Annotated in this window: 52 protein-coding genes and 1 riboswitch (1 of these 53 running past the window's edge); of the genes, 22 read left to right on the forward strand and 30 right to left on the reverse strand. The window is 73.4% G+C overall.

From position 1 onward, the window contains the following. Nucleotides 1–104: 104 nt before the first annotated feature. The 3 genes from ACZ4WV_RS04980 to ACZ4WV_RS04990 form a co-directional block, all read right to left on the reverse strand. The gene (locus ACZ4WV_RS04980; protein ID WP_465742851.1) at nt 105–1,166 is read right to left on the reverse strand and encodes a prenyltransferase/squalene oxidase repeat-containing protein; all 1,062 of its coding nucleotides are present in this window, start codon (nt 1,164–1,166) and stop codon (nt 105–107) included. Further along, the gene (locus tag ACZ4WV_RS04985; RefSeq protein WP_465742853.1) at nt 1,163–1,897 is read right to left on the reverse strand and encodes a class I SAM-dependent methyltransferase; all 735 of its coding nucleotides are present in this window, start codon (nt 1,895–1,897) and stop codon (nt 1,163–1,165) included. The genes ACZ4WV_RS04980 and ACZ4WV_RS04985 overlap by 4 nt, the downstream gene beginning before the upstream one ends. A gap of 207 nt (nt 1,898–2,104) precedes the next feature. Beyond that, nucleotides 2,105–3,415, reverse strand: a complete 1,311-nt coding sequence (locus ACZ4WV_RS04990) for a glycosyltransferase family 4 protein (protein ID WP_465742855.1) — start codon at nt 3,413–3,415, stop codon at nt 2,105–2,107. A gap of 290 nt (nt 3,416–3,705) precedes the next feature. On the opposite strand from ACZ4WV_RS04990, the gene ACZ4WV_RS04995 reads away from it, so the two are divergent. The 9 genes from ACZ4WV_RS04995 to ACZ4WV_RS05035 all read left to right on the forward strand — a co-directional run bounded on the left by ACZ4WV_RS04995 (nt 3,706) and on the right by ACZ4WV_RS05035 (nt 14,980). Next, nucleotides 3,706–4,305: a TetR family transcriptional regulator gene (locus ACZ4WV_RS04995; RefSeq protein WP_465742857.1), complete on the forward strand. Its 600-nt coding sequence runs from the start codon at nt 3,706–3,708 to the stop codon at nt 4,303–4,305. Between the two features lie 102 nt (nt 4,306–4,407). Next, a riboswitch (cobalamin riboswitch) is annotated at nt 4,408–4,459 on the forward strand. A 143-nt stretch (nt 4,460–4,602) separates the two neighbouring features. Beyond that, nucleotides 4,603–5,934, forward strand: a complete 1,332-nt coding sequence (locus ACZ4WV_RS05000) for a prenyltransferase/squalene oxidase repeat-containing protein (protein WP_465742859.1) — start codon at nt 4,603–4,605, stop codon at nt 5,932–5,934. Then, on the forward strand, nt 5,934–6,674 hold the full coding sequence (locus tag ACZ4WV_RS05005; RefSeq protein ID WP_465742861.1) for an SCO2322 family protein: 741 nt from the start codon (nt 5,934–5,936) through the stop codon (nt 6,672–6,674). The genes ACZ4WV_RS05000 and ACZ4WV_RS05005 overlap by 1 nt, the downstream gene beginning before the upstream one ends. Before the next feature lie 53 nt (nt 6,675–6,727). Then, on the forward strand, nt 6,728–7,834 hold the full coding sequence (locus tag ACZ4WV_RS05010) for an energy-coupling factor transporter transmembrane protein EcfT (RefSeq protein WP_465742863.1): 1,107 nt from the start codon (nt 6,728–6,730) through the stop codon (nt 7,832–7,834). Next, the gene (locus ACZ4WV_RS05015; RefSeq protein ID WP_465742865.1) at nt 7,831–9,432 is read left to right on the forward strand and encodes an ABC transporter ATP-binding protein; all 1,602 of its coding nucleotides are present in this window, start codon (nt 7,831–7,833) and stop codon (nt 9,430–9,432) included. The genes ACZ4WV_RS05010 and ACZ4WV_RS05015 overlap by 4 nt, the downstream gene beginning before the upstream one ends. Further along, complete coding sequence (locus ACZ4WV_RS05020; RefSeq protein WP_465742867.1) at nt 9,429–10,268, forward strand: ECF transporter S component; 840 nt, start codon at nt 9,429–9,431, stop codon at nt 10,266–10,268. Before ACZ4WV_RS05015 ends, ACZ4WV_RS05020 begins: the two co-directional genes overlap by 4 nt. Nucleotides 10,269–10,331: 63 nt before the next feature. Beyond that, entirely contained in the window at nt 10,332–10,871 is a 540-nt protein-coding gene (locus ACZ4WV_RS05025) for a ricin-type beta-trefoil lectin domain protein (protein ID WP_465742869.1), read from the forward strand. Nucleotides 10,872–11,092: 221 nt separating this feature from the next. Further along, entirely contained in the window at nt 11,093–13,936 is a 2,844-nt protein-coding gene (locus tag ACZ4WV_RS05030; RefSeq protein WP_465742871.1) for a glycoside hydrolase family 3 C-terminal domain-containing protein, read from the forward strand. Nucleotides 13,937–14,101: 165 nt separating this feature from the next. Then, nucleotides 14,102–14,980, forward strand: coding sequence for a LysR family transcriptional regulator (locus ACZ4WV_RS05035; RefSeq protein WP_465742873.1), 879 nt, complete (start codon nt 14,102–14,104; stop codon nt 14,978–14,980). An 82-nt stretch (nt 14,981–15,062) separates the two neighbouring features. Here ACZ4WV_RS05035 and ACZ4WV_RS05040 read toward each other — a convergent pair whose 3' ends face one another. Then, nucleotides 15,063–15,386, reverse strand: a complete 324-nt coding sequence (locus ACZ4WV_RS05040; RefSeq protein ID WP_465742875.1) for an antibiotic biosynthesis monooxygenase family protein — start codon at nt 15,384–15,386, stop codon at nt 15,063–15,065. Nucleotides 15,387–15,481: 95 nt separating this feature from the next. Beyond that, nucleotides 15,482–15,892, reverse strand: a complete 411-nt coding sequence (locus tag ACZ4WV_RS05045; protein WP_465742877.1) for a cupin domain-containing protein — start codon at nt 15,890–15,892, stop codon at nt 15,482–15,484. 62 nt (nt 15,893–15,954) lie between these two features. Here ACZ4WV_RS05045 and ACZ4WV_RS05050 point away from each other — a divergent pair, with 62 nt between their 5' ends. Next, complete coding sequence (locus ACZ4WV_RS05050) at nt 15,955–16,431, forward strand: MarR family winged helix-turn-helix transcriptional regulator (protein WP_465742879.1); 477 nt, start codon at nt 15,955–15,957, stop codon at nt 16,429–16,431. A gap of 45 nt (nt 16,432–16,476) precedes the next feature. Here ACZ4WV_RS05050 and ACZ4WV_RS05055 read toward each other — a convergent pair whose 3' ends face one another. After that, a complete protein-coding gene (locus ACZ4WV_RS05055) occupies nt 16,477–18,579 on the reverse strand; it encodes an MDR family MFS transporter (protein ID WP_465742881.1) in 2,103 nt (700 codons plus the stop codon). A 509-nt stretch (nt 18,580–19,088) separates the two neighbouring features. Between ACZ4WV_RS05055 and ACZ4WV_RS05060 the strand changes: the two genes are divergently transcribed. Further along, the gene (locus tag ACZ4WV_RS05060) at nt 19,089–20,003 is read left to right on the forward strand and encodes a peptidoglycan-binding domain-containing protein (RefSeq protein WP_465742883.1); all 915 of its coding nucleotides are present in this window, start codon (nt 19,089–19,091) and stop codon (nt 20,001–20,003) included. Between the two features lie 16 nt (nt 20,004–20,019). Here ACZ4WV_RS05060 and ACZ4WV_RS05065 read toward each other — a convergent pair whose 3' ends face one another. The 4 genes from ACZ4WV_RS05065 to ACZ4WV_RS05080 all read right to left on the reverse strand — a co-directional run bounded on the left by ACZ4WV_RS05065 (nt 20,020) and on the right by ACZ4WV_RS05080 (nt 24,897). Beyond that, a complete protein-coding gene (locus tag ACZ4WV_RS05065; protein WP_465742885.1) occupies nt 20,020–20,604 on the reverse strand; it encodes a TMEM165/GDT1 family protein in 585 nt (194 codons plus the stop codon). A 333-nt stretch (nt 20,605–20,937) separates the two neighbouring features. After that, nucleotides 20,938–21,723: an ABC transporter permease gene (locus ACZ4WV_RS05070; protein WP_465742887.1), complete on the reverse strand. Its 786-nt coding sequence runs from the start codon at nt 21,721–21,723 to the stop codon at nt 20,938–20,940. After that, nucleotides 21,723–23,384 (reverse strand): dolichyl-phosphate-mannose--protein mannosyltransferase, encoded by a 1,662-nt coding sequence (locus ACZ4WV_RS05075; protein ID WP_465742889.1) that lies wholly within the window; start codon nt 23,382–23,384, stop codon nt 21,723–21,725. Before ACZ4WV_RS05075 ends, ACZ4WV_RS05070 begins: the two co-directional genes overlap by 1 nt. Before the next feature lie 217 nt (nt 23,385–23,601). Continuing rightward, nucleotides 23,602–24,897, reverse strand: a complete 1,296-nt coding sequence (locus ACZ4WV_RS05080) for an MFS transporter (RefSeq protein ID WP_465742891.1) — start codon at nt 24,895–24,897, stop codon at nt 23,602–23,604. Nucleotides 24,898–25,065: 168 nt separating this feature from the next. On the opposite strand from ACZ4WV_RS05080, the gene ACZ4WV_RS05085 reads away from it, so the two are divergent. Next, on the forward strand, nt 25,066–25,647 hold the full coding sequence (locus ACZ4WV_RS05085) for a MarR family winged helix-turn-helix transcriptional regulator (protein ID WP_465742893.1): 582 nt from the start codon (nt 25,066–25,068) through the stop codon (nt 25,645–25,647). A 214-nt stretch (nt 25,648–25,861) separates the two neighbouring features. On the opposite strand, the gene ACZ4WV_RS05090 is transcribed toward ACZ4WV_RS05085, so the two are convergent. The 3 genes from ACZ4WV_RS05090 to ACZ4WV_RS05100 form a co-directional block, all read right to left on the reverse strand. Further along, nucleotides 25,862–27,667, reverse strand: a complete 1,806-nt coding sequence (locus ACZ4WV_RS05090; protein WP_465742895.1) for a glycosyl hydrolase family 18 protein — start codon at nt 27,665–27,667, stop codon at nt 25,862–25,864. 288 nt (nt 27,668–27,955) lie between these two features. Continuing rightward, complete coding sequence (locus ACZ4WV_RS05095) at nt 27,956–28,603, reverse strand: FxLYD domain-containing protein (protein WP_465742897.1); 648 nt, start codon at nt 28,601–28,603, stop codon at nt 27,956–27,958. 252 nt (nt 28,604–28,855) lie between these two features. Further along, the gene (locus ACZ4WV_RS05100) at nt 28,856–29,416 is read right to left on the reverse strand and encodes a DoxX family protein (RefSeq protein WP_392902470.1); all 561 of its coding nucleotides are present in this window, start codon (nt 29,414–29,416) and stop codon (nt 28,856–28,858) included. A 202-nt stretch (nt 29,417–29,618) separates the two neighbouring features. On the opposite strand from ACZ4WV_RS05100, the gene ACZ4WV_RS05105 reads away from it, so the two are divergent. Beyond that, nucleotides 29,619–30,251, forward strand: coding sequence for a MarC family protein (locus ACZ4WV_RS05105; RefSeq protein ID WP_465742900.1), 633 nt, complete (start codon nt 29,619–29,621; stop codon nt 30,249–30,251). Between the two features lie 44 nt (nt 30,252–30,295). Here the strand turns inward: ACZ4WV_RS05105 and ACZ4WV_RS05110 are convergent, their stop codons facing one another. Together ACZ4WV_RS05110 and ACZ4WV_RS05115 are read right to left on the reverse strand one after the other, a co-directional pair. Beyond that, nucleotides 30,296–30,835 carry an NADPH-dependent FMN reductase gene (locus ACZ4WV_RS05110; RefSeq protein WP_465742902.1) on the reverse strand — a complete coding sequence of 180 codons (540 nt, stop codon included), beginning with the start codon at nt 30,833–30,835 and terminating at the stop codon, nt 30,296–30,298. Nucleotides 30,836–30,898: 63 nt separating this feature from the next. Continuing rightward, complete coding sequence (locus tag ACZ4WV_RS05115; RefSeq protein WP_465742904.1) at nt 30,899–31,333, reverse strand: Lrp/AsnC family transcriptional regulator; 435 nt, start codon at nt 31,331–31,333, stop codon at nt 30,899–30,901. A gap of 220 nt (nt 31,334–31,553) precedes the next feature. Here ACZ4WV_RS05115 and ACZ4WV_RS05120 point away from each other — a divergent pair, with 220 nt between their 5' ends. Both ACZ4WV_RS05120 and kynU read left to right on the forward strand, forming a co-directional pair. Next, nucleotides 31,554–32,384, forward strand: coding sequence for a tryptophan 2,3-dioxygenase (locus ACZ4WV_RS05120; RefSeq protein ID WP_465742906.1), 831 nt, complete (start codon nt 31,554–31,556; stop codon nt 32,382–32,384). A gap of 82 nt (nt 32,385–32,466) precedes the next feature. Next, nucleotides 32,467–33,693 carry a kynureninase gene (gene kynU / locus ACZ4WV_RS05125; protein ID WP_465742908.1) on the forward strand — a complete coding sequence of 409 codons (1,227 nt, stop codon included), beginning with the start codon at nt 32,467–32,469 and terminating at the stop codon, nt 33,691–33,693. A gap of 28 nt (nt 33,694–33,721) precedes the next feature. Here kynU and ACZ4WV_RS05130 read toward each other — a convergent pair whose 3' ends face one another. Together ACZ4WV_RS05130 and ACZ4WV_RS05135 are read right to left on the reverse strand one after the other, a co-directional pair. Next, complete coding sequence (locus ACZ4WV_RS05130; protein WP_465742910.1) at nt 33,722–34,111, reverse strand: hypothetical protein; 390 nt, start codon at nt 34,109–34,111, stop codon at nt 33,722–33,724. A 101-nt stretch (nt 34,112–34,212) separates the two neighbouring features. After that, nucleotides 34,213–35,664, reverse strand: a complete 1,452-nt coding sequence (locus ACZ4WV_RS05135; RefSeq protein WP_465742912.1) for a choice-of-anchor A family protein — start codon at nt 35,662–35,664, stop codon at nt 34,213–34,215. A gap of 331 nt (nt 35,665–35,995) precedes the next feature. Between ACZ4WV_RS05135 and ACZ4WV_RS05140 the strand changes: the two genes are divergently transcribed. The 3 genes from ACZ4WV_RS05140 (at nt 35,996) to ACZ4WV_RS05150 (ending at nt 37,879) form a co-directional block, all read left to right on the forward strand. Further along, on the forward strand, nt 35,996–36,703 hold the full coding sequence (locus ACZ4WV_RS05140; RefSeq protein ID WP_465742914.1) for a 4'-phosphopantetheinyl transferase family protein: 708 nt from the start codon (nt 35,996–35,998) through the stop codon (nt 36,701–36,703). A 117-nt stretch (nt 36,704–36,820) separates the two neighbouring features. After that, nucleotides 36,821–37,303, forward strand: coding sequence for a DUF2269 family protein (locus tag ACZ4WV_RS05145; protein WP_465742916.1), 483 nt, complete (start codon nt 36,821–36,823; stop codon nt 37,301–37,303). A gap of 189 nt (nt 37,304–37,492) precedes the next feature. After that, nucleotides 37,493–37,879 (forward strand): MmyB family transcriptional regulator, encoded by a 387-nt coding sequence (locus ACZ4WV_RS05150; protein WP_465742918.1) that lies wholly within the window; start codon nt 37,493–37,495, stop codon nt 37,877–37,879. Here ACZ4WV_RS05150 and ACZ4WV_RS05155 read toward each other — a convergent pair. Beyond that, nucleotides 37,876–38,901, reverse strand: a complete 1,026-nt coding sequence (locus ACZ4WV_RS05155) for an Lrp/AsnC family transcriptional regulator (protein ID WP_465742920.1) — start codon at nt 38,899–38,901, stop codon at nt 37,876–37,878. The genes ACZ4WV_RS05150 and ACZ4WV_RS05155 overlap by 4 nt on opposite strands. 115 nt (nt 38,902–39,016) lie before the next feature. Here ACZ4WV_RS05155 and ACZ4WV_RS05160 point away from each other — a divergent pair, with 115 nt between their 5' ends. After that, nucleotides 39,017–39,823 carry an inositol monophosphatase family protein gene (locus ACZ4WV_RS05160; RefSeq protein WP_465742922.1) on the forward strand — a complete coding sequence of 269 codons (807 nt, stop codon included), beginning with the start codon at nt 39,017–39,019 and terminating at the stop codon, nt 39,821–39,823. 114 nt (nt 39,824–39,937) lie between these two features. Here ACZ4WV_RS05160 and ACZ4WV_RS05165 read toward each other — a convergent pair whose 3' ends face one another. The 6 genes from ACZ4WV_RS05165 to ACZ4WV_RS05190 form a co-directional block, all read right to left on the reverse strand. Further along, entirely contained in the window at nt 39,938–40,873 is a 936-nt protein-coding gene (locus tag ACZ4WV_RS05165; RefSeq protein ID WP_465742924.1) for an amidohydrolase family protein, read from the reverse strand. Further along, nucleotides 40,870–42,504 (reverse strand): acyl-CoA dehydrogenase family protein, encoded by a 1,635-nt coding sequence (locus tag ACZ4WV_RS05170; protein WP_465742926.1) that lies wholly within the window; start codon nt 42,502–42,504, stop codon nt 40,870–40,872. Before ACZ4WV_RS05170 ends, ACZ4WV_RS05165 begins: the two co-directional genes overlap by 4 nt. Continuing rightward, the gene (locus ACZ4WV_RS05175) at nt 42,488–43,246 is read right to left on the reverse strand and encodes a TetR/AcrR family transcriptional regulator (RefSeq protein WP_465742928.1); all 759 of its coding nucleotides are present in this window, start codon (nt 43,244–43,246) and stop codon (nt 42,488–42,490) included. The genes ACZ4WV_RS05170 and ACZ4WV_RS05175 overlap by 17 nt, the downstream gene beginning before the upstream one ends. A gap of 156 nt (nt 43,247–43,402) precedes the next feature. After that, nucleotides 43,403–44,917, reverse strand: coding sequence for a S28 family serine protease (locus ACZ4WV_RS05180; protein WP_465742930.1), 1,515 nt, complete (start codon nt 44,915–44,917; stop codon nt 43,403–43,405). Nucleotides 44,918–45,166: 249 nt separating this feature from the next. Continuing rightward, on the reverse strand, nt 45,167–46,126 hold the full coding sequence (locus ACZ4WV_RS05185) for a S1 family peptidase (protein WP_465742932.1): 960 nt from the start codon (nt 46,124–46,126) through the stop codon (nt 45,167–45,169). Between the two features lie 142 nt (nt 46,127–46,268). Then, nucleotides 46,269–46,898 (reverse strand): TetR family transcriptional regulator, encoded by a 630-nt coding sequence (locus tag ACZ4WV_RS05190; RefSeq protein WP_465742934.1) that lies wholly within the window; start codon nt 46,896–46,898, stop codon nt 46,269–46,271. A 120-nt stretch (nt 46,899–47,018) separates the two neighbouring features. On the opposite strand from ACZ4WV_RS05190, the gene ACZ4WV_RS05195 reads away from it, so the two are divergent. From ACZ4WV_RS05195 to ACZ4WV_RS05205, 3 genes are all read left to right on the forward strand, one after another. Beyond that, nucleotides 47,019–47,174 (forward strand): hypothetical protein, encoded by a 156-nt coding sequence (locus ACZ4WV_RS05195; RefSeq protein WP_350742363.1) that lies wholly within the window; start codon nt 47,019–47,021, stop codon nt 47,172–47,174. Between the two features lie 122 nt (nt 47,175–47,296). Continuing rightward, entirely contained in the window at nt 47,297–47,677 is a 381-nt protein-coding gene (locus ACZ4WV_RS05200; protein WP_465742937.1) for a hypothetical protein, read from the forward strand. A gap of 187 nt (nt 47,678–47,864) precedes the next feature. Next, nucleotides 47,865–48,764, forward strand: coding sequence for a metallophosphoesterase family protein (locus ACZ4WV_RS05205; protein WP_465742939.1), 900 nt, complete (start codon nt 47,865–47,867; stop codon nt 48,762–48,764). 107 nt (nt 48,765–48,871) lie between these two features. Here the strand turns inward: ACZ4WV_RS05205 and ACZ4WV_RS05210 are convergent, their stop codons facing one another. The 6 genes from ACZ4WV_RS05210 to ACZ4WV_RS05235 all read right to left on the reverse strand — a co-directional run. Next, nucleotides 48,872–49,177 (reverse strand): SHOCT domain-containing protein, encoded by a 306-nt coding sequence (locus tag ACZ4WV_RS05210; RefSeq protein WP_465742941.1) that lies wholly within the window; start codon nt 49,175–49,177, stop codon nt 48,872–48,874. A 178-nt stretch (nt 49,178–49,355) separates the two neighbouring features. Beyond that, nucleotides 49,356–50,033 (reverse strand): response regulator, encoded by a 678-nt coding sequence (locus ACZ4WV_RS05215; protein ID WP_465742943.1) that lies wholly within the window; start codon nt 50,031–50,033, stop codon nt 49,356–49,358. After that, on the reverse strand, nt 50,030–51,295 hold the full coding sequence (locus tag ACZ4WV_RS05220) for a sensor histidine kinase (RefSeq protein ID WP_465742945.1): 1,266 nt from the start codon (nt 51,293–51,295) through the stop codon (nt 50,030–50,032). The genes ACZ4WV_RS05215 and ACZ4WV_RS05220 overlap by 4 nt, the downstream gene beginning before the upstream one ends. Before the next feature lie 123 nt (nt 51,296–51,418). Continuing rightward, nucleotides 51,419–53,959, reverse strand: coding sequence for an ATP-dependent Clp protease ATP-binding subunit (locus tag ACZ4WV_RS05225; protein WP_465743256.1), 2,541 nt, complete (start codon nt 53,957–53,959; stop codon nt 51,419–51,421). A 12-nt stretch (nt 53,960–53,971) separates the two neighbouring features. After that, entirely contained in the window at nt 53,972–54,208 is a 237-nt protein-coding gene (locus tag ACZ4WV_RS05230; RefSeq protein WP_465742947.1) for a hypothetical protein, read from the reverse strand. A gap of 741 nt (nt 54,209–54,949) precedes the next feature. After that, nucleotides 54,950–55,620: the 3' portion of a hypothetical protein gene (locus ACZ4WV_RS05235; protein WP_465742949.1), read on the reverse strand. It continues 604 nt past the right edge of the window; 671 of the gene's 1,275 nt are visible here — the last part of the coding sequence; the start codon falls outside the window, past its right edge; its stop codon occupies nt 54,950–54,952.

A 55,620-nucleotide genomic window follows, 5' to 3' on the forward strand; every position in this document is an offset into this window, starting at 1 on the left:
CCCGGAAACAGAAGAAACAAAAAGGGGAGAGAGACCCCGCCCAAGGGGGGGGGGGGCGGGGGCGTTTTGCGCCCCCCGCCCCCCCCCCTTCCGTGTGCCCGCCGTCAGCAGCAGTCCTGGACCACCAGCCCGGCGGGCAGCTGGTCGCCGCCGAAGACCGCGACCGTCGCCGGGTCGCCCCCGAGCGCGGCCACCGCGAGCAGCAGCGCCCCGGCCGTCCAGGTGGTGCGCTCCTCCGGCCAGATCGCGTCGTCCTCGAAGACGTACCCGGTCCAGTAGGAGCCGTCCTCGTGCCGCAGGTGCTTCTGGATCCAGCGCAGGATCTCCACCGCGCGGTCGGACTGCCCGATCGCCCAGAGCGCGAGGGCGAGTTCGGCGCTCTCCCCGCCGGTCACCCAGGGGCGGTCGCTGACGCAGCGCACGCCGAGGCCGGGGACGACGAAGCGGTCCCAGTCCCGCTCGATCCGGGCCACCGCCGCGTCGCCGCGCAGGCCGGTGCCGAGCACCGGGTAGTACCAGTCCATCGAGTAGCGGTCCTTGTCGAGGAACCGCTCGGGGTGGTGGGCGACGGCGTGCCGCAGCCGCCCGGTCGCGAGCTCCCAGTCGGGCTGGGGCTCCTCCAGGTAGTCGGCGATGGCCAGGCCGCAGCGCAGCGCGTGCAGGATGCTGGACGAGCCGGTGAGCAGCGCCTCGTCGGTGGCGGTGCCGTCCTCGGCGACCCGCCAGGCGATCGGGCCGCCGGGCAGCCGCAGGCCGACGATGAAGTCCAGCGCCCGCCGGACGACCGGCCAGATCCACTCGAGGAAGGCGTCGTCGCCGGTGCTGAGGTGGTGGTGCCACACCCCGACCGCGATGTACGCGCAGAAGTTGCTCTCCTTGGCGCGGTCGGTGACCACGCCGTCGGTGTACGCGGCGTACCAGGAGCCGTCCGGGTTCTGCCGGGAGGCGAGCCAGCGGTAGGCGGCCTCGGCGGCGGCGTGTTCGCCGGCGGTGTCGAGGGCCATCGCGGCCTCGGTGTGGTCCCAGGGGTCGAGGTGGTGGCCGGCGAACCAGGGGATGGCACCGTCGGCGCGCTGCTCGGCCAGGATGCTGCGGACGGTGCCGGCCGCCTGTTCGGCGTCCAGCACCCCGTCGAGCAGCAGCACCTCGGGGACGGCGGCGGTCATGCCTTGGCCCGCTGCGGCTTGGACGCGTAGGCGACGAAGCTCTTGCCGATGACCGGGTTGAGCGCCTTCTCGGCGGCCTTGGTGAGCGTGCTGATCACCGGGGTGCCGACGATGTCCCAGACGAGCAGCTGGTGGTACGCCTTGACCGGCAGTGCCTTGTCGTTGTTCACGCCGACCGCGCACTTGATCCACCAGTACGGCGAGTGCAGCGCGTGGGCGTGGTGGGTGCCGTAGGGCTCCAGACCCGCGTCCTTGAGCTTGCCGAGCAGTTCGTCGCCCCGGTAGATCCGGATGTGGCCGCCCTCGACCTCGTGGTACTCGTCGGACAGCGCCCAGCAGATCTTCTCCGGCAGCCAGCGCGGCACGGTGACGGCGAGCAGACCGCCCGGCTTGAGGACGCGGAACATCTCGTTGAGCACGCCCTTGTCATCGGGTATGTGCTCCATCACCTCGGAGATGATGATCCTGTCGAAGTACTCGTCCTCGAACGGCAGCGCCAGCGCGTTGCCCTCCATCGCGACCGCCGACGCGCCCTCGGGGGCCTCACCGGCCTGCTCCATCGCGGCGAACCACTTCGTGACCTCGGCGATCTCCTCGGCGTTCTGGTCGAGGGCGATCACGTTGGCGCCGCGGCGGTAGCACTCGAACGCGTGCCGGCCCCCGCCGCAGCCCAGGTCGAGCACCCGGTCGCCGGCGGCGAGCGGGAAGCGCGAGAAATCGACGGTCAGCACTGCAGGGCTCCCATTCCTATTGCTACCAAGCGTTCTTGACGCTTCGTCAGGACCAATTCCCGGCTCCCGGGTCGCGTCGCCCGAGAGCGGGTCGCTCGGACGCGCCGCCCGGGGCACGCCGCTCGGGGCGCCTCCCTCACGGCACGTCCCTCCGGGCCGCCGTTCAGGGCGCATCGCCCCTCGGCATGTCACCCCGGGCGCGCCCGCTCAGGGCACGTACCGCCAGCCCGGCCCGGAGCGGGCCCGGGCGCCGACGCCGGTGGCGATCGCCGCGCGGTACGCCTCGGCGGTCAGCTCGGCGGCCCGTTCCCAGGTGAAGCGGGCCAGCACCCGCTCCCGCCCGGCCGCGCCGAGTTCGGCGCGCAGCCGCGGGTCATCCAGCAGCCGGCCGAGCGCGGCGGCCAGCGCGTCCGCCTCCCCCGGCGGCACGGCCAGACACGTCTCGCCGTCGGGCCCGGCCACCTCGGGGATCGCCCCGCCGGTGGTGGCGACCAGCGGGGTGCCGGTGGCCATCGCCTCGGCGGCGGGCAGCGAGAAGCCCTCGTAAAGCGACGGCACGCAGGCCACCTCGGCCGAGCGGTACAGGTCGACCAGCTCCCGGTCGCTCAGGCCGGTGCGGAACTCGATGTGCTCCGCCAGCCCGAAGCGGCGCACCGCCTCGGCCACCGGCCCCTCGTCCTTCTGCGGCTTGCCGACCACCACCAGGTGCGCGTCCCGCTCGGTGCGGACCTTGGCCAGCGCCTCGACCAGGAAGACCAGGCCCTTGAGCGGCACGTCCGCGCTGGAGGTGGTGACGATCCGGCCGGGGACCCGCTCGACCTCGGCCGAGGGCGACCAGAGCCGGGTGTCCGCGCCGATCGGGACCACCGAGATCGCGCCGGGGGTGGCGCCCAGGTGCTCGGCGATCTCCCGCTGCGAGGTGCCGGAGACGGTGATCACGTGGTCCAGCCGGGCGGCGACCCGGCGCTGCATCCGGGTGAAGGCGTACCAGCGGCGCAGCGACAGCCGCTTCAGCCGGGTGGTGGCCGCGTCCAGCTCCAACCGCCGGTCCACGGTGACCGGGTGGTGGATCGTGGTGACCAGCGGGAAGCCGTGCCGGGCCAGGCCGAGCAGGCCGTAGCCGAGGGTCTGGTTGTCGTGCACCACGTCGTAGCGGCCCTTGTGCCGGGCCAGGTACTGCCGGGCGCGCAGCGAGAAGGTGAGCGGCTCGGGGAAGCCGCCGGTGCGCATGGTGGCGAACTCCAGGACGTCCACCGGCCCGCGGAACTCGCCGCGCCCGGGCGTGCGGAAGGGGTCGTCGGCGCGGTAGAGGTCCAGGCTGGGCAGTTCGACCAGCCGCACCGAACCGGGGCCCTCGACCTCGTCCAGCACGGGGTAGGGCTGGGCGCCGATCACGTCCACGTGGTGGCCGAGTCGGGCCAGCTCCCGGGAGAGGTGCCGTACGTACACGCCCTGGCCGCCGCAGAACGGGTCCCCGCGGTATGACAGCAGGGCAATCCGCAGCGGGTGCGCGGTCATCCTGGGCCCTCATCTCTGGCTGCTATCGGTGCTACTGGTGCTGCCGGTCGCTAAAGTAGATCAGGTTTCAGTGGCTGTGGAACTCGACAGCGACCGTGTGAACAATGAGAGACCTCGAAGATACCGGCCCGTAGCTTTCGCTCAGGAGCCAGGGCTGGTGATTCCCGCCACGCCGGCCCGACCGACCTCGGTCGACCCCGTCGACCTCGGGTCGACGTCGCGTCGGCCTTCTGGAGCACGCCGCCACCCACGCGCCCCCGGGAGCACACTTGCCGTCGCCGTCCACGTCCGTGAGCCCCACCCCCACGCCCTCCGGCGAACCGCCGCTGACCGCACGCCAGGCCGAACGGCGCCGCCGGATCCTGCGGGCCGCCACCGCGCTGGCCGCCCGCGGCGGGTACGAGGCGGTCCAGATGCGGGAGGTCGCGGAGAGCGCGCAGGTCGCCCTCGGGACGCTGTACCGGTACTTCCCGTCCAAGGTCCACCTGCTCGTCGCCGTCATGCTGGAACAGTTGCAGGGCCTCCAGGAGCACATCCGGCGGCACCCGCCCACCGACCGGGAGCCGGCCCTGCGGGTCGCCGACGCGCTCACCCGGGCCTTCCACGCGCTGCAGCGCGAACCACTGCTGGCCGAGGCGATGGTCCGCTCGATGTGCTTCGCCGACCGCTCGGTCGGCACCGAGGTGGACCGGATCAGCGCCGCCACCGGACAGCTCATCCTGGACGCGATCGGCCAGTCCGCGCCGCCCAGCGACAGCCAGCGGGCGGCCGTCCGGGTGATCGAGCACACCTGGCACTCGGCCCTGGTCGCCTGGCTGTCCGGGCGCGCCTCGATCGCCGAGGTGCGGGCGGACCTGCACACCGCCGCCCGGCTGCTGACACTGGCGTGAGGAGGGCCCGACTGGAACCTGTTCCTGCCGCGGCCGGCCGCCCGGCCGGCACCGGCGGCTAAAGTCGACGGGCAGCACAACTCCATCCCGCTCCTCCCCCGGGGGAAGCCGGTGCGAATCCGGCGCTGACCCCGCAACCGTGAGCCCGGACGCCGCACCGCGCGGCCCCGGACGAGTCGGAGCACCCGGACGGAGGGGCGAGCGGCCAGCCCGGACGCCCGCGCCCGGCACCCGTCGAGGACTACGGAACGGCCCCCCGCCGGGCCACCACCGCTCACCGAAAGGCACACCCGCACCATGCTGAACGCCGCCCGACTGGGCGCCGCCGCCCTGTCCGCCGCGCTGCTCACCGGCCTCGCCGCCGCACCGGCCCTCGCCGACAGCCCCGCGCCCGCGGCCCCGGGCAGCCCGGCCGCCACGGACGGTCCGTCCGCTCCCGCCGCCGCCCCGGGCAGCCCGGCCGCCCCGGCCGCTCCCGCGGTCCCGGACGGCCTCTACGGCAAGAGCGACCCGACGTACGACGGCGTGTGGCGGCAGTCCCTGGCGCTGAGCGCCCTCTCGGCGGCCAAGGTCACTCCGGCCGACTCCGCCGTGGCGTGGCTCACCGGGCAGCAGTGCGAGGACGGCGGCTGGCCCTCCTACCGGGCGGCCGGCGCGGCCTGCGACGCCAAGACCGAGGACAGCAACGCCACCGCCGTCGCCATCCAGGCGCTGGTGGCCCTCGGCGGCCACCAGGACGCCGTCGACAAGGGCGTGCAGTGGCTCAAGGCCAACCAGAACGCCGACGGCAGCTGGCCTGACAACCCCGGCAGCCCGGGCGACGCCAACTCCACCGGGCTCGCCGTCAACGCGCTGTTCGCGGCCAGGACCGACCCGGCGAGTGTCGCCAAGGCGGGCAAGGGCGGCGCGGCCGGCAAGAACGCGTTCGACGGCCTCGCCCTGTTCCAACTCGGCTGCACCGCCCCCGCCGACCAGCGCGGCGCCTTCGCCTTCCAGCCGGACCCGGCCGGCGGCGCCCTGGCCCCCAACACCCTGGCCAGCGCCCAGGCCGCGCTCGCGGCCGCCGGCGGACACCTGCCGGTCACCACCTCCGTGCGCGCCGACGCGACGCCCAAGGCGCTGGCCTGCGCCGACGGCTCCGCGCCCGCCACCATCCCGCACGCCGAGGCGGGCGAGGCGGTCAGCGCCTACCTCACCAGCCAGCTCGCGGCGGGCGGCGACCACCTCAGCCTCACCACCCCCGGCGCCGAGCCGAAGCCCGACTACGCCGCCACCGCCTGGGCGGCGCTCGCCCTCGTCCAGAGCGGCCACCCGGAGCAGGCCTCCGACACCGTCGACTGGCTGGAGGGGCAGGGCGCCACCTGGACCAAGAACGGCACCGACGCCGCGGCCACCGCCACCCTCCTCCTGGTCTCCGAGGCCGCGCACCGCGGCACCGCCGACCTCACCGGGCAGCTCACCGCCCTCGGCCCGGCACCCAAGGCCGGCGCCGCCACCACGGCGGCCACCCCGGCGGAGAAGAAGAAGGACGGCTTCGGCCAGCTCTGGCTGATCATCGTCGGCCTCCTCGTCGGCATCGGCGGCGGCCTGCTGCTCAGCCTCCAGCGCAAGCGCAACCCCCACCTCTGATGCGCCCCGCAGCTCACGGCGTCCCGGCGGGCGGGCCCTCCCCCGCGCGTACCGGGAGCAGGGGGACGGCGCCCGGGCGCCGGGCCCTCGCCACCGTCCTGCTCCCGCTGATCGGCGCGCTACTGCTGCTCGTCCACGCCGCCGCGCCCGCCCGGGCCGCCGCCGGCTACCGGTACTGGTCCTTCTGGCGCGGAGCCGACGGCGGCGCGTGGACGTACCAGCAGCAGGGGCCCTCGATCGCCGTCCCGCCGGACGGGGCGGTCGACGGCTGGCGGTTCGCCGTGAGCCCCGACGGCGGACAGAGCGCCGCGAAGCCCCGCGCCCAGGCGAGCTTCGACGACATCTGCGCCGGCACGCCCGTCCAGGACGGCCGCAAGCGGGTGGCCGTCGTGCTGGACTTCGGCACCGCCGAGGACGTCGGAGCGCCCACCGCGCAGCCGCCGGAGCAGCGGACGGCCTGCGCCGGCGTGGCGCCGCGCGCCAGCTCCGCCGAGGTGCTGGCCGCCGTCGCCCCGCCGCTCCGCTACGACACCAACGGGCTGCTGTGCGCCATCGCCGGCTACCCGAAGGCGGGGTGCGCCGAGCAGGTGGGCGCGGCCGCCGCGCAGCCGGACGACGGCCCGGCGTCGGCCCCGCAGCACGGCGGCGGCCCGGACGTCGGCCTGGTCGCCGGGGGCGCGCTGGTCGCCGTCCTCGCCGGGGGCGCCGTCTGGCAGGCGCGTCGCCGCCGCACCCCCTGACCCCGACCGCGCCCTCGCCCCACCCCTCAGCCTCCGTCTCCCAGGACCGATCCGTGAGCAGCACCGCCCGCAGCACCCGACCGCCCACCGGCCCCCGCCAACTGCACCCGGGGGCCTGGTGGCTGTGGGCGCTCGGGCTCGGCGCGGCGGCGACCCGCACCACCAACCCGGCGATCCTGCTGCTGCTCGCCGCGACCGCCGGGTACGTGGTCGCCGCGCGGCGCGGCGATGCGCCGTGGTCCCGCTCGTACGGGGCGTTCCTGCGGCTCGGCCTGCTGGTGCTCGGCCTCCGCCTGGTCTTCGCCGTGCTGCTCGGCTCGCCGATCCCCGGCACCCACGTGCTGTTCACCCTGCCCGAAGTGCCGCTGCCCACCTGGGCGCAGGGGGTGCGGATCGGCGGGCGGGTCACCGTCGAGGGCCTGCTCGCGGCGCTGTACGACGGGCTGCGCCTGGCCACCCTGCTGATCTGCGTCGGCGCCGCCAACTCCCTCGCCAGCCCGGCCCGCCTGCTGCGCGCCCTGCCCGGCGCGCTCTACGAGGCGGGCGTGGCCGTGGTGGTGGCGATGACCTTCGCGCCGAACCTGGTCGCCGACGTCCGCCGACTGCGCGCCGCCCGACGGCTGCGCGGCCGTGCGGACAAGGGCATCGCGGCCGTGCTGAGCGTCGGACTGCCCGTCCTGGAGGGCGCGTTGGAGCGGTCCATCGCGCTGGCGGCGGCGATGGACACCCGGGGTTTCGGCCGCACCGCCGACGTCCCGCGCCCGCTCGCCCGGGCGACCGCCGCGCTCACCCTGGCCGGGCTGCTCGGGGTCTGCCTGGCCGCGTACGGGCTGCTGACCGCCGGCGGCGCCGGCTGGGCACTGCCGGTGCTGCTGCTCGGTCTGGCCGCCGCCTTCGCCGGGCTGCTGCTCGGCAACCGACGGGCCGTCAGGTCGCACTACCGGCCGGACCCCTGGGCCCTGCCGGAGTGGCTGACGGCGGGCTCCGGCGCCGCCGTCGCGGCCCTCACCGCCTACCTGGCCGCCCAGGACCCGGCCGCCTTCGCCCCCACCGTCGTCCCGCCGACCGTCCCCGCGCTGCCGCTGGCCGCCATGCTGACCGTACTCCTCGGCCTGGTACCGGCGTTCGCCGCCCCGACCCCGCCCCGGAGGGCATCGTGATCACCTTCGAGCAGGTCTCCGTACGGTACGCGGACTCCGCCGCACCCGCGCTGAGCGACGTCGACCTCACCGTCCCCGAGGGCGAACTCTGCCTGCTGGTCGGCCCGTCGGGCTCCGGCAAGTCCACCCTGCTGGGCACCGTCAGCGGCCTGGTGCCGCACTTCACCGGCGGCGTGCTGCACGGCCGGGTCACCGTCGGCGGCCGGGACACCCGCGAGCACCGTCCGCGCGAACTCGCCGACCTGGTCGGCACGGTGGGCCAGGACCCGGCGGCGCGGTTCGTCACCGACACCGTGGAGGACGAACTCGCCTACGGCATGGAGTCCCTGGGCCTGCCGGGCGACGTCATGCGGCGCCGGGTCGAGGAGACCCTCGACCTGCTCGGCCTCGCCGACCTGCGCGACCGCGCGCTGGGCTCGCTCTCCGGCGGCCAGCAGCAGCGCGTCGCGATCGGCTCGGTGCTCACCGTGCACCCGCGCGTGCTGGTCCTGGACGAACCCACCTCGGCGCTCGACCCTGGCGCCGCCGAGGAGGTGCTCGCCGTCCTCCAGCGACTGGTGCACGACCTCGGCACCACCGTGCTGATGGCCGAGCACCGGCTGGAGCGGGTCGTCCAGTACGCCGACCAGGTGCTGCTGCTGACCCCGGAGGCGGCCCCGGTGCTGGACCGACCCGCCGAGGTGATGGCGCACTCGCCGGTGCACCCGCCGGTGGTCGGCCTCGGCCAGCTCGCCGGCTGGCGGCCGCTGCCGCTGTCCGTCCGCGATGCGCGCCGCAGGGCCGCCCCGCTGCGCGCCGAGCTGGACGGCCGGGTGCCCGCCGCGGCCGCGGCCCCGACCGGCGCCCCCATCGCCGTCGCCGAGCGCCTCGCCGTCCGGCGCGGCCCGGTCCAGGCGCTGCGCGGCGTGGACCTGTCCCTGCGCCCCGGCGAGATCACCGCCCTGATGGGCCGCAACGGCGCCGGCAAGTCCACCCTGCTCGGCAGCCTGGTCGGCCTGCACGCCCCCGCCTCCGGGAGCGTCACCATCGGCGGCCGCACCCCGCACCGCACCCGCCCCGCCGACCTGATCCGCCAGGTCGGCCTCGTCCCCCAGGACCCGCGGGACCTGCTGTACGGCGAGAGCGTCGCCGCCGAATGCGCCGCCGCGGACGCCGACGCGGGCGCGGTCGCGGGGTCGTGCCGCGCCCTGGTCGAACGCCTGCTGCCCGGCATCGCCGACACCGCCCACCCGCGCGACCTCTCCGAGGGCCAGCGCCTCACCCTCGCCCTCGCCGTCGTCCTCACCGCCCGGCCCCCGCTGCTGCTCCTGGACGAGCCGACCCGCGGCCTCGACTACGCCGCCAAGGCCCGGCTGGTGGAGATCCTGCGCGACCTCGCGGGCGCGGGCCACGCCGTGCTGCTGGCGACCCACGACGTCGAACTGGCCGCCGAACTCGCCCACCGGACGGTGATCCTGGCCGAGGGCGAGATCGTCGCGGACGGTCCGACGGCGGAGGTGGTGGTCTCCTCCCCGGCGTTCGCGCCGCAGGTCTCCAAGGTGCTGGCGCCGGGACCCTGGCTCACCGTCCGGCAGGTCGCGGAGGCGCTGAGCGCATGAACAGCCGGCCCGTCCCGCTCGGCCGCCGGTCCGCCGCGGCCCTGCTGCTGGTGTCCGCCGTCGGTGTGGCGGCCTTCGGCTGGCCGCTGCTCGCCTCCACGGGATCGGCGCTGGTCGGGCACTCCGCCGACGCCCCCTGGCTGTTCGCCCTGCTGCTCCCGCTGCTGCTCGCCGTGGTCATCGCCCAGATCTCCGAGGGGCGCTCGGCGGGCGGCGGCGCCCCGGGGCTGGACGCCAAGTCCGTCGCCCTGCTGGGGGTGCTGGCGGCCACGGGCGCCGCGCTGCGACCGCTGGGCGCGGGGACGGCGGGGCTGGAACCGATGTTCTTCCTGATGGTCCTCTCCGGCCGCGCCCTCGGCCCCGGCTTCGGGTTCGTGCTGGGCTCGCTGTCGATGTTCGCCTCCGCCCTGCTGACCGGCGGGGTCGGTCCGTGGCTGCCGTTCCAGATGCTCGCCATGGGCTGGGTCTGCCTCGGCGCGGGCCTGCTGCCGGGCGCCGCCACCCTGCGCGGCCGCCACGAACTGCTGCTCCTCGCCGTCTACGGCGCCTTCTCCGCCGTCCTGTACGGCACGATCATGAACCTCCAGGGCTGGCCGTACATCGCGGGCCTCTCCGGCTCCATCTCCTTCGTCCCCGGCGACCCGCTGCCCGCCAACCTGGTGCGCTTCGCCGCCTACTGCCTGACCACGTCGCTGGGTTGGGACCTCCCCCGCGCCGCCCTGACGGTCGTGCTCTGCCTCACCCTCGGCACCCCCGTCCTGCGCGCCCTGCGCCGCGCCACCCGGCGCGCGGCCTTCGACGCCCCCGTCGACTTCCGCCCGCCGCCGGCCGGGTGAACCGCCGCCCCCTGGCCGCGCCGAACGCCGCTACCCCTCCCGTCCGTCCACGATCATCACCCCGTGATCCGAACCTCCGCCCGCACCTCCGGCGTCGCCGTCACCGTCGCCGCGACGGCCCTCCTCCTCGCCGCCGCCCCGGCCGCCCCCGCCGCGGCCCTCACCCCCGCACCACCGCGAAAGGCCCTCTGCCTCGCCGTCGGCACCACCCGCCACGACGCGGACCACCTCACGGTACGGCGCTGCCTCGCCACCGCCGCCCAGCGCTTCACCCTGGACGGCGGCCGGGTGAAGGTCACCGACACCCTCGGCACCGCCCGGGAGATGTGCCTCGACGGCGACTACACGGGCGAGAACGGCGACGACGTCCGCATCTGGTCCTGCGAAAGCACCCCGGCCGGCCGCGCCAACCAGACCTGGCTGCTGCGCGAGGGCTCGTTCGTCCTCCAGCGCACCGCCGGCACCGCGGACGAGATGTGCATCGACGCCGGCTCGACCAGGGACGACGGCGACACCGTCTTCCTGTCCACCTGCGAACCGGCCGACCCCGACCAGACCTTCGTCCTCGACCACGGCTCCATCCAGCTCCGCGACACCCTCTGAGCGCCCCCCTCACTCCGCCCCCACACGGGGCTGCCCGGCCGCGTCCCGCGCGACCACTGAACGCGCCGGCGCGATCCCGGCGCGCCCCGAATGCCCACGACACGCCCTGGCACGCCACCTGCCGTTCAGTGCCAGGCCGCCGTAGATTTGACGGACCGTCACCCCCATTCCCAGGCCCGCCCGGCTCGGTTCCGTTCCGACTCCGTCGATCGGTGGTTGCCATGATCCGACGCATCCCCCTGTGGGCGCGAATCCTCCGACTCGGGCTCGGCGGCTGCCTGCTGGCCGCAGCGGCCGGCGCCGGCAGCGCCGAGGCCGCGCCGCGCCGCGCGGCCGGCTCATCCCAGGAGCAACGCATCGAGTCGCTCCTCGCCCAGCTCACCACCGACGAGAAAGTCACCCTCCTACGCGGCCTCGACGCCCCGAACGGCGTGCACTCCGTCGGCTACGTCCGAGGGGTCCCCCGCCTCGGCATCCCGCCGCTGCTGCTGTCCGACGGCCCGGCCGGCATCCGGGACGGCCAGCCCGCGACGGCCCTGCCGGCTCCCGTGGCGCTGGCCGCCGCCTTCGACCCCACACTGGCGGCCGGCTACGGCGACGTCCTGGGCCGGGAGGCGAGGGCGCGCGGCTACCAGGTGCTGTACGGGCCGATGGTGAACATCGTACGAATCCCGCAGGGCGGACGGAACTTCGAGACGCTCGGCGAGGACCCGTTCCTCGCCGGACAGCTCGCCGCCGCCGAGGTGCGCGGCATCCAGGCGCAGCACGTCGCGGCGCAGGTGAAGCATTACGCCGCCAACAACCAGGAGGACAACCGCCAGACGTACAGCTCGGACGTCGACGAGCGCACGCTCACCGAGATCGAGCTGCCGGCCTTCCGGGCGGCCGTCAGGAACGGCCGGGCCTGGTCGGCGATGTGCGGCTACAACCCGGTCAACGGAATCTGGGCCTGCGAGAACTTCCCGCTCCTGCGCGACGTGCTGAAGGGCCGCTGGGGCTTCGACGGCGTGGTCGGCTCCGACTACCCGGCCACCCACTCCTCGGTCAACGCCGCAGCGGGCGGCCTCGACCAGGAGTTCGGCGGTTCCACCTACTTCGCCGACCTGCCCGCCGCGGTCGCCGACGGCCGGCTGGCCCTGACCGTACTGGACGACCAGGTCCGGCGGGTGCTGCGGCTGATGTCACGCACGGGGGCACTCGACGGCACCCAGCCACCCGCCTCCGACCCGGCCGCCGGCGCGCGCGACGCCAGGACGGCGGCCGCCGCCGGCACGGTGCTGCTGCGCAACCAGGGGGCGGTGCTGCCCCTGGACACCGCCCGGCTCAAGTCCGTCGCCGTGATCGGCCCGTGGGCGGACCGCGCGTACACCGGTGGCGGCGGCTCCTCGCACGTCAACCCCTATGCCGAACACACGGTGACGCCCCGCCAGGGCATCACCGCCAGGGCGGGCGCGAACGTCTCCGTGCGCTACCACCCGGGCGACGACCCGGACGCGGCCGCCTCGGTGGCCGCCGGGGCGGACGCGGCGGTCGTCGTGGTCGGCGACGAGGAGATCGAGGGCGCGGACCGCAGCTCGCTCGACCTCGCCCCGGCGGACGACGCGCTGATCCGGGCCGTCGCCAAGGCCAATCCGCACACCGTGGTGGTGCTCAACACCGGCGGCCCGGTCACCATGCCGTGGCTGGACGCGGTCCCGGCCGTCGTCGAGGCCTGGTACCCGGGCGAGCAGAGCGGCGCCGCGCTCGCCGACGTGCTGTTCGGCGACACCGATCCCGCCGGGCGGCTGCCCGTCACCTTTCCGACCTCGGCGAGCGCCACACCGATCCAGGACGCCGCCCAGTACCCCGGCACGGACGACGCCTACCACTACACCGAGGGCCTCAAGGTCGGCTACCGCTGGTACGACGCGAGCGGCACCGCCCCGCTGTTCCCCTTCGGCCACGGCCTCTCCTACACCACCTTCGACTACAGCGGCCTCACCGTGACCGGCCCCGACCCGGCCGGGCGGGTGCGGGTCGCCTTCGACCTCACCAACCGGGGAACCCGGACCGGCACCGAAGTGCCGCAGCTCTACGTCGCCTTCCCCTCCTCAGCCGGCGAGCCGCCGCAGCAGCTCAAAGCCTTCGGCAAGGTCACCCTGGCGCCCGGCGGCTCGACCAGGGTGGAGCTGCGGCTGGACCGCACCTCCTTCTCCGTCTGGGACCAGAACACCCACGGCTGGCGGATTCCCGGCGGCCAGTACGGCCTGACGGTCGGCTCCTCCTCCCGCACGCCGAAACTGCAGGGCGTCGCGGACGTGCCGGCCTCGCCCGCCGTCTCCGCCTGGTCCGGACGGATCACCGGCGCCGACGGATCCTGCCTGGACGCCGAGGCCGCCGCCGCGGACCCCGACCAGGCCGTACGGACGGCCGACTGCGCGGGCACCGCCGCCCAGGACGCCACCGTCGGCTCCGACGGCAGCATCGGCGTCCTCGACGGCTGCCTCACCCCGAGCGGCCAGGCCGACGGCGCTGCCGTCCGGCTGCGGGACTGCACCCAGGGCCCCGACCAGGTGTGGCGCCTGCGCTCGGACGCGTCGTTCCTCCACCCCGCCTCCGGCCGCTGTCTCGCCGCCGCCGACGGCCGGCTGGTGCTGCGGGACTGCTCCGGCGCCACCGAGCAGCGCTGGTCCACCCCACGCCCGAGCGGTCCGCTCACCGGCATCGCCGGCCAGTGCGTGGACGTCAACCGCGCATCGACGGCGAACGGCACCGCCGTCCAGCTCTACCACTGCAACGGCACCGGCGCCCAGGACTGGTCCGTCCGACAGGACGGCTCCTTGAGGGCGTTCGGCAAGTGCCTGGACGTCACCAACGGCTGGACCGTCGCGGGAACACCCGTCCAGCTGTACGACTGCAACGGCACCGGCGCCCAACGCTGGCAGGCACGCGACGACGGCACCCTCCTCAACCCCGTCTCCAACCGGTGTCTGGACGCCCGCGACGGCAGCAGCGCCGACTGGACCAGGCTGCAGATCTGGGACTGCACCACCGGTGCCAACCAGCGCTGGACCCTGCCCTCCTGAACCGCCCCCCTGCTGAGCGTCAGGCGGGCCGCCCGGCCCCGCCCCACCGCCGATCCCCCATACACCGTTCGGAATGCCCGAACGCCCCCGTACGCTGTCCGGCAACACAGCACCGACGTGAACCGCGCCGCACGCCACGGCCGTTCGGGGGAACCGAGGAAACCAGTGGAGCTCCGTCAGTTGCGCGTCTTCGAGGCCGTCGTCGTCCACCGCACCGTCACCGCGGCGGCGGTGGCACTCGGCCTCGCGCCGTCCTCCGTCTCCGAACAGATCCGCACCCTCGAACGCAGCCTGGGCGTCGAGCTGTTCGACCGGGCCCCGCGCGGGATGGCGCTCACCCCGGCCGGTTCGCGGCTGCTGCCGTGGTCCCGCAAGCTCCTCGACCAGGCCGACCAGGCCCGGCGCGAGGTGGTCAGCGGCCGGGCCCGGCTCCGACTCGGCGCCCTGGAGACCATCGCGGCCAGCCACGTCCCCGCCGTCCTGGCCCGTCTCGCCGAGCACCGGCCCGACCTGGACGTCTCCCTGCACACCGACACCGCCCGGGACGCCCTGCTCGGCGGGGTCGCCGCCGGAGCCCTGGAAGCCGCTCTGATCCTGGACAGCGCCGGGCCGCTCGGGGAACTCGGCTTCTACCTGCCGCCCGCCCCGCTCGACCACCTCGACCTCAAGCCCGTCCCGCTCGCCCTGGTCGCCGCGCCCGCCCACCCGCTGGCCCGGGCCACCACCGTCACCCGCGAGGACCTCAGCGGCCAGCGACTCCTGGTCAACGCCCCCACCTGCTCCTTCCGGCTGGCCGGCGAACGCCTGCTCGGCCATGGCGTCGAACGCGTCCGCGCCGGCGGCGTCGCCGTCACCCGCGCCTGCGCCGAACAGGGCCTCGGCATCGCCCTCCTGCCCGACTTCGCCGTCCACGAGCCCCTCGCCTCCGGCACCCTCGTCCGCCTCCCCCTCGACCCCCCGCCCCTCCACCTCCGCCTCGTCTGGCGCGCCGACCGCGAAACCGTCCCGGGCCTGCGCGAAGTCCTCCACGCCACCGCCGCGTGAGCCCGACGCCGCCCCGACGCGCCCGCGAACGCCGAACGGCGCGCCCCGGGGTTCCGGGACGCGCCGTTCGCCATGACCGCCGTCAGGCCTTCGGACCCGCCGACTGGACGACCTCGAAGGACCACAGCGTGGACCCGGAGGCGGCCGGACGCTTGGGCGCCTCGCCGTCACCGCCACCCTGGTGGGCCGCCTTCATCGGGCCCTCCATCCAGGCCTGGAAGTCCTCCTCGCTGCGCCAGCGGGTGTAGACGAGGTACTGGTCGGTGCCCTCGACCGGGCGGAGCAGTTCGAACCACTCGAAACCGTCCGAGTTCTCCACCGCGCCGGCCCGCGAGGCGAAGCGCTGTTCCAGCACCTCGCGCTGCTCGGCGGGAACCGTCAGTACGTTGATCTTGACGACGGACATGCCGCTCCTCCTGCTCCGCCGGAGCCCCGGGTACGGGGGCTCCGGTCAGGTCACTGCGTACGGCAGCAGTCTGCTACACCTCACGCCGGGGTGGCTCAGGCGATCCACGGCGGGACGATGCGCTGGTCGTCGCGCGGGGCGAGGGCGCAGGCGTCGGCAGGGGTGACGGCGTCCGGGTTGTAGACGTGGGAGGGGGAGGTGGAAGCCACCAGGGCGGTGAAGCCCTCGGCGGTGGAGATGCGGCGTGGGGTGTCGATGGGGAGGACCAGGGTGTCGCCGGCGGTGAGGGTGAGGGGCTCGCCGTTCAGGTTCACGGCGGCGGTGCCGGTCAGGACGGTCCAGACCTGCTCGGCGTCCATGGCGTGCAGCGGGCCCTGCTGGCCGGCGCGCATCTCGACCCGCCAGACGGCGAGGGAGGTCGAGCCCTGGGTGGGTGAGGCGCAGGTGGTCATGACGGCGTTCGGGGTTTCGGTGCGACGGGCGTCGGTCGAACGGATCACGGGCATGGCGGAGGAACCCCTTAAGATGGACAACGGTGTTGTCTATATAGTCAATGAGGTTGTCTATCGTGTCAACTGATTCCGCTCCGCCCGGCTTCGAGCTGCCGCTGCGCCTGCTGCTCGCGTTCCGGACGATCATCGACGAGCTGCACGAACGGATCGCCCGCGAGGGCCACCCGGACCTGCGCCCGATGCACGGCTTCGTCTTCCAGGCGATCGGCCCGGACGGCACCACCGCCGTCGAGCTCGGACGGCGGCTCGGCGTGTCCAAGCAGGCCGCGGGGAAGACCGTCGAGCACCTGGAGCAGCTCGGCTACGTCGAGCGCGGCAGCGACCCGGCCGACGCCCGGCGCAAGGTGGTCCGGCTCACCGACCGGGGCGTGGACTGCCTGGTGCGCTCGGCGCGGATCTTCGACGAGCTGCGCGCGGAGTGGTCGCAGGCCCTCGGCGAGGAGCAGCTGCGCCAGGTCGAGGACGGCCTGCGGCGGCTCGCCCCCGGAGATCCGTTCCGGCTGGACACCCCGCGCTGGTTCGGTGCGCCCTGAGGGAGGAGCAGACCGACCGCACGGGGCGGACCGGGTGCGCGGGGCCTAGAAGGACCGCCCTTCCCCCCGGTACGGGGGTTGCGGCCCGCTCGGGTCCGGCCGGTCCCGGCGGTCGGCGCAGAAGGTGGAGCTGAGCCGGGTGAGGAGTTGGGCGAGGTCCGTGTACTGGGTCTCGTCCCAGTCCCCCAGCAGCTCCGCCAGTTGGGTGCGCCGGGCCGCGACCAGCCGCAGCGCCGCCTCCTCGCCCGGTTCGGTGAGGCGCAGCGGCAGGCCGCCGGCGCGGGAGGCCAGGCCCCGGCCCTCCACCTCGCGGGCCGCCTCCTCGACGACCGCGATCGGGACGATCCGCCGCTCGGCGAGTTCGGCGGGCTCCACCGAGCCGTGGTGGTGCATCTGGAGGAGCAGCCAGCTGGAGGCCGGCAGCAGGTCGAGCCCGGCGGAGGCAGTGATCCGCCGGAACAGGTCGCGCCGGGCCTCGCGGGTGCTCAGCACCGAGAGGGCGCGGGCGATCTCGTCCAGCGAGCTGCGCTCGACCGGGTTGAGGCCGATGGACTCGCCGAGGTCGGGCGCCGTCACCGTGGAGCGCAGCTTCTGCTCGCGCAGGAACAGCGACAGGACGAAGGCGACCAGCGCGACGGGCACCGCGTACAGGAACACCCGGGTGATCGACTCGGCGTACGCGTGGTAGACCGCGGCCTGGGTGGCGGCGGGCAGTCGGGCGATCAGGCGGGGGTCGGCGGTGATCGCCTCGGCGTGGAAGCCGGGCGGCAGCGGTTTGCCGGCCAGGGCGTCGGCGAGCCGGGACCGCAGGCCGCTGGCGAAGATCGTGCCGAAGATGGAGACGCCGAAGGAGGCGCCGATGGAGCGGAAGAAGGTGGCGCCGGCGGTGGCCACGCCGAGGTCCTGGTAGCCGACGGAGTTCTGCACGATCAGCACCAGGACCTGCATCACCAGGCCGAGTCCGAGGCCGAAGACCAGGAAGTAGAGGCTCATCTCGGTGGTGCTGCTGTGCTCGTCCAGGCGGGAGAGCAGCAGCAGGCCGACCGTGGTGACGGCCGTCCCGGCGATCGGGAACACCCGGTAGTGGCCGGTGCGGGCGACGATCTGCCCGGAGCCGATCGAGGTGAGCAGCATGCCGAGCACCATCGGGAGCATGTGGATGCCGGACAGGGTGGGCGAGACCTGGTGGACCACCTGGAGGAAGGTCGGCAGGTAGGTGAGCGCGCCGAACATCGCGAAGCCGACCACGAAGGAGATCACCGCGACCAGGCTGAAGGTCCGTGAGCGGAACAGCCGCAGCGGCAGCACCGGCTCCACGGCGGTGCGCTCGACCGCGACGAAGGCGGCCAGCAGCACCAGTCCGAGCACCCCCAGTCCGATGACCTGCCAGGAGCTCCAGGCCCAGGTGGTGCCGCCGAGCGAGGTCATCAGTACCAGGCAGGTCGCGACGGCGGCGATCAGCGCGGTGCCCAGGTAGTCGATCCGGTGCTCGCGCCGGACCTCCAGCCCGTGCAGCACCGCGGCGATCACCACCAGGGCGAGCACGCCGATCGGCAGGTTGATGTAGAAGACCCAGCGCCAGCTGAGGTGGTCGACGAACAGACCGCCGAGCAGCGGACCGAGCACGCTGGTGACGCCGAAGACGGCGCCGAAGAGGCCCTGGTACTTGCCGCGGTCCCGGGGCGAGACGAGGTCGCCGACGATCGCCTGGGAGAGCACGATCAGCCCGCCGCCGCCCAGGCCCTGGAGGGCTCGGAAAGCGATCAACTCGCCCATGTTCTGGGCGATTCCGCACAGCACCGAGCCGAGCAGGAAGATCACGATGGAGGCCTGGAAGAAGCGCTTCCGGCCGTACATGTCGCCGAGCTTGCCCCAGAGCGGGGTGGCGGCGGTGGAGGCCAGCAGGTAGGCGGTGACCACCCAGGACAGGTGGTCCAGGCCGCCGAGGTCGCTGACGATGGTGGGCAGCGCCGTGGAGACGATGGTCTGGTCGAGGGCCGCGAGCAGCATCGCCAGCAGCAGGGCGCCGATCGGCACCCACAGATTGGGGACGGTGACCTCCGGCGGGCCCGGCTCGTTCGCCGGGCTCCGGTCGGACGCGGCAGGGGGACGCCGCCCCCGGCCGGACGTCGGGCGAGGGTCCGTCATGGCGTCTCCACAGGCGGCACGGCCTCTCCGTAGGGTCTCGGGGCCGGACGACCGGGCGCCCGCCGGGTGATCACTCCCAGTTCCCCATGCTGGCAGAGATGTCCTGGTTTGCACCGCCCGGTTGAGCCGAACGTAAGCACCCGGCCCGTCCCTCGCGTCCCAGCACTTCCCCCGGGGGCCAACCACCACCAATCGGCACAACACCCCCGCGGGGGGCCGGACGCCCCTGTCCACTCTCCGGGACGTCCTGCATAATCAGGCGCGATCGCGAGAACCCGGAGCCCCCAACCGGGCCCCCGGAACCGGGAAGCCGGGAAACCGGGCGCAGAGAACCGAGCACCGAGGAGGACCGGCCGATGCCGGACCAGCACTGCCCGACGTGCGGCACCGCACGCCCCGCCGGGTGCGGCTGCCTCCCAGGTCCGAACCTGGCTCCGCAGCCGGGTCCGCAGCCGAGTCCGCAGCCGGGACCGAACCCGAGCGGCGACCCGGGCCTCGCGGAGACCGCCGTGCTCCCGCACGTCGAGGGCCCGCCGCTGGTCCGCCCGTACATGCCGCAGTCGGCCGGCCAGGTGGCGGAGGAACTCGAGCCGGCGGGGGACCCGTTCGCCACCACCGTCCTGCCGCCGATCCGGCCCCCGCTGGGCCCGGACGCCGACGCCTACGCCACCACCGTCCTACCGCCCGTGCCGCCCACCGGCCCCGGCGCGTACGCGCCGGCCGCGCCGCCGCGTGCCCCGTACGAGCGCGAGGGCGGCGCCTTCGACCTCACCCCGGCCGGGCCGGAGGCCGGCGGCGGACGGGCATCGCGCCGAGCCGCCGAGCAGGCGGCGCAGAACCCGCTGGCCCGGCACAAGCTGCTGATCGGCGGCGTCGGCGCCGCTCTGGTGGCGCTCACCATCGGTATCGCGTACGCCGTGACGCCCTCGTCGGAGCCGGCCAAGCAGGCTCAGCCGGTGCTCACCACCACGCTGGCGCCCGCCCCGGTGGACCCGCCGGCCGAAGCCGCGCCCACCGCCAGCGCCCCGCCGTCGGCCGGGGCGGTGCCGAGCCCGACGGCGACGCCCACCCGCAAGCCGACCCCGACCAGGACGCCCACACCGACGCCGACCCCCACGCCGACACCGACCGCCACCCCGACGCCCACGCCGAGCCCCACTCCCACGCCAACCCCCACGCCGACCGACACCCCGGCCCCGCGCGTCCTCCAGCTCGGGATGAGCGGAGCCGACGTCAAGGACATGCAGCAGCGCCTGTACGCGGCCGAGTGCGGACTGGTCGACAAGTCGATCGTGACCGGCACCTTCGACTACTGGACCCGCTCCGTGCTGTCGGACTACCAGCGCGAGAACCGCATCAAGGGCGAGAACGGCGTGTACGGACCCAAGACCCAGGCCGTCCTCACCGCCGACCAGGGCTGCTGACCGGACATACGGCTCATCAGCCGGTGATCGCGCCGACGATGCTGACGCCCGCCAGCACCACCATGACCGCCGCCGCCACCCTGATGATCAGCTTCATCGGCACGTGCTTCAGCAGCTTCTGCCCGCCCACGATGGCGATCCCGCCGACGGCGCAGAGCGCCAGCCAGGAGCCGAGGCCCACGGCCAGCGGGTCCGCGTACTTGGCGGCCAGGTTGGCGGTCATGATCTGGGTCAGGTCGCCGAACTCGGCGACCGCGACGACCACGAAGCTCGCCCCGGCCACCTTCCAGAAGCTGTTCGAGGACGGCTCCTTGGCGGCGTGCTCGTCATCGTCGCCGCCGCCGTGGAAGAGCAGCATCGCCGCACCGGCCAGGAACAGCGCACCGGTGACACCCTCCACCCAGCGGTGCGGCAGCAACGAGAGCAGGTGCCCGGCCACCAGGGCGAGGCCCACCTGGAGGGCGAAGGCGGCGGCGATGCCCGCGAAGACGTAGCTCGCGCGGTACTTGGTGCCGAGCACCAGGCTGGCCAGCGCGGTCTTGTCCGGAAGTTCGGCCAGGAAGACGATGCCGAACGTCAACGCGGCAACGGTCAGACTCATGCGGAGGAATCCCTCGGTCGGGCCGTCAGGCCTCCGCGGCTCCGTCAGGGATCGCTTCGGCCCGACAGCACTGGAAACGGTCACAGCACTGCGGCCGAAGGTCTCGCCGGCAACCGCTCACCGAGCGGTGCCCCGGGCGCCGGGCCCGTGGGAGCCAGTATGTCGACGGTCCGGTGGAGGGCTACTCCCCTTCAACGCGCCCAAGCCTACCCGACGCCTTCCGCCCCGGCCGAACCCCGCCAGCCGTACCCGCGGTGACCAGCCCGCGCGCTCACCAGCCTCGCCGTCACCAGCCTCGCCGTCACCGGCCCGCGCCGTGACCAGCCACCACCGTCACCGGCCGTCAGCCGCACCCGCCGTGACCAGCCCGCGCCCGACCAGCTCCAGCACCACCACGACCGCCGCCGACTCCACCGCCAGCAGCCCGACCAGCACGAAGAGCTGCACCGCCCCCGCCTGGACGGGCGACGCCCCGCCGAGCAGCATGCCGACGAAGGCCCCAGGCAGGGTGACCAGCCCGACCGTCCGGGTCTGGTCCAGCGCCGGGACCAGCGAGGTCGCCGCCGCCGTACGGCAGATCTCCAGCCGGGCGTCCCGCTCCTCGAAGCCGAGCGCCAGCGCCGCCTCCACCTCGCCGCGCCGCTGCCGCAGCTCGTCCAGGGCGCGCCGACCGGCCAGCGAGGTGGCGGTGAGCGCGCCGCCGATCAGGATGCCCGCGACCGGGATCACCGACAGGCCCTTGGGCGGCAGCAGTCCGACGGCCAACAGCAGGCCGAGCACCGGCAGCACCCCGACGCCGATCGGGGCGGCCGCCCACACCCACCCCGGGCCCGGGGTCATCCGCCGCCCGGCGGTGCGCACCGCGACCGTGAACATCAGCAGCACGAACAGCGCCGACCACCAGAGCGAGCCGACCACCCAGCTGATCACCGCCGCGACGGCCGCCAGCTGGACGACCGCCCGAAACCCGGCCCGCGCCACCGCGCGCCCGTGGCCGAGCAGCCCCCACCCGGCCACGGCCACGGCGGCCAGCAGCAGCACCGCGGTGACCGCCCCGAGCACGGGGGTGACCGGCAGCAGTTGCCCGCCGGACGCCGAACCGGACGCGGAAGGCGTCATCAGATCCAGCTGGTGAACCACATCCGGTCCTGCCAGGACGACATCGGGATCACCTCCGCCGTGTACAGCGGGTAGAAGAAGGCGAAGCAGCCGACGATCGCGAGCACGATCAGTCCGGCGCCGGCCGCGCCCCACCGGCGGCGCACGGGGCTGCTGCCGGCCGGGCCGAGGACCGCCCCGAGCATCTGGGCGACGGCCAGGCACAGGAACGGCACGAGCACGACCATGTAGAAGGAGAAGATCGTCCGCTCCTGGTACTGGAACCAGGGCAGGTAGATCCCGGCGACCGCGCAGAGCACGGTCCCCGAGCGCCAGTCCCGGCGGAAGAACCAGCGCCACAGCAGGTAGACCAGCGCGAAGCAGGCCGCCCACCACAGGAACGGGGTGCCCAGGCCCAGGATCTGCGCCGAGCAGCCGCCCGGGGCGGTGCAGCCGCTCGTCCCCGCCGGGACCTGCTCCCAGTACATCGAGACCGGGCGGCCGTCGACCAGCCAGGCGTAGGGGTTGGACTGGTAGGTGTGCGGGGTGCTCAGGCCGGTGTTGAAGTCGTACATCTGCGAGTGGTAGTGCCACAGGCTGCGCAGCGGCGCGGGCACCCAGCTCATCGGGAGCTGGGGCAGCGGGATGCCGAGGACCTGGTCCGGGGAGAGCCCGGCTCGGCCGTCCGCCCAGTGCCGGTCGTAGCCGCCGTCGCCACCGGCGCCGCCCGTACCGCTTGCCAGCCACCCGGACCAGGCGCCGACGTACACCACCAGGGCCGAGCCGACCATGGCGAGGAAGGCCGGTACGGCGTCCCGGCGCAACATGGCGCGCCAGGGGCGGCGGGCCCCGGCGCCGCGGCGGCCGGACTGGTCCCAGAGCACGGTCAGGACGCCGAAGGCCGCGAGGATCGGGGCGCCGTTCCACTTGACCGCGCAGGCCGCGCCGATGAACACCCCGGCGGCGATCCGCCAGGGGCGCGGGCCGAGCCGCGCGCGGTCGGCGTCGGCCACAGCGGCCAGTCTGGCGCGGGTGTGGTCGCGGTCGACCAGCAGGGCGCCGAAGGAGGCGAGCACGAAGAACATCTGGATGCCGTCGAGCAGGCCCACCCGGCTCATCACCAGCTGGAGGCCGTCCACGGACATCAGCAGGGCGGCGGTGCAGCCGACCAGGGTGGAGCCGAAGAGCCGGCGGCCGATCCGGGCCAGCATCAGCACGGAGACGGTGCCGAGCAGGGCGGTCATGAACCGCCAGCCGAAGGGGTGCAGGCCGAACAGCTGCTCGCCGATCGTCATCACCCATTTGCCGAGGGGCGGGTGGGCGACGAACTCGGGCGCGGAGCTGAGCGGGATGGACTGCGGGACGGCCAGGATGTCGGTGTTGGCGTGGTCGGGCCAGGTGCCCTCGTAGCCCTGCTGGAGCAGCGACCAGGCGTCCTTGGGGTAGTACGTCTCGTCGAAGACGAAGGCGTTGGGGTAGCCGAGGTGCCAGAAGCGCAGCAGGCCGGCGAAGAGCGCGACGGCGATCGGGCCGAGCCAACCGGAGTGGTCGGCCGTCCAGCGGAGGATCGGGCCGAGCCGGCCGGAGCGGTCGGCCACCCGGTGGAGCAGCCCGCCGCGGGCCGGAGCGGGGTCGGCGGGGGCCGGGGCCGCCGGGGGGTGCGTGAGCGCCGCTTGCGTCATTGCCTCGCCGATCGCCAGTCTGCGGGGCCCGCGGGGTGCTGTTCCGGGCCCGGGTCTGCTGCCCCGGCCGGGGCCGGGCGGTCAACAGCCACTGACACTATGTGGCGGTGCCCGGCGAAGCCAAGCGCGACGAGCGCCGACCAGGTGACCTGGTCGGCGCCCGGCGCCGGTCTCGCACGCCTTCGCAAGGCGGCTGTGGCCGGCCGGCGGCCGCCGGTCACGCGGCGGTCTGCAGCTCCCGGACCGGAACGGTCGTGCGGACTACGGCCGGGGCCGCGTTGTCCTGCTCCGCCGTGAGGTGCGGACGCAGCCGCAGCGCCAGCAGGACCACCAGCAGCGTCGAGCCGGCCATCGCGGCCAGGTAGAGCGGCCAGGTGCCGGAGCCGACCAGCAGCACGCCGACGGCCGGGCCGACCGCGATCGCGATCTGCTTCACCAGGGCGTACCCGGCGTTGTAGGTGCCGAGCAGCCGGGCCGGAGCGAGGTCCGCGACGATCGGGCCCATGGTGGGCGCGAGCAGCGACTCGCCGACGCCGAACAGGGCGTAGATCGAGACGATCGCGACCGTGGCGGCCATGGTCTCGGTCCGGATCAGACCGGCCACCAGGGCCATCGCCCAGGCACCCAGCCAGACCAGCCCGGCCGCGGCCATCGCCGTGGTGCGGCGGCGGCGCGCGGTGATCCGCACCATGAACATCTGCAGGACGACGATGGTCAGCGCGTTGGCGCCGATCGCGAAGCCCAGGGTGGACGGCGCGGTGCCGACGGTGTCGGTGGCGAAGGCCGCGACACCGGACTCGAACTGGCCGTAGCAGGTGAAGAAGATCAGCCCGGCGAGGACGCAGAGCCGCACCATCGCCTTGTCGGCGAACAGGGCGCGCAGGCCGGTCGGGCCGTCGGCCTTCTCCTGGAGCACGCTCAGCCGGACGTTCGGCATCCGGGCGGTGCCGGTGACCAGGGCCAGGCCGAGGAAGGTCGCCGCCTCAATGGTGAACAGCCGGGTCAGGCTGGCCGGGTCGGCGACGTCGACGATCTGCCCGCCGACCAGCGCGCCGATGCCCATGCCCAGGTTGACCAGGGTGAACTGCAGCGCGAAGGCGTGCGAGCGGGTCGCCGCCGTCGAGCAGCGGACGATCATCGTGGCCAGCGCCGGCTGGCAGGTGGTGACACCCGCGCCGAACAGGAAGGACGAGACCAGCAGGGCCGGGGTGTCGGTGGCGTGGCCGAAGGCGAACGCGCCGGCGGCGGCGAGCGCGGCCCCGGCCAGCAGCACCGGACGGGGACCGTACCTGTCGATGCCGCGACCGGTGAGCGGGAGGACGGCGAGCGCGGCCAGCGCGAAGACGGTGAACACCATCCCGGCCGCCAGCGAGCCCAGCCCGCGCACCTGGTCCACGTACACGAACATGTACGGCATCGTGAACCCGCTGCCGAACGCACTGAGCGCGTTGCCGATCTGGACGCGGCGCAGCGGGCCGCCCGCCCCGCGCCGCTGCTGCCTCTGCTGCTTCACCGTGCCGGTCACCGTGCACATCCCTTCCCGGATCGTCCGGAACTCTTGAGCTGAACGCTTAAGCCCGGAAGATTTCAGATCTAAAGTTTGACGAGATAAAGTCTTAGCACCGGAAGGCTGCGGAGTCAAAGGCTTAAGGGATGCACGTTCGCGTGCGACACTGTCGGCATGACTACGGAGAAGCCGGCGCCGGCTGCCGACAAGCCCCCGCCGGCCACCCCCCTGGAGCTCGGCATCGCCGAGCAGGTGGCCCTGTACCAGCGGGAATTCCCCACCGTGGATCCCCAGGTGGAGACGATCGTGCAGACCCTGTCGCGGGTCGCCCGACGGATGGGCGTGGCGTACGACCGGCAGCTGACTGTGCTCGGGATCACCTCCGCGGAGTGGGAGGTGCTCAAGGCGCTGGTGGTGGCCGGCAGCCCCTACCGCCTGGGGCCCGGCGAGCTGGCCAAGCGGCTCGGACTCACGCCGGCCGCGATGACGCACCGGATCGACCGGATGGTCGCCGAGGACCTGGTCACCCGCGAGCGGGACGAGTCCAACCGGGTACGGGTGATCATCGAGCTGACCGAGAACGGCCGCGACAAGTGGCTGGAGTCGATGCGGATGGCGGCGGTGTTCGAAGAGGAGCTGCTGCAGGACATCGCGGACGAGGAGCGCTCCGCGCTCTGCGGCCTGCTGGCCAGGATGCTGCGGCGGATCGAGCAGACCCAGCCGGACGCACTCGGGCGCACCGCCGACCTGGCGTAGGGCTCGGGAGCGCCGACGCGCTGAGCCTGGGAGCGTGTGGCGCAGGGTTCGGGAGCGCGTCGCGTGGCGCGCGGGAAACGCGCGGAGTCCGGTCCGCCGGGGGGCGCTCCCCCGGCGGACCGGACTCCGCGGTGCACATGGTGGTCCGGGTGCCCCCGGACGGCGCGGACCGGTGGGGCCCGCGCCGGTCAGCCGATCAGCAGGGTCAGGAGGGTCAGCAGGGGCCGTTGTCGGCCCAGACGCCCCACTGGCCGCTCAGGGTCGGGTCCTCGCCCTTGGTCCACCACTTGTTGGTGTAGTAGTGGCCCTTCCAGGAGACCTTGGTGCCGCCGGCCGCGTAGGTGGTGTTCGGGTCCCAGCTCGGGGCGGCCGGGCAGGTGACCGGCGGGGTGGGGGTGCTCGTCGGTGTCCCGGTGGGCGTGCCGGTCGGCGTTCCGGTGGGGGTGCCGGTCGGGGTCTGGGTCGGCGTCGGCGTGCCGGTCGGCGGAGCCGGGCAGCCGGCGGCGGAGCCGTTGGTGGCGCTCACCATCTTGTCGAACAGGGCGGTGTTGGTGCCCAGGTCGTACAGCGAGAAGGCGAAGGAGCCGCCGAGGCCGTTGCAGTGCGCGTAGTCCAGCTTGGCCTGGATGGACCTGGCGTCCTCACCGCTCCAGAAGGTGTTGCCGTCGTAGAAGTAGGTGGCCTTGGCGTCGTCGTCCCAGAAGGTCTTGGACGGGTTGTCGACGAAGCCGGCGAGCTCCTTGTACATCTGGATGCCGGGGACGTTGCCGGACATCGCGGCGCCGGCCGCCGGGCCGGTGGCGGGCTGGAAGAGGCCGTTCTTGCCGTTGTTGGCCACGCCCGTCCAGCCGCGGTAGTAGAACGGCACGCCCATGTTGATCTTGTTGGCCGGGAAGCCGCCGGGGATGCCGTACTGGGCGTCGCCGACCGTCCACGCCTTGATGGCGTTGTCGACCGAGTACTTGCCGTTGCCGGGCTTGGCCGGGGTCGACGGGTCGTTCGGGCCCGAGTAGAGCGGCGCCTGGTGGTTGGTCGGGCCCTGCGGGTCCCAACCGCCGTGCATGTCGTACGTCATGACGTCGAGGAAGGTCAGGTACTGACCGATCTTGTCGGTCTCGACGTTCATGATCTTGTCCTGGCCGGCGCCGACCGCCGCCGAGAGGGCGTAGGTCTTGCCGTCGGCCTTGCCCTGGGCGTCCAGCTGGGTGCGGAACTCCTTCAGCAGCGCCGTGAAGTCCTGCTTGTCCGCCGGGCTGGAGATGTTGCCGGTGTGGCCGCCGCCGCCCGGGTACTCCCAGTCGATGTCGACGCCGTCGAAGATGCCGGCCGCCGAGCCCGGACCGCCGTAGCCCGCGTCGGTCGGGAGGTTGCCCTTGATGAACATGTCGAGGCAGGACGACACCAGGTGCTTGCGCGAGGCGTCGGTGGCGGCGGCGGACGAGAAGTACTTGGAGTACGTCCAACCGCCCAGCGAGATCAGGACCTTGAGGTTGGGGTTCTTCGCCTTCAGCTTCTTCAGCTGGTTGAAGTTGCCTGCGATCGGCTGGTTCCAGACGTCGCCGACGCCGTCGACCGAGATGTCCGCGCCGTAGCTCTTCTGGTAGTCGGCGAACGCGTCACCGGCGCCGTCACCCGCGTTGGGGTTGTTGTCGTTGGTGTCGGCGGCCTTGGTGGCCTCGAAACACCCCAGGTCGGTCGGGTGGATGTTGGCGAAGTCGTAGATCAGGTAGTCCAGCTTCCCGGCCACGCCGGTGCTCTGGATCGTCTTGGGGTAGTACGCGTTCGCGTAGACCGACCACTGGTCGAAGTAGGCCACCTTGATGCCGCCGCTGGTGGCGGGCGCGCCGGTGGAGTTGGTGGTCGCGGCGTTGGCCGCGCCGCCGCCGGACAGCGCGAGGCCGGCGCCGAGCAGCAGGGAGGCGGCGGTGCCGGCCGCGACGGCGGCCAGGCTCTTCGGTCGGCGCCGTCGGGCGCCCTCCGGAGCCGGGGTCCCGGCCCTTTCGATGCGTGAGCGCAGCATGGGTGCGTGACTCCTGGTTGTGGGGGATGCCGTCGTCCCGGTGGGTCGCACGTCCGGAGTGGGGCCGGACGACCGGGACATGACAGGTCTGGGTGGGGAATCGAGCTGATCAGGCCGTGACGGACACCGGGATGTGCCGAACCGGCGCCCCGACACAGGGTCGGTGACGCCGGTTCAGGGGCTCCCTGCACCTGGGGAATAAAAATGGACTAGACCAACTCCGCCGTCAAGGGGGGCCGTCGGCCCTTGAGCCGCACTTAAGGTTCGTCCCCGCTCCGAGCACCCGGCTCAGTACCGGACGGCGTTCGCCACCTCAGCCTTGACCGTGCCCGAGAGGGACAGGTTGCTGCGCGCGCTGGCCTGGACGTTCTGGCCGGCCGCCAAGTCCTGGACGGTCACCGCGGTCGCGTCCAGCACCTTGCCGCTCTCATCGGTGAAGTTCACCTGGATCACGTACCGGTACGACTGCTGACCGTGGTTGGTGACGGTCAGCTGCGCCAGTGTCTTGCCGTCCGTACCGGTGGTCACCGCCCCGACGGTCACGTCCGCCTTGGCGTCCAACCCGCCCTTGACCCCGGAGACCGCCGAGGAGGCCGCCGAGACCGCCTCCGAGGCCCGGGCCTGCGCCGAGGCGAGCGCCGAGCCCGCCCCGCCTGCCGCCGAGGCCGCCGCCGAGCCCGCCCCGCCCGCCGCTGAGGCCAGCTTCGAGGCGGCGGAGGCGGCGGCGCTCGCCGCTTCCCGCACTGTGCTCGCCGCCGAGGAGGCCGTACTGTTCGCGCCCTTGCCGGACGAACATCCCGCCAGCACCGCCGTGCCGATGACGGCTGCGGCCAGCGCTCCGGCGGCCAGGGGATGACGACGGCTGATCGGCTGCTCCGGAGGACGCGCGGTGACGCGCGGTCCGGGGGTGGCGCGGGTGAGCGGCTGGCGTTCCATGCGGGTCCTCGTTTCGGCTCGGCGCCGGATCGCCCGGCGCACCTCCCCGCCCACCCTCCGAGGACCGCGGAGCCGCCGCTAGCAGGGCTGCTGTCTCCGGATGACGGACGGGGGGACGGCGCGCGCCGGGGCAGCGGCGCCGGAGCGACGGACGCACCGGGGCAGCGGCGCCGGGCAGCGGCGCCGGGCAGCGGCGCCGGGCAGCGGGGAGCCGGCTAGCGGCGAGCCGGCTAGCGGCGAGCCGGGCAGCGGCTACGACAGCCCCGAGCCCTCCTGCTCGTCCGCCTCCACCGCCGCCCGCTCCTCCCGCAGCCGCACCACGTGCCGGCGCCGCGCCACCACCCCGTACGCGCCGGCCGCGCTCGCCAGGAACGCCAGCGTGCCCAGCCACGGACGGTCGAAGGCGTGCCCGGTCAGATGGTCCAGCGAGTACCGTCCGGGCCCGGCCAAGCCGATCGCCAGTCCGGTCGCGCCCAGGAAGGCCGGGTACTCGTAGCCGCCGGACATCGCGAAGAAGCCCGCCGGGGCGTGCACCGACACCGCGCCGGCCATCGTCCCGGCCACCACGGCGCCGGCCGCCGGGGTGGCCAGCCCGGCCACCAGCAGGGCGCCGCCGCCCGCCTCGCCGAGGCCCGCCGCGATGGCGCTCTCCCGGGCCGGATGGAAGCCCATGTGGTCCATGGCCTGGGTGGTGCCCTCCAGGCCCCCACCACCGAACCAGCCGAACAGCTTCTGGGTGCCGTGCGCGATCAGCACCCCGCCGACGGCACTGCGCAGGGCCAGCAGGCCCAGGTCCTTACGGTTCAGGCACATGTCGCGTCCTCGTTTCCGCCAGGAGTGGTGGTACCTCCATGGCACCCGAGAGCGCTCACCCGTTCGAGTCGGGACCGCCATCCGGGCGAAATCGCCGGCGTCGGGGAATCGGACGGACCACCTGGTGAACGGGCGTCCCGCCACGCCCGGCGGCGGGGCGTGGCGGGCCGGCCGTCGCGGCCCCCGCGGTCATGCTGGGCCCATGTTCGTCTTCAACCTGGGCAGCGCGTTCATCGCCTTCGTCGCCGTGGTCGGCCCGCCGAAGGTCCTGCTGGCCTTCACCCGACTGGCCGGTACCCGGAGCACCCGCGAGCTGCGGCGGCTGGCGGCGTGGAGCGCGGTCATCTCGGCGGTGATCGGCCTGGTGCTCGGCTTCGGGGCGGACGACCTCACCACGTTCTTCCACATCAGTGACCAGTCGCTGCAGCTCGCGGGCGGCGCGATCTTCTTCGCCTACGCCGTCGCCCTGGTCTTCGGCGTGCACCTGGGCGCCGACGGGGACGAGGACGAACGCCTGACGAACCCCCTGGCGGACGGCATCCGCGAACTACTGCTGCCGTACATCGCCAGCCCGCTCGCCATCACCGCCGTGCTGGTCGCCTCGCTCAACCAGGACAACCCGGGCTGGAAGGCCGCGGTGGCCGGAGCGTACGTGGCCGTCGCCGCGCTCAACTACCTCTGCGTGGCGCTGCTCGCCCCACTGATGCAGCGCACCCACACCACGTCCCTGGAGGTGCTGTCGCGGCTCCTCGGGCTGCTGCTGGCGGCCGTCGGCGTGGAACTCTTCCTGGCGGGCCTGGCCGGGCTCGGGGTGCACCTGCCGACGGGGCACTGAGCCCGGCGCTGCCCCCCGGCCCCGCCCGGCCCCGCGCCCGCGGGTCAGCCCGCCGCCAGCCGGGTCAGCACCGCGCCGATCCGCTCCCGCACCAGCGGGTCGGTGATCAGACCGTCCGGGCCCACCGGCGTGCGCTCCAACGGGATCCGCACGCACGCCTCGTCCGCCACGGCCGCCCCGGTGAAGCCGAGCACCGTGCGCAGGGCGGCCTCGGCGCCGAGGCCGCGGCCCGTGGGGGCGCAGTTGATCCAGCCCGCGGGCTTGTCGGAGATCTCGTGCCCGCCGACCGTCCAGTCCAGCAGGTTCTTGAACGAACCCGGCAGCGTCCCGGCGTACTCCGGGGTGCAGACCAGCAGCGCGTCGGCGGCCTCGATCGCGGCCCGCAGCGCGGTCACCGGCTCCGGCAGCGGGTCGGTGTCGTGGTCGGGATTGAAGTGCGGCAGCCCGGCCAGCCCGCCGTAATGCACGGTCCGGACCCCGGGCAGGTCGGCGGCCACGGCGGCGGCGGTGCGCAGCACGCTCTCGTTGGCGGAGCCGGCCCGCAGGCTCCCGGGCAGCAGCAGGATGTGGCGCTCGTTCGGCATGCCCGGGAACCTACTCCTTGACATCCGCGTCAAGGCCAGCCGCCGCCCCCTCCGCCGCGGGGCCTACCCCGGCACCAGCGGCCGCCAGGGCACCGGGCTGGAGAGGATCATCGAGCTGGACGGCTGGCCGTAGCCGCCGAGCCGGTCGCACAGCGCCTCGAACTCGGCCATCGTGGACACCGCGACCAGCAGCACGCAGCAGGCCCCGCCGGTCACCCGGTGCAGCTGGAGCACCTCCGGCCAGGTCGCCACCTCGGGATCGCGCAGCACGCAGCGGTGGCCGTAGCACTGGATCTGCACCAGCGCGGTGATCGGCAGTCCGGCCCGGGTCGGGTCGACGTGGGCGTGGTAGCCGCTGATCACCCCGTCGGCCTCCAGGCGGCGGACCCGTTCGGCCACCGCGGGTGCGGACAGGCTCACCCGGCGGGAGAGTTCGTTGTACGAGAGCCTGGCGTCGCCCTGCAGCTCGGCCAGCAGACGGCGGTCGACGGCGTCCATGGCACCTCCCGGGAAGCGGTCGTGAGCAGCGGTTTCCGTTCGTAAAGCGCACAGGGGCGAACGCCTCGCGAACGACAACCGGGAGCGCGGTTGCGGTGCCCGTCGACCATTCAAGCGGGAGGCCGTACCGCCGCACAATGGGGCTCCCGGCGGAACCAGGACGTCCGTCCGCTCCGCCGGGTCCGGGCGACCAGACCCGGACGGAACAGGAGGGATCGGGATGGGGCACGACACGGTGGAGACACCCAACCTGTCGTTCGGTCGGGGCGGTGAGCCGGGTCGGGGCACCCCGTACGCGCAGTACGTGCGACTGGAGGAGCTGCACAGCCTCCAGCACCCGCGCAGCAAGGAGCCGGCCGAGCTGTCGTTCATCGTCACCACCCAGGTGATGGAACTGCTCTTCGACCTGCTGCGGCACGAGTGGACCCAGGCCAGGCAGGCGCTGCGCGACGACGACCTGACGGCCGCACTGGCCGCGCTGCGCCGCGGCACCCACGTGCAGAACGTGTTGGTGGAGTCCTGGGACCTGCTCGCCACCATGACGCCGCAGGAGTTCAACTCCTTCCGCGCCCTGTTCGGCGAGGCCTCCGGCTTCCAGTCCTCCGCCTTCCTGCACCTGGAGTTCCTGCTCGGCAACAAGAACGCCGCGCTGCTGAACATGTACGAGGAGATGCCCGGCACGCGGGCCGAGCTCGCCGAGGCGCTGCGCGAGTCGAGCCTGTACGACGAGGTGCTGGCCCTGCTGGACCGGCGCGGGCTGGGGGTGCGTCCGGAGCCGTCCGAGCAGCGCTACCGCCCGTCCGAGGAGGCCGCGGCGGCCTGGCGCCGGGTCTACACCGACCCCGAGTACGCCAGCCTACAGCCGCTCGCCGAGACGCTGCTGGACGTGGCCGAGCGGGTCACCCGCTGGCGCCAGCGCCACCTGAGCGCGGTCAAGCGGACCATGGGCGGCAAGCCCGGCTCGGGCGGCTCCAGCGGGCTGACCTGGCTGCGCAAGTCGGCCGAGCAGGACGTCTTCCCGGAGCTGTGGACGATCCGGGACGAGCTGTGACGGGCGGGCCGGTGGGCAACCGGTCGACAGGACGGCGGACAAGACGGTCGACAGGAGCACGAGGGTGGACAAGGGGATGGGCATGATCACGCGCGAGGACTGCGCGGCGCTGGACGCCGTCGACCCGCTGGCGGCGTTCCGCAAGGAGTTCACCCTGCCGGACGGGGTGGTCTACCTGGACGGCAACTCCCTGGGCGCCCTGCCGGTGCGCACCCCGGAGCGGGTGCGGCAGGTGGTCGAGGAGGAGTGGGGCCGGGAGCTGATCCGCAGCTGGAACGACGCCGGCTGGTTCGAGCAGCCGTACCGGCTGGGGCGGCGGATCGCGCCGCTGATCGGCGCCGATCCGGCGCGGGTGGTCGTCTGCGACACCACGTCGGTGAACCTGTTCAAGGTGCTCTCGGCGGCGCTCGCGCTGCGCCCGGGGCGGCGCACGGTGCTCGGCGATGCCGAGGCCTTCCCCACCGATCTCTACATCGCCGAGGGCGTGACCGGCCTGGTCGAGGGCGGCCGCAGCCTGCTGATCCGCCCCGAGGAGCTGGACCGGTACCTGGACGGTGACGTGGCCGCGGTGGTCCTCTCCCACGTGGACTACCGCACCGGCGAGCTGCTGGACATGCCGGGGATCACCGCCCGGGTGCGGGCCGCGGGCGCCCTGATGATCTGGGACGTGTGCCACTCGGTGGGCGCACTGCCGATCGCACTCGACGCCTGCGACGCCGACTTCGCGGTCGGCTGCACCTACAAGTACCTGAACGGCGGCCCCGGCTCGCCGGCCTTCCTGTACGTCGCCGAGCGGCACCTGGCGGCCGGTCCGCGGCAGCCGCTGAGCGGCTGGTTCGGGCACGCCCGCCCGTTCGCCTTCGAGCCGGGGTACGACCCGAAGCCGGGCATCGGCCGCTTCCTGACCAGCTCGCCCTCGTTGCTCGGGCAGGCCGCGCTGGAGGCCTCGCTGGACGTCTGGGAGCGGGCGGACCTGACGGCCGTACGGGCCAAGAGCCTGGCGCTGACCGACCTGTTCATCTCACTGGTCGAGGGCCTGGACGGGGTGGAGGTGGTCACCCCGCGCGACCACGCCCGGCGCGGCAGCCAGGTGGCTCTGCGGCACACCGACGGGTACCCCGTGGTGCAGGCGCTGATCGCACGCGGGGTGATCGGGGACTTCCGCGCGCCGGACCTGATGCGCTTCGGCTTCACGCCGCTCTACCTCTCGCACACCGAGGTCTGGGACGCGGCCCGGGCGCTCGCCGAGGTGCTGGCGAGCGGCGAGTGGCGGCAGGAGCGCTTCTCCCGCCGGGGCGAGGTGACCTGACGGTCGGCGGCCCGAGCCGCCTGGCGGGCTAACGGCTCGTCAACTCGGCTATCAGCCTGCGGTAGACGTCGAAGGCGGGCTTGGGCGTGTAGTCGTCCCGCAGCAGGCCGAAGCGGTGGAACAGCCCCGGCCCCGTGCTGTCGGCGTCGCGCAGGGCGAAGAACGTGTAGCCGGTGACGGTGAGTTCGGCGGCCAGCCCGGCGACCGCCCGGACCACCCCCTCGACCACCTCGGCCTGCCGCGCCTCGCTGCGCCCGGGGCCGGTGGGCCAGCCGTTCTCGCAGATCCTCAGCGGCACGGCGGGCCCGATCCCGGCCCGGGGCAGCGAGGCGTCGCGGAAGCCGGTGAGCACCGCCCGTACCGCGTCGGCGAGTCGGTCGGCGGGGACGGGCCGGAAGACGTCCGGGAAGAAGTCCACGCCGACGTAGTCCAGGGCGCGGTGGAAGCGGTCGTCGGCGAGTTCGCCGAGCTCGCCCCAGAAGGCGTCGGCGGCGGCATCGAAGGACGGCGCCGGAACCGTCAGCTGTGGCGGCCGCGCCGGCGGGCGGCCAGGACGGCAAGGCCGCCGAGGCTGAGCAGGGCGACGCCGGCCAGGCCGAAGACCACCGGGGCGTTGCCCGCACCGGTCGAGGGCAGCCCACCGCCGCCACCGGAGTGGTGGCCGCTGGGGTGCTTGGTCGGGTGGTGGCTGGTCGGGGCGGGGCCGGCGCTCGACGTGGAGGCGCTCGGTGAGGTCGGGCTCGGGGTTGGCCAGGTGGGCGTCGGAGTTGGCCAGGTGGGCGTCGGGGTCGGCGAGGGCGGGGTGGGGGACGGGAACGTGGGCGAGGGCGAAGTCGGTGACGGCGAAGTCGGCGACGGCGACGGCGACGGCGACGGTGAGAAGGAGGTCGGCGACGGGCTCGGTGTCACCGTGCAGTCCGGCAGGTCCCCGTCGAACGGGTAGCTGTGGATCTCGTAGCCGCCGGTGCCGGTGTGGATCAGGTTGCCCGCGAGATAGACCCGGCCGTTCACGCCCGCCTGGGCGATGGTCGTCGTCCCGGCCGGATTGCCCGCCAGGACCGAGCCCTGGAACTGGGCACTGCCGAGGATCTGCGCGGTGGTCGCGGTCGGGAAGTTGTACATCAGCTTCGAGCGCATCTCGGTGGTCTGGTCCCCCGCCAGACCGGTGCCCGTATAGGTGTTGATGATCGGACTGTCGCCGAGCATGTTCACCACGACGGTGGCCCCGGCCGGGATGTCGTTGAAGACGAGGCCGAGCTGCCCACCGCTCGGCGAGGTGAGGTCCCGTCTGACGTTGAAGACCTGCTTCATGCTGGTCCCGTCACCGGTGAAGACGGCCTGGCCGGAGGCGACGTGGATGGTGCCGGTCGCGGCGGCCCGCCCGACGCACTCCGAGAGCTCCTCGATCCGGGTCAGCACCGTCCGGTACGGCGCGGCCGCGTTCGGGTCCTGGATCGACCGGCCGGTGGGGTCGATCCGGACGGTGCCGGTGACACGGCCCGCGTGGCGCAGGTTGCCGAAGGCCGTCCCGCGGGAGTCGCTGCCGCCGATCAGGACCGCGTTGCCGCTCCGCACGTCGACGGCACCGCCGGTGGTGACGAGGTCGCTGCCGTTCGGCGGCACGACGCGCGAGCCGACGCCCACGACACCCATGTTGTAGACACCGCCGCCGTTCTTGTCGACCGTCAGGTTTCCGAGCGTGACGATCTTGCCCTCGGCCTCGGCCGCGCGGCCGTTCACGGTGTAGTCACCGCCGGTGAAGATGTTGATCGTGGCATCCCGGCCGGTGAAGTCGCCGTTGTTCGGCGGCGGCCAGGTGGAGGGGCAGTCGGGCCCGGAGCAGGGGCCCAGTGGCGGGGCCAGCGGTGCGGCCGAACCGACCGTCAGCACGGCGGCCATCGGCACCGCGGCGACGGCGGTCGCCACGGCGATCCGGACGGCCCGGCGGCGGCCGGTGGCGGGCGTCCTCACGGCGGTCGTTCTGTGATCCGGCGAACCGGCGGCCTGACCCATCGACATTCCTCCGCGCAGGGAAAAAGGCAGGCACGGACGGCCTGCCAGGTTCCGTAATATGTGCCGACAATCCCATGGATTCGGACCATTCAATCCAAAATCGGATGATTCGCACTCTTTCGATCAACAGAGTGGATCTGGCCATCAGTCGATCGGCCCACGGTCCCTTGCCCGCAGGCCACCGACCTGAGGGACAGGGCGGGCCAGCGGTAGGGCCAGCGGTAGGGGCGGCGGCTGGTGCAGGGCACCCCGCAACCACCGCGCCGCCGACCCGGCTAGGTTGGACGCCATGACCACCGAGGCCCAGGACCAGAGCGCGCCGCTCGTCGCGGTCGCGTCCGCGGACGCCGTGCTGCGCCACCCCGAGGCCGGCGAGCACCTGCTCACCACCGTCGAGCGGGAGCGCGCCGCGCGCTTCCGGCACGCCTCGGGGCGGGCCGACTTCACCGCCGGACACATCCTGGTGCGGCTCTGCGCCGCCCGGCTGCTCGGTGTCCCCGTCGCCGAGCTGGTGCTCGCCCAGGAGTGCCCGGACTGCGGTCTCGCCGACCACGGCAAGCCGTACCTGCCCGACCACCCCGAGGTGCACGTGAGCCTGTCCCACACCCGGGGCGTGGTCGCGGCCGGGGCCGGCCGCCGGCCGGTCGGCGTGGACGTCGAGCTGGCCGACCGGAGCGGCTCGCTGGGTGCGGTCGCGCGCCGGGTGCTCGCGCCGGCCGAGCTGGCGCTGTGCGAGGCGGCGCCGGAGCCCGGCCAGGCCTTCCTGCGGCAGTGGGTGCGCAAGGAGTCGCTGATCAAGATCGGCCGGGCCACCCTGGACACCCTGGGACAGGTCGACCTCTCCGCGCTGCCGCTGGACGTCCCGCCCGGCGCCCCGCTGCGCGGCCGGTACCAGGACCTCCACCTGCTCGACTGGACGGACCCGGAGCACGGCGCCGCCGTCGCGGCGGTCAGCACCGCCCCGCCGACCATCGTGGACCTGACCCCAGGCGCGTAGGCCGGGGGCACCCGAGCGCGGGGCCGGTGAATAAGCGGTGTTAGCGTGCCTGCTCGTGGGCGCGCCGACCGCATGCCCGCCGACCCCACTGCCTCCCCGGATCAAAGGGTGCCCGCCATGGCCAAGTTCCTGCTGAGCCTGCACGTCCTCGCGTCGGTCCTGTTCATAGGCCCGGTGGCGGTGGCCGTCAGCATGTTCCCGCGCCGGGCCAAGGCCGCCCTGGCCGGCGGCCCGGACCAGGCCTCGGACGCCGGCGTCCTGCGCGTCCTGCACCGGATCACCCAGGTCTACGCGCTGCTCGGCGTCGCGGTGCCGGTGCTGGGCATCGGCCTGGCACAGGTGATGGACGTGCTCGGGCAGTCCTGGCTGATCGCCTCCATGGTGCTCACCGCGATCGCCGCACTCTCCCTGCTGCTCTTCGTGCTGCCCGGCCAGCAGGCCGCCGTGGAGGCGCTCGGCCTCGACCCGGAGGACGAGCAGCACACCAAGGCCGTCGGCGGCCTGCGGATGCTGCCGATGACGGCGGGCGTGTTCAACCTGCTGTGGGCCGCAGTGGTGGTGCTGATGATCGTCCGCCCGGGATCCTCCACCGGGGTCTGATCCGGGGCGCCCTGCCGGGGCGCTCCACCGGGTCTGACCTGAGGCCTCCGCACCCCTCGGACCCCGACCGCCCCGCTCCCCCCGCCGACCGGCGCGGTGCCGGACGTCCCCGGTGCGGGAAGGCAACGCCCTGCTGCTGGCGGCCGGTTAGGCCCGCACTACCCCGAGACGCCGCTGGACGGCCCCTCGATGGACGCGGTGCGCAGCGGCATCGAGCGGCTGCTCGCCGCCCACGACCCGTACCCAGCGGTGGTGGTCGACGGGACGTTCCGGGTGCCGGCGGCCAACCACTCGCTCGCACGGCTGCCGGACGGCGTCGCGCCGCAGTTGCTCGCATCACCGTTCAACGCGATCCGGGGCCCTGCACCCGGAGGGGCCGGCGCCGCGCATCGTCAACCACCGGCAGTGGCGGCGGCACCTGCTGGAACGGCTGGAGCAGCGGCTGGAGTCGGTCCGCGCGCCGAGCCGCTGCGGCGACGGTACGAGGAGGCCAGCGGCTACCCGGAGCCGGCCGACGACCCGGCCGAGCCGACGACGGCCCACTACCTGCGGTCCACCGTGGGCCCGGAATGCTAGCGGCTCCCCACGGGAGCGTCGGCGCGCGGTCGGCGGGGCCGACGCAGCGGCACACCCGCCCGCTTCACCGCGCGGGCCGTGATCGTGGTCTCGGCGCGGGTGACGCCGAGCGGGCCGAGGGTGTCGGTGAGGAAGCGGTAGAGGCCGCCGTGGTCCGGGCAGAAGATCGTCGCCAGCAGGTTGGTCGGGCCGCTGGTCGCGAACACCCCGTGCACCTGCGGGTGGCGGGCCAGTTCGGTGCCCACCTCGGCGAGCCGGTCGGGCGGGACGTCCAGCCAGAGGTTGGCGTCCACGGCCATGCCGAGCAGTCGCGGGTCCACGGTGGCGTGAGTGCGCAACAGCCCGGCCCCGTCCAGCCGGTGCAGTCGGCGCCGAACGGTCGACTCGGGCGCGCCGACCGCCCCGGCCAGCACCGCGTGGGACTGCCGGGCGTCCTCGCCGAGCAGTTCCAGCAGCGCGCGGTCGAGCTCGTCCAGCGGTGGCGGGGCGGAAGGGCGGGCAGGGCGGGTGGGGACGGGGCGGGCGAGGGCGGCGGCCTCCTCCTCGGTCAGGTAACCGGCCTGCCACTGCCCGGCGTCGGCGAAGGCGTGCAGCACGGCGTGGGTGGTGGTCTCGGTGACGGCGCCGGTCGCGGGCAGTTGCCCGTACAGCAGCCGGTCCCGGGAGCCGGCGTCGCTCAGCATCACCGCGCCGACCTCGTGGCCGCCGAGCATCACGTCGACGAAGGGCACGTCGGAGCGGTCGGCCAGCGCCTGCGCGATCGCGTCCACCCGGCCGCGCAGCACCCGGACCCGCAGCAACAGCGCGCCCACCGCGGCGTCCTCGACGTCGGGCATCCGGACCACGCGCAGCACCCCGGCCTGCCGCATCCGGGCGAGGCGACGGGTGACCGTCCGGGCGGAGACGCCCAGCACCTCGGCGAGCCGCCCCGGTTCGGCCCGTCCGTCCAGTTGGAGGGCGCTGACCAGTCGGCGGTCCAGGGAGTCCAGCACGGTGTCCGGATCCGTCGTGGCGAAGTCCATGGTGTCCGTTCTCCGTCATCCCAGGCCTGGTGGCGTCCTGTCCGGCACGCCTGACGGTACTCCTTGTCCCGCGCGGCCGGAACGGGCCGGCCGCCGAGACGGAGGAGTCGCTGCGATGGACGAGCTGTGGACGCTGGCGGAGGACGTGGAGACTGCACTGCGCGAGGTGGGCGGGAAACTGGCGGCCGGTCGGCCGGTCGAGCCGGCGCCCGCGCGCACCGTCGATGAGGCGGCGGCGCGCTTCGCCGAGCTGGACGACCCGGCCGCCGCCGAGCTGCGCGAACGGCTGACCGCCCGGTACCCGCGGGCCGGATGGCTCGCGGAGGAGCTGGACGGATCGGTGCCCGACGGGGGCGAGTGGTGGGTGTGCGACGCGGTCGACGGCGCGGTGCAGTACCTGCTGGGGCAACCGCACTGGGCGGTGACGGCGACGCTGGTACGGGACGGCGCGGCGGTCCTGGCCGTGGTGCACGCCCCGGAGCTGTTCGGTGCGGGCCGCACCTACCGGGCGGTGCTGGGCGGCGGGGCCCAGCTGGACGGACGCCCGATCGCGCCGCTGGAGCGCGACTTGGCGGCGACCGTCGCGGCGACCAGCCAGCCGCCCCGGGTCGCCGACGACCCGGTGGCGCTGCGCCGGGCGGGCGAGTCGCTGTCCGCGATGGCGGGCTCGGTACTCGCGGTGCGCAACCTCGGCCCGACCGCCCTACAGGTGACCCAGGTGGGCTCCGGACACCTGGCGCTGTTCTGGGAGTACGGCGCGGACGCGGGCAACCTGCTGCCCGGCGCGCTGATCGCGAGCGAGGCGGGCGCGGCGGTGACGGACGCCGCCGGGGCGGCCTGGACGGCCGGCTCCGACAGCTTCCTCGCCGCCGCGCCCGGGCTGCACGCGGACGCGCTGGGCGTGCTGCGGGCGGTCAGGTGAGGCTGATCGCGGTCGGGTGAGGCTGCGGGCGTGATCAGCCGGCGCCGCGGGCGGTCAGCCGGCGCCGCAGGCGGTCAGCCGGCGCGGGGGGCGGTCGGCTCACGCGGCGGGCCGTCAGCCGAGGTCGAAAAGGGCGGCCGCGTTGTCGTGGCAGACCGCCCGCAGCCACCCCTCCCCCAGGCCCAGCCCGGCCAGCGCCTCCAGTTGGTGGACGTACCGGTAGGGGATGTTGGGGAAGTCGCTGCCGAGCAGGATGCGCTCCCCCAGCGCGCGCAGCCGCGGCAGTTCGTCGAGCGGGAACGGGACGTCGGCCTCGGCGAAGTCGGTGAACGCGATGGTGGTGTCCAGCCGCACGCCGGGGTGGCGCTCGGCCAGGTCCAGGAAGTCGCGGTACTCGGGCATGCCGAGGTGCGCGACCACCAGGACCAGTCGCGGGTGCCGTGCCAGTACGCCGCCGATCGGGCCGGGCCCGGTGAACTTGCCCGGCACTGGTCCGGAGCCGCAGTGGGTGACCACCGGGGTGCCGGTCTCGGCGAGCAGCCCCCAGACCTCGTCCAGCCGCTCGTCCGTCGGGTTGTAGCCGCCGACCTGGAGGTGCGCCTTGAACACCCGCGCGCCGTCCTCGACCGCCCGCGCCACGTACCCGGCCGCCCCGGGTTCGGGGAAGAACGTCGCGGTGTGCAGGCAGTCCGGCGTGCGGGCGGCGAAGTCGGCGGACCAGGCGTTCAGCCAGGCCGCCATGCCGGGCTTGTGCGGGTAGAGCAGCGAGGTGAACGCCCGGACGCCGAACTCCCGCAGCCGCCGTACCCGTTGCTCCTCGGCCTCGCGGTAGGTGATCGGCCAGGGGCGGTTCACCAGCGGGCCGGCCGCGTCGAAGTACGCCCACACCTTGTCGAGGACGTTCTTCGGCATGAAGTGGGTGTGCACGTCGACCAGGCCGGGCAGTCCCAGGGCCTGCCAGAACTCCCGCACTCCCGCCGCCTCTTCGGCTGCCTCTTCGGCCGTCTCTTCGGCAGATTGGTGCCGAGCGCCCGGGTCAGCGGTGCTCACGCGGGCACCGGGCGGGCGCGGTCGATGATCGCGGCGGTGTCGACACCGGACGGCAGGGTGCCGAAGGCGGCGCCGTGGTCGCCGCCCAGGCGGGACGCGCAGAAGGCGTCGGCCACCTCGGGGCTGCCGTATCGGACCAGCAGCGAGCCCTGGAAGGTCAGCGCCATCGACTCGACCAGTCGCCGGGTGCGGTACTCCAGATCGCTCAGGTCACTGAGCTGCTTGCGCAGTTCGGCGACGGCGGCGTCCAGTCGGCGGTCCGCGCCGGCGGCCGCGTCGAGCTCGCCGAGGAAGGCCTCGACCGTCTCCGGCCGCTTGGCCATGGCGCGCAGCGCGTCCAGCGCGGCGACGTTGCCTGATCCCTCCCAGATCGAGACCAACGGTGCCTCACGGTAGAGCCGGGGCATCCCGGACTCCTCGACGTAGCCGTTGCCGCCCAGGCACTCCAGTGCCTCGGCCGCGTGCGCCGGACCGCGCTTGCACACCCAGTACTTGGCCACCGCGAGGCCCAACCGCCGTACCAGCGCCTGCGTTTCGTCACCGGCCAGGGCGAGGTCGGTGGCCTGGGCCAGCCGCATCGCGACCGTGGTGGCGGCCTCGGACTCCACCACCAGGTCGGCCAGTACGTTGCGCATCAACGGCTGGTCGACCAGCGCCTTGCCGAACGCCCGCCGGTGCAGGGCGTGGTGAATTGCGCGGGTGGCACCGTAGCGCATGCCGGAGGCGGCGCCGACGGTGCAGTCCAGGCGGGTCATGTTGACCATTTCGATGATGGTCGGCACGCCCCGGCCCTCCTCGCCGATCAGCCAGCCGACGGCCCCGTCGTACTCCAGCTCGGCGGAGGCGTTGGACTTGTTGCCGAGCTTGTCCTTGAGCCGCATCAGGTGCAGCCGGTTTCGGCTGCCGTCCGGGAGGACGCGCGGCAGCACGAAGCAGCTGAGACCGCCGGGCGCCTGGGCGAGGGTCAGGAAGAGGTCGGACATCGGCGCCGAGGTGAACCACTTGTGACCGGTCAGCCGGTAGGTGCCGTCGGCGTGCGGGGTCGCGGTGGTGGTGTTGGTGCGGACGTCCGAGCCGCCCTGCTTCTCGGTCATCGACATGCCGGCGATCAGTCCGCGCTTGGTACGCGGCTCGCGCAACCCGAAGTCGTACTCGGTGGAGGCCAGCAGCGGCTCCAACTCGGCGGCGAGCGTTGGGTTCTGGCGCAGCGCCGGGACCGCGGCGTAGGTCATCGAGATCGGGCAGGTGTGGCCGGCCTCGACCTGGCTCCACACGTAGAACTTGGCGGCCCGGGCGGCGTGGGCGCCGGGCCGGTCGTCCCGCCAGGGCGCGGCGTGCAGACCGTACGAGACGGCGATGCGCATCAGCTCGTGCCAGTACGGATGGAACTCGACCTCGTCGATCCGGTGGCCGAAGCGGTCGTGGGTGCGCAGCACGGGCGGGTTCTCGTTGACCAGCCGGCCCCACTCGGCGGCCTGCTCGGAGCCGGCCAGGCGGCCGAGCTCGCGCAGCTCCGGCTCGGCCCAGCCGGCGCCGGCCCGATCCAGGGCGGCGAGCAGGGTCGGGTCGGCGGCGGTGTCGTGTCCGTACGGCAGGGGCACCTGGTTGGTGACCTCATGCGTCGCTGTCATCGCGTCCTCCCAGGGCACGCAGGGTGAAGGAGACCAGGGCGGGGACCACCGTGGCGTTGTCGCTGTGCACCGTGACGTCGTGGCTGTGTTCGGGCTCGGTGGGGTCGCTCGGCTCCGTGGGGTCGCTCGGCTCCGTGGGGTCGTTTTGCCCGGCGGGCTCGACCGGCGCGGCTCCGTTTCGCGAGGCTCCGTTCGGGGCGGCTCCGTTCGGGGCGGCGGCGAGCGGGCCGGCCAGCGCCTCACCGACCGCGCCGACCAGGGCGGCGGCGGTCAACACCGGGTCCTGCTCCGGGAATTCGCCGCTCGCCACGGCAGCGGCGATCTCGGTGGCGATCACGTCCCGGAACGCCCGGCGGAAGACCAGTCGCTCACCGTCCACCACCGCGTCGGCGGGTTCGACCAGCAGCGCGTACGCCAGCCTGGGGGCGCGCAGAGCACGGGCGGCGAAGGTCTCGACCACGGCGGCGATCCGCTGCTGCGGGGTGTCCCGGCGGGCGACGGCGGCGGTGACCGCCTCGATCTCGCGGGTCACCACCCGGCGGAACAGCTCCACCGACAGTTCGGCCTTGTTGGCGAAGTGCTGGTAGAGGCTGCCGGTGGCGATCCCCGCGCGGTCCGCGACGGCGGCCATGGTGCAGCCGCCGTAGCCTCGCTCGGCGAGCAGGCCGACCGCCGACTGCAGGACCGTCTCGCGCTGGGCGTCCAGGCGGGCTTGCACGGCTGGGGTGCGTCGGTAGGCCATGGAAGTATTGAAGCACTGATTCACTGCTTCGGGGAGGGGGCAGGCACGCGGTCGCCGGTACGCCGGTAGGCCGCCCCCGGGGGTGGGGCGGCCTACCGGCGTGCTGGATTCTGCCGGTGCCGACTACTGGCGGTTCCGGATGTCGGCTACACGCGGTTACAGCGGGCGGCGCTCCTGCTCCAGCCGTTGGCCCTCGATGTCGAGCGGGCCGAAGGACGGGATCAGCTGCGGGGACGTGGCCAACGACTTGCCGGCGTCCTGGTCACCCAGACCGGCCCATTCCAGCACCTTGGCGGTGGCCTCCGCCGACTGGTCGGCCGGCAGCTTGCCGATGTTGGAACCGTGGTTGCCACCGGGCACGGTGTAGACGTAGCTGTCGTCACTGCCCCAGCCGAGGTGGAACGGCTTGGCGCCCCACGGGTCGTTGCCCCCGTAGACGAACATGATCCGCTCGCCCTCACGCTTGACCCAGCGGTCGATATCGGGCATCGCGTACGGGTTGAAGACGGTCGGGATCTCCTTCGGCACGTACGAGCGGGCCGAGTACAGCTCCTTGTAGTCGTAGTGCAACTGCTCCTTCAGATACGAGACGTCGAAGAACGGCGCGCCCAGCTCGGTCGCGGCCTGGTAGTAGTACGCGGTGTACTTCGCCAGCGACTGGTCGCTGTTGCCCGTGATGCCCGACTGCGCGTCGAACCACGCGTACAGCTCGTCGTCGGTCGCGGTGGCGGCGACCGGCACCTTCGCGCAGTCCGACTCCAGGCTGTACTGCCAGAACGCCCAGACCACGTCGAGCACACCGGCCTCGTAGGCGCGGTCCGGGGTGCCCAGGGTGTTGAAGGTGGAGCCGGCCGCGTTGTTGTCCGCGATGTAGCGGGCCTCCAGACGGTCGCGGCGCACCAGCAGCTCGCGCTGGGCGGCGTTCAGCTTGGCACGGCACTCCGGCGTGCCGACGGTGCGGAAGAACTCGGTGTAGGCCGAGTAGTCGGTGACATCGGTGTTGTTCGGCGCGACGTACGCGATCGTGCCCGCCACGTCGTCCGGATAGAACCGGCGGTAGTAGGTGGAGGACATCCCGCCCTTGCTGGCGCCGGTGGACAGCCACTCCTGCTGGTAGATCCGCTTCAGCGCGGTCACCAGCTTGTGCGAGTCGGCGGCCTGCTGGCGGATGCCGGCTTTGGTCCAGTCGGCCGGCTCGGGGCGGGACGGGGTGAAGTAGCGGTACTCGATGGAGACCTGGTTGCCGTCGACCAGCCGGGTCGGCTCGGTGCGGGACGGGCTGGTGCCGAGCGTGTAGCCGTTGGTGTAGAAGACGGTCGGGCGGTCGTAGCCGCGGTGCAGCACGCTGAAGCGCTGCTGGAAGGTGCCCAGCCAGGGGCGGAAGTGGTCAATCGGCTGGGTGTAGGTGGCCAGGAAGTAGCGGTGACCGGTGGTGGTCGGCTTCTCCTCGGTGATGGTCACCCCGGGGATCGCCGCCAGGCGATCCTTGATGTCGGCGTTCGGGTCGTCGGCCGGGCTACGGCCGTGGGCAGCGCCCGCGACCCCGGCGTCCGGCCCTGCGCCCGGACCGGCTCCCGGGCCGGCGGCGGAGGCCGGGGTGGCCAGACCGCCGATCGCGAACATCGGTATCAGCAGGACGGAAACCAGCAGTCTTCTCAGCCTGGCGGTCATCAACTCTCCATGACTTCAACGGTGATGGAACCGGCCTGTGCGGCACGACTCCCGGTACGGGCGGTGCGGTTTTTTTGCGGTGGTGCGTCTGCGGTGGTGCGTCTGCAGTGCGGGTGGAGCGTGCGTAGTGCGGGTGGAGCGTGCGTAGTGCGGGTGGAGCGGCGGCCGCCTCTTGGACGGCCGAATGGGCCATCCGCCTGGTGGCAGGTGGCCCATCGGGGGGAGGTGCTGGTCAGTGGGGTCGAGCGCTTACGGCTGGGGGAGGGTGCAGCCCGGCAGGGTGAGGTCGAAGCGGTTGCCGGCGGCGAAGCAGGCGGGGATGCCGTAGGTCTCCTGGGCGTAGCCGATGCCCTGGCGCACCGTCACCGCACCGTTCTGGTCGACCTCGCACGGGTTGTCGAGGGTGCAGGACTCGCCGTTCTCGTTGATCGTGTTGTTCACGGCGACCAAGAGGCCGGTCGAGGTGTCGACCACCGGCGAGCCGGAGGTGCCGCCGATCACGTCACAGCCCGAGGTGTAGCGGACCGAGTCCTTGAAGGTCCAGTCGGCCTCGTGCAGCCGGTAGGCGAAGCCGTCGATCGAGCAGGAGTAGATCTTCTTCCAGTACCCGGAGACGACCCGAATGTCCGCGCCCTGGGCGGGGTGGGTGTCGGCGATGGTCAGCGGGGAGATCCCGTACCGCGACTTGATCGACGAGTAGCTGGTGTTCAGCTGGTAGATCGACACGTCGGTGTCGGTCATGGCGCCGTAGACCACTTTGCTCGCGCGCAGGGTGGCGAGGCGCGCACCGGTGGAGCTGAGCAGGGTGAAGGTCCGGCTGGACGGCTGGTTGAGGACGACCTCGCCGGGGCCGGGCATACCGGACTCCAGGCAGTGACCGTTGGAGAGCACGAGCGCCGGGTCGGTCGCCGCCGAACCCGGCATCCGCACCAGCGAGCCGGAGCAGTTGCTGAGCGCGACCGTTCCGGCGAAGTTGACGGCGGCGAGAGGGGCGGCCTCGGCCGGGGCGGCGGTGGTGGTGTCGGTGGTCTGGGTGGTCTGGGTGGTCTGGGTGGTCTGGGTGGTCTGGGTGGTCTGGGTGGTGGCGGCTGTCGTCGTGGTGGCGGGGGCCTTGGCGGTGTCGGCGGCCTGAGCCGGTAAGGCACCGGTGAGGGCGGTGGCCCCGGCAACCAGGAGCGTGGCGAGCATGCCGATGAGCGGCTTCTTCATGAGAGACCTCTCGATGTGGGGGTCCACCAAAGCTGTCGCGGACATGACTTGATGTCAAGAGTCAAGACGACACAAAGAGAAGGCCCCTGACCGCAAAGCCGCCGACCGGCTCGCGGTCAACTCCACCAGGGCCGCCGATCGCTCAACTCCCTTGCCAGTGACGCCGACCCAGGCTGATCAGGCGCAGCTGCAGCCGGGCCGTGGCGGCTATCTTCTGCTCCCGTTCGGGGTCCGCCTCCTGGGCCTCCAGCAAGGCGGAGGCCGTCGACACCATGTGATCCACGTACAACTCGGCGAGCATCCGCACGTCCCGCTCACTCCACCCCCGCGAGACCGGCTGGAGCGCCAGCGCGGACCCCACCTCGGCGGCGAAGCGGCCCAGTTCGGCGTCGATCGCTTCACGCACCCGCCGGACCCCGCCATGCCGCTCGCGGGCGAGGAAGCGTACGTGCGGCCGGTGCTCACGGACGTGCTGTTGGATCACGTCTACCGCCCGGTCGATCAGTTCCTCAGCGCCCCCGGCCTCGGCGAGGACCGATCGGATCATGACGTGCAGGCTGGCCAGCGACTCCTCGACCAGTGCGACTCCGAGCGCGGCGAGGTCCGGGAAGTGCCGGTAGAAGGCGGCCGGGGACAGTCCGGCCTCGCGGGTGACCTCGCGGACGCCCAGGCTCGCCAGGTTCTGCTCGGCGAGCAGTTGCAGCCCCGCATCCAGCAAGGCTCGCCGACTCTGCTGTTTCTGGGCCTGCCTGACCCCCATGGTGTGACTCACGTCATTCAGTAAACAGTCGTTTGCCGAACTTGGCCAGTCGGCGTACAGTGGGACTCGAAGTCAGTGAACACTTGTCAACCGAAGCCGGCGCAGCCGCATCCGCAGCTGAAGGAGTCAGCCATGATCCTGTTCTCCGCCCTGGTCGCCATGGGCGTCCTGATCGGCACCGCCGCCCACCTGCCCCTCCCGGTCTTCCTCGCCGCCGCCGCCGCGATCAGCGCCTGGCTGCTCGGCTTCGGCGCCCGCGAGGGCATCTCCCGCCTCCGGCACCGCTGAGCTGGCGGCCACCGGGCTGAGGGGCCTACGGCGGCTACGGCCGACCCGTTCGCCCCAGCCGGCCCGGCGGCCCTGCTCGCTCCGCCGATCCGTCCGCTCCCATCGAGAGGACCACCACCGCCATGAGCACCTTCACCGAGGGCGCCGTCACCAACCGCGCCGGCACCGACACCAATCGCGCCACCGACCGGGCCACCGACGCCGCCACCGATGACCGCGCGACCAGCGCTGCGACCGACGCGCCCGCGACCACCGGCCCTCAGCGCGTCGCCGAGGCCGACAACCTGGCCGTCGCCTCCTTCCTTCTCGGCCTCCCGGGCCTGCTGCTGTTCAACATCGTCCTGGGCCCGATCGCCGTCACCCTTGCCACGCTGGCACTGGTCCGCGGCACCAGCCGCCGCGGTCGCGCCTTCCTCGGCCTGGCCCTCGGCATCACCTCGCTGGTCATCCTCGCCGTCACCACCGCCACCTCCCACGGTGTGCTCATCGACATCAGCTCCTGAGCTACGTCCGCGCCGGCCTCCGATCCCGCCTTCGGACAGGCCTCCGGGCCGACCGCCAGGCCAGCCTCCGGGGCGGGCCCCAACTCGCCGCCCCAGCACTCGAACGACCGATCCCGTCATCTCGGCCCACGACCCCTGCCCGCCACGTAGGGTGGCCACATCGGCCGTGTGACCACAGGGGGCAGGAGTGACTACCGAGATCCACAGCGCCGCGCAGCCGACGCCCACCGGGGCGGGCGGGCGGCTGCTCGCGGTGAGCGATCTGCACATCACCTACCAGGAGAACCGCGACCTGGTGGAGAAGCTCCAGCCCGACCACCCCGACGATTGGCTGATCGTCGCCGGAGACGTCGCCGAGCTCACCACGAGCATCGAGTGGGCGCTCGGCCTGCTCGCCGAGCGATTCGCCCGTGTCATCTGGGCACCCGGCAACCACGAGCTGTGGACCCACCCCCAGGACCCGGTCCAGCTCCGCGGCGTGGCCCGCTACGAGCACCTGGTTGAGCTGTGCCGCGGCCTCGGAGTCGTCACCCCCGAAGACCCGTACCCGCTCTGGCAGGGCGCCGGCGGCCCGGTCCGGATCGTCCCGCTGTTCCTCCTGTACGACTACACCTTCCGCGCTCCCGGCACGGCCACCAAGGAGGAGTCCCTGGCGGCCGCCTACGAGAGCGGCGTGGTCTGCGCTGATGAGCGGATGCTCCATCCGGACCCGTTCCCGGACCTGGATTCCTGGTGCCGCGAGCGGGTCCGGCTGACCGAACAGCGGCTCGCCGCCTGTGACCCGGACGTCCCGCTCGTTCTGGTCAACCACTACCCGACGGTCCGCCACCCCACCGAGGTGCTCTGGTACCCGGAGTTCGCCCAGTGGTGCGGCACCGAGCTGACCGCCGACTGGCACCGCCGCTTCAACACCGCCGCGATGATCTACGGCCATCTGCACATCCCGCGCAAGACCAGCTACGACGGCGTCCCGTTCGAGGAGGTCTCGCTCGGCTACCCGCGCGAGTGGCGCAAGCGGGGGCTCCCGGACCCGCTGCTGCGAGAGGTGCCCCTGCGGGCCCCGACCGGCCCGGCCGCCGGCCAGTAGCCGGCGGCCACGGCGGCCCACTGCCCGGACCTCGGTACCGCCGACGCCGTAGGCCTTCCCGGCGTCGGCGACGCGGGCGGCGGTGCCGCGGAGGACGTCGAGGGTGGTCACGTGCCGCCACCGGCCCCGGGCGTGCCCCTGGTCGGCTCCGTGAGGACGGCCCGCTTGGCGCGGTACTCCTCGGCGTCGATGTCGCCCTCGGCGTAGCGGCGGCCCAGGACGGCGAGCGGGTGCTCCGCCGCGGATCGGTGCTCCGCTGCGGATCCGGGCCCGACGCCGAATCCGCAGCCGCGGCGCCGCCAGAGCGTCCGGCGCAGCAGGGCGATCGCCAGGACCACGACGGCGATCCAGACCAGGGGGACGAGCAGGATCCACGGGCCGGGACCGTGCCAGTCTGCGAGCTGCGTGTACATCGCGGTTCAACTCCTCGGTGGTGGGCCTTCAGGACCTCGGGTCGGTTCCCGAGGTGCCTTGAGCGTCCCGCCGACGGGCCTCATCACGCGTCCTCCCAGCAGCGGCAGTTGGGATACTCCCCGGGGAGTACGGACGCCCCGCGACACGCCGGGTGGGGAGTACCCGCAGGCCGACGCGTCAGCCCAACCAGCCCGGCCGCACCAGCCCCGACTCGTAGGCCAGCACCACCAGCTGCGCCCGGTCCCGCGCCCCGAGCTTCACCATCGCCCGGCTGACGTGCGTCTTCGCCGTCAGCGGGCTGACCACCAGCCGTCGGGCGATCTCCTCGTTCGACAGCCCCATCCCGACCAGCGCCAGCACCTCGCGCTCCCGCTCGGTCAGCATCGAGATGTCCGAGAGCCCCTCCGGCGCCGCCTCGGGTCCCTTCGACCGGGCCGCGAACTCACCGATCAGCCGCCTGGTCACGCCCGGCGACAGCAGCGCGTCCCCCGCCACCGCGACCCGGATCGCCCGCAGCAGGTCGGCCGGCTCGGTGTCCTTGACCAGGAAGCCCGCCGCGCCTGAGCGCAACGCCTCGAAGACGTACTCGTCCAGCTCGAAGGTGGTCAGCACGACCACCCGTACGGAGGACAGCGCGGGATCACCGGCGATCCGTCTGGTCGCCTCCAGGCCGTCCATCCGCGGCATCCGGACGTCCATCAGCACGACGTCCGGCACCAGTTCGCGGGCGAGCCGCAGCGCCGCCTCGCCGTCGTCCGCCTCGCCGACCACGGTGAGGTCGTCCTGCAGGTCCAGCAGGGCCCGGAAGCCCGCCCGGACCAGCAGTTGGTCATCCGCCAGCAGTACCCGAATCACTCACTCCCCGCCTTCGGTGTCGGCAGCTCCGCCCGGACCCGGAAGCCGCCGCCGGGCAGCGGCCCCGCCGTGATGGTGCCACCGAACGCACCCGCGCGTTCCCGCATCCCGACCAGCCCGCTGCCGGAACCGCCGGCGTCGCCGACCACCGCGGGCCCCGGGTCCTCGACCCGGACGACCAGCACGGCCGGATCCCGCCAGTCCAGCACCACGACCGCATCCCGGGCCACCGAGTGCCGGACCACGTTGGTCAGCGCCTCCTGGACGATCCGGAAGGCGGTGAGGTCGACGGTGGCGGACAGCGGGCGGCGCTCGCCGTACTCGTGCACCTCGGCCGCCAGGCCCACCCGGTCGGCCTGCTCGGTGAGTTCGTCCAGCCGGGCCAGCCCCGGCGCGGGACCGCGCGGCGCCGCTCCCGGCCCGCGCAGCGTGGCGAGCACCTGGCGGACCTCGCCGAGCGCCTCCTTGCTGGTGGACTTGATGGTGACCAGCGCGGTGCGGGCCTCCTCCGGCCGCCGGTCGAGCAGCGCCAGCGCGACCCCGGCCTGGATGTTGATCAGCGACAGGCTGTGCGCCAGGATGTCGTGCAACTCCCGCGCCATCTTGAGCCGTTCCTCGTTGGCCCGGCGCTGCTCCAGCTGCTGCCGGTAGGCCCGGTGGGCGGCGATCCGCTCGCGCCGGAAGCGGACCATCTCGGCGATCGCCAGCACCAGCAACAGCCAGGCGAGCAGCCCGAGTTCCGGCAGCCAGACGTTGCCGGACGGCGGACTGGCCCGCTGCCAGCCGGCGGGCACGGCGAAGGTGGTCAGGACGTGCGCCAGGTAGACCCCGCCCAGGCCGAGCCAGGCCGCCCGGCGGTGCCCGCAGCCGATCGCCGCGCAGCAGGCGATCAGCCAGCTGACGAAGACCGGCCCGTACGGGTACCCGGCGGCCAGGTAGCCGGCCGTGACCACCGAGGTGCCGGCCACCACCGCGGCCGGACGGCGCCCGCGGAACACCAACAGGGCCGGGCCGGCCAGCAACAGCAGGTAGCCGAAGGCGTCCAGCGGGACCCTGCCCTTGGCGTCGTGCGCGGCGAAGGTCGAACCGACCACCTGGACCACCGCGACCACGGCCGCCAGCCCCACCGGCAGGGCCGCCGCGGCCGCGCGGGCCCACGGCGGGCGCCACGGCGCGGGCGACTCCCCCGGAGGCGACGGCTGCTGCGGAGGCGGCACCGGCTCCGGCTCCGGCTCCGGCGGCTGGGACGTGGGCGGCATCATGCCCGGAACGCTAGACCCACGCCCCGCCCCCGCGCGTCCTCCACCAGTGGCGTTCGGGCGTACTCCCGCTGGAGTACGCCCGAAGCCTCAGGCCCCGGCAAGGCCGCCGACGGCCTCACCGACTCAGCTCTCGGTGACTGCGGAGGCGCCCCCGGCGCCGGCCTCCGCCTCCTCGAAGGCCGCCGAGGCCTCGGGCCGCGCCAGCGTCACCGTCAATTCCCCCTCGCTCACGTCCGCGATCAGCGTGTCCCCCTCCCGCACCGTGCCGTCCAGCAACAGGTTGGAGATCCGGTTGTCCAGCTCCGACTGGATCGTCCGGCGCAGCGGCCGGGCCCCGAACTCCGGCTGGTAACCCCGGTTGACCAGGAACTCCTTGGCCGCCTCGGTGACCTCCAGCCGCACGTCCTGCGCCCGCAGCCGCCGCCGGGAGCGTTCCAGCAGCAGGTCGACCACCGACACCAGGTCCTTCCGGGTGAGCGCGTGGAAGACGATCACCTCGTCGATCCGGTTGAGGAACTCCGGCCGGAACTGCCCGCGCAGGTCGCGCATCAGGTCGTCCCGGATCTCGTCCACGTTCCCGGAGTGGTCCAGAATCCGCTGCGAGCCGATGTTGCTGGTCATGATCACCACGGTGTTGCGGAAGTCGACCGTACGTCCCTGGGCGTCGGTGAGCCGCCCGTCGTCCAACACCTGGAGCAGCAGGTTGAAGACGTCCGGGTGCGCCTTCTCCACCTCGTCGAAGAGCAGCACGCTGTACGGCTTGCGGCGCACCGCCTCGGTCAGCTGCCCCGCCTCCTCGTAGCCGACGTACCCGGGCGGGGAGCCGACCAGCCGGGAGACGGTGTGCTTCTCCTGGAACTCGCTCATGTCGAAGCGGATCATCCGGTCCGGGTCGCCGAACAGCAGCGCCGCCAGCGCCTTCGCCAGCTCGGTCTTGCCGACGCCGGTCGGCCCGAGGAAGAGGAAGGAGCCGGTCGGCCGCTCCGGATCGCCCATCCCGGCCCGGCCGCGGCGCACCGCCTGGGCGACGGCGGTGACCGCCTCGTCCTGGCCGATCACCTTCTCGTGCAGGTGCTGCTCGAGCTTGAGCAGCCGCTCCTTCTCGGTCGCGTTCAGCTCGGCGACCGGGATACCCGTCCGGGAGGACAGCACCTGGGCGATGTCGTCGGCCGTCACATCGACGACCTCTTCGCGGGACTCGGCGATCGCCGCCAACTCGTCTTCGGTCTTGCGCAGTTCGGTCTTCAGGTTGGCGGCCCGCACGAACTCCTCGTCCGCGACGGCCTCGTCCAGCTCGCGCTTGAGCTTGGTGATCCGGTCCTGCACCGACGTGGCCTCCGTGGAGCCGCTGAGACTGCGCAGCCGCACCCGCGCCCCGGCCTGGTCCAGCAGGTCGATCGCCTTGTCCGGCAGGAAGCGGTCGCTGACGTACCGGTCGGAGAGCGTCGCCGCCGCGTCCAAGGCCTCGTCGCTGAACCGCACCTGGTGGTGCGCCTCGTACGCGTCGCGCAGCCCCCGCAGGATCTCGACCGTCTCCTCGACGCTCGGCTCCGGCACCAGTACCGGCTGGAACCGGCGTTCCAGCGCGGCGTCCTTCTCCACGTGCTTGCGGTACTCGTCCAGCGTGGTCGCGCCGACCACGCTCAACTCGCCGCGCGCCAGAGCCGGTTTGAGGATGTTGCCGGCGTCCATCGAGCCCTCGCCGCCACCGCCCGCGCCGACCACGGTATGCAACTCGTCCAGGAACAGGATCACGCTCTTCTCGGCCGCCGTGACCTCGTCGATGACGTTCTTCAGCCGCTCCTCGAACTCACCCCGGTACTTGGACCCGGCCACCAACGCCGTCAGGTCCAGCGTGACCACCCGCTTGTCCCGCAGGCTCTGCGGCACGTCCCCGGAGACGATGCGCTGGGCCAGACCCTCGACGATCGCGGTCTTGCCGACACCCGGTTCGCCGATCAGCACCGGATTGTTCTTGGTCCGCCGGGAGAGGATCTCGACGGTCTGCTCGATCTCCTCGGCCCGCCCGACCACCGGGTCCAGCCGGCCCGAGCGCGCCTCCTCGGTGAGATCCAGCCCGTACTCGTCCAGCGTCGGCGTCTCGGTCGGACGCGCACCCGAGCCGCCACGCTCCCCGCCGGCACCGCGCCCCTCCAGCACCGACTTCAGCGCCTCCGGCGACTGCGCCGCGTTGCGCAGCGCCGTACCCGCGCCCGAGCGCTCCTGCTCCAACAGCGCGCCCAGGATGTGTTCCGGACCGATGTACGAGGCGCCCGCCTCCCGCGAGCGGGCGTGCGCGGCGAGCAGGGCGCGCTTGGCCGAGGGGGTGAGCGCCGGCCGCCCCTCCGGCGACGACGGGCCGCCGGACGGCAACGCGCCCTCCAACTCCCCGGACAGCTCCTCCGGGTCGACGCCCGCGCGCTGCAGCATCCGGCGCGAGGGCTCCACCCGGGTGGCCGCCCAGGCCAGGTGCGCGGTGTCGAGGTCACTGCTCCCGTCCTCGGCCGCACGCTGCGCGGCGAGCGCCAGCAGCTCCTGCGAGGACTCACTGAGCAACCGCCCGATCGGCACCCGCTGCACGGCGGGCGGGGAGGCCATCGGACTCATCCCGAAGAACCGGCTGAGCAGGTCGGAGAACGGATCGCTCGATCCGAACGGGGGCATGGACACGACGGTTCACCTCTCCCAAACGGTTTGCAGCCACACAAACACAGGGCGCGTCCGGCCGCCTGTCGAGCGCGAGCCGGCGCGGGGCCCCGCTCGGCGGTGCGCGATCGCAGGCGGAACCCACCCTGTGACGTCGTCCAGCAGCACGCCCGCGCCGTACGTCACCACCGCCGGCAGCGGCACCAGCGCACCCAGCGTGAACGCCGCCGCACTGACCAGCGCCGCCTGCCAGGGACTGGTCAACACCCCGGGGCCGCTGCCCAGTTCGGCTCGCGCGCGGGCCGCCAGCGCGTCCCGCGCGGTCCTTCAACTCGTCCAGCTGCCCTTCTCTCCTGGGACCACCGGATGAGCCAAACACTGGTGATCACGGTCGTCAGGCGGAGAGCGCGCCGCCTACACACAGTTCCTCACCGAGGCGATCTCCCCCGCGGGATCGATTCTGGAAATCCAGGACAGGAATCTCGATGACGCGGCTTTCGTCAACCGAGTCGCCGAGTGTCGGACCGCACCCTCGGCACTCGTCCCCACCCTGGCCCTGGTGAGCGTGGAGGGACCGGAGGAGGTGTACCGGGGTGCCCACTGGGGCCGGGACTGCCTGACAGCCGAGCTGCGCTCCGCCTGCGCCCACCGCGCCGGAAGCTCCCCTCGATCACGTGATCACAGCGCAGGACGACAGAAGGCGTGCCGTCGGAGCCGCCTCGGTCGCTGCCAGGCGGGCGCTCGGCAATGACACCGACAGCCCGGCCCTGGCCGCGGGATGCGTGGCCGGCACGGGCATCACAGCCTGACCGTGGCCGGGGACCGACTCGGACCTTGGAAACGATCAAGGGCCAGCTCGGGAGGATCAAGCCTCCGAACTGGCCCTTCGTGGCGGTGGGCGCGGACGGTTTCGAACCGCCGACATCTGCTTTGTAAGAGCACCGTTTTGATTGCCTCTCACCTGCTGCGATGCGTCGAATGGAGATCATTTAGGGGAAATATGGGAGATCAACTCTCCCAGACCCTCTCCCACCCCAGATTCGCCATCGCCTGCTCGAAGACCGCCTGCAGGCCGTTGAGCCGGTCGATCCGCATCGGCACCGTCGGGTGCTGGTACACAGCCTTGATGCCGGACCTCACATGGCCGGCCTGCTCGTGCGCCAGCGGGTCCGCCACTCCTATCTGCGCCTGCAGAGTGTCGTGGAAGTGCCGCAGCAAGTCCATCGTAAGACCTGGCAGGAGCGGAGCCCAGGCCTTGCGTGGCGCGTGCCCCTTCGACGCTGCAAGTGCCGTCCGGCCGTCCGCGCCGGGCCTCATCACCTGCCGGCCGAAGTTACTGTTGCGCCACCACACTCCCTTCCGGGTGCAGAAGAGGGTGTCATGCGTGGGGTTCATTCGTTTCTCGTGCTCGTCGAGCAGGGCGTTGAGGAACGGTGGCACGTCGATGTCCCGCAGCGAGCCGTCGTTCTTCACCGGCTCCAGGTCGAAGTACAGCGGCCCCTTCGTGCCGTCCGGACCGCGAGTCTGGTACTCGGCGACCTCGAGCCGAATCTCGAGCGTGGGGCACGTCCAGATGCCGTTGCCGTGGGCCTCGCGTCGCTCCCCGCGGCTGCTTCGGGTGAGCGCACAGCCCTCACCCCAGCGCGGCCCCAGGAAGGCAGTGGTGAGGATGTGCATGC

Source organism: Kitasatospora sp. NPDC029312 (assembly GCF_055569215.1).

Bases quoted from the DNA above. Each gene is read 5' to 3' on its own strand.
- ACZ4WV_RS04980 (WP_465742851.1), bottom strand. From the start codon at position 1,166: ATGACCGCCGCCGTCCCCGAGGTGCTGCTGCTCGACGGGGTGCTGGAC.
- ACZ4WV_RS04990 (WP_465742855.1), bottom strand. From the start codon at position 3,415: ATGACCGCGCACCCGCTGCGGATTGCCCTGCTGTCATACCGCGGGGAC.
- ACZ4WV_RS05000 (WP_465742859.1), top strand. From the start codon at position 4,603: ATGCTGAACGCCGCCCGACTGGGCGCCGCCGCCCTGTCCGCCGCGCTG.
- ACZ4WV_RS05005 (WP_465742861.1), top strand. From the start codon at position 5,934: ATGCGCCCCGCAGCTCACGGCGTCCCGGCGGGCGGGCCCTCCCCCGCG.
- ACZ4WV_RS05020 (WP_465742867.1), top strand. From the start codon at position 9,429: ATGAACAGCCGGCCCGTCCCGCTCGGCCGCCGGTCCGCCGCGGCCCTG.
- ACZ4WV_RS05030 (WP_465742871.1), top strand. From the start codon at position 11,093: ATGATCCGACGCATCCCCCTGTGGGCGCGAATCCTCCGACTCGGGCTC.
- ACZ4WV_RS05040 (WP_465742875.1), bottom strand. From the start codon at position 15,386: ATGTCCGTCGTCAAGATCAACGTACTGACGGTTCCCGCCGAGCAGCGC.
- ACZ4WV_RS05045 (WP_465742877.1), bottom strand. From the start codon at position 15,892: ATGCCCGTGATCCGTTCGACCGACGCCCGTCGCACCGAAACCCCGAAC.
- ACZ4WV_RS05055 (WP_465742881.1), bottom strand. From the start codon at position 18,579: ATGACGGACCCTCGCCCGACGTCCGGCCGGGGGCGGCGTCCCCCTGCC.
- ACZ4WV_RS05065 (WP_465742885.1), bottom strand. From the start codon at position 20,604: ATGAGTCTGACCGTTGCCGCGTTGACGTTCGGCATCGTCTTCCTGGCC.
- ACZ4WV_RS05070 (WP_465742887.1), bottom strand. From the start codon at position 21,723: ATGACGCCTTCCGCGTCCGGTTCGGCGTCCGGCGGGCAACTGCTGCCG.
- ACZ4WV_RS05075 (WP_465742889.1), bottom strand. From the start codon at position 23,384: ATGACGCAAGCGGCGCTCACGCACCCCCCGGCGGCCCCGGCCCCCGCC.
- ACZ4WV_RS05085 (WP_465742893.1), top strand. From the start codon at position 25,066: ATGACTACGGAGAAGCCGGCGCCGGCTGCCGACAAGCCCCCGCCGGCC.
- ACZ4WV_RS05090 (WP_465742895.1), bottom strand. From the start codon at position 27,667: ATGCTGCGCTCACGCATCGAAAGGGCCGGGACCCCGGCTCCGGAGGGC.
- ACZ4WV_RS05095 (WP_465742897.1), bottom strand. From the start codon at position 28,603: ATGGAACGCCAGCCGCTCACCCGCGCCACCCCCGGACCGCGCGTCACC.
- ACZ4WV_RS05100 (WP_392902470.1), bottom strand. From the start codon at position 29,416: ATGTGCCTGAACCGTAAGGACCTGGGCCTGCTGGCCCTGCGCAGTGCC.
- ACZ4WV_RS05105 (WP_465742900.1), top strand. From the start codon at position 29,619: ATGTTCGTCTTCAACCTGGGCAGCGCGTTCATCGCCTTCGTCGCCGTG.
- ACZ4WV_RS05110 (WP_465742902.1), bottom strand. From the start codon at position 30,835: ATGCCGAACGAGCGCCACATCCTGCTGCTGCCCGGGAGCCTGCGGGCC.
- ACZ4WV_RS05115 (WP_465742904.1), bottom strand. From the start codon at position 31,333: ATGGACGCCGTCGACCGCCGTCTGCTGGCCGAGCTGCAGGGCGACGCC.
- ACZ4WV_RS05120 (WP_465742906.1), top strand. From the start codon at position 31,554: ATGGGGCACGACACGGTGGAGACACCCAACCTGTCGTTCGGTCGGGGC.
- kynU (WP_465742908.1), top strand. From the start codon at position 32,467: ATGATCACGCGCGAGGACTGCGCGGCGCTGGACGCCGTCGACCCGCTG.
- ACZ4WV_RS05140 (WP_465742914.1), top strand. From the start codon at position 35,996: ATGACCACCGAGGCCCAGGACCAGAGCGCGCCGCTCGTCGCGGTCGCG.
- ACZ4WV_RS05145 (WP_465742916.1), top strand. From the start codon at position 36,821: ATGGCCAAGTTCCTGCTGAGCCTGCACGTCCTCGCGTCGGTCCTGTTC.
- ACZ4WV_RS05150 (WP_465742918.1), top strand. From the start codon at position 37,493: ATGGACGCGGTGCGCAGCGGCATCGAGCGGCTGCTCGCCGCCCACGAC.
- ACZ4WV_RS05155 (WP_465742920.1), bottom strand. From the start codon at position 38,901: ATGGACTTCGCCACGACGGATCCGGACACCGTGCTGGACTCCCTGGAC.
- ACZ4WV_RS05160 (WP_465742922.1), top strand. From the start codon at position 39,017: ATGGACGAGCTGTGGACGCTGGCGGAGGACGTGGAGACTGCACTGCGC.
- ACZ4WV_RS05170 (WP_465742926.1), bottom strand. From the start codon at position 42,504: ATGACAGCGACGCATGAGGTCACCAACCAGGTGCCCCTGCCGTACGGA.
- ACZ4WV_RS05175 (WP_465742928.1), bottom strand. From the start codon at position 43,246: ATGGCCTACCGACGCACCCCAGCCGTGCAAGCCCGCCTGGACGCCCAG.
- ACZ4WV_RS05180 (WP_465742930.1), bottom strand. From the start codon at position 44,917: ATGACCGCCAGGCTGAGAAGACTGCTGGTTTCCGTCCTGCTGATACCG.
- ACZ4WV_RS05185 (WP_465742932.1), bottom strand. From the start codon at position 46,126: ATGAAGAAGCCGCTCATCGGCATGCTCGCCACGCTCCTGGTTGCCGGG.
- ACZ4WV_RS05195 (WP_350742363.1), top strand. From the start codon at position 47,019: ATGATCCTGTTCTCCGCCCTGGTCGCCATGGGCGTCCTGATCGGCACC.
- ACZ4WV_RS05200 (WP_465742937.1), top strand. From the start codon at position 47,297: ATGAGCACCTTCACCGAGGGCGCCGTCACCAACCGCGCCGGCACCGAC.
- ACZ4WV_RS05210 (WP_465742941.1), bottom strand. From the start codon at position 49,177: ATGTACACGCAGCTCGCAGACTGGCACGGTCCCGGCCCGTGGATCCTG.
- ACZ4WV_RS05220 (WP_465742945.1), bottom strand. From the start codon at position 51,295: ATGATGCCGCCCACGTCCCAGCCGCCGGAGCCGGAGCCGGAGCCGGTG.
- ACZ4WV_RS05225 (WP_465743256.1), bottom strand. From the start codon at position 53,959: ATGCCCCCGTTCGGATCGAGCGATCCGTTCTCCGACCTGCTCAGCCGG.